This window comes from Bradyrhizobium sp. BLXBL-01 (assembly GCF_051853025.1).
Classification (GTDB): Bacteria; Pseudomonadota; Alphaproteobacteria; order Rhizobiales; family Xanthobacteraceae; genus Bradyrhizobium.
In genome coordinates this window covers 6,497,097-6,554,767 of the sequence record NZ_CP182471.1, presented here as the reverse complement: position 1 = coordinate 6,554,767, position 57,671 = coordinate 6,497,097, and the positions used below count along the sequence as shown (strand labels likewise).

Annotated in this window: 45 protein-coding genes (1 of these 45 only partly in view); 31 read left to right on the top strand and 14 right to left on the bottom strand. The window is 62.6% G+C overall.

Annotated elements, in window-relative coordinates; translation table 11 throughout:
- Positions 1–8 precede the first annotated feature (8 nt).
- Together ACNJYA_RS30445 and ACNJYA_RS30440 are read left to right on the top strand one after the other, a co-directional pair.
- The gene (locus tag ACNJYA_RS30445; RefSeq protein WP_212254356.1) at positions 9–908 is read left to right on the top strand and encodes a DUF3313 domain-containing protein; all 900 of its coding nucleotides are present in this window, start codon (positions 9–11) and stop codon (positions 906–908) included.
- Positions 908–2,272 carry a patatin-like phospholipase family protein gene (locus ACNJYA_RS30440; RefSeq protein ID WP_439401200.1) on the top strand — a complete coding sequence of 455 codons (1,365 nt, stop codon included), beginning with the start codon at positions 908–910 and terminating at the stop codon, positions 2,270–2,272. Before ACNJYA_RS30445 ends, ACNJYA_RS30440 begins: the two co-directional genes overlap by 1 nt.
- A 30-nt stretch (positions 2,273–2,302) precedes the next feature.
- Here ACNJYA_RS30440 and ACNJYA_RS30435 read toward each other — a convergent pair whose 3' ends face one another.
- The 3 genes from ACNJYA_RS30435 to ACNJYA_RS30425 form a co-directional block, all read right to left on the bottom strand.
- On the bottom strand, positions 2,303–3,553 hold the full coding sequence (locus ACNJYA_RS30435) for an ATP-binding protein (RefSeq protein ID WP_439401199.1): 1,251 nt from the start codon (positions 3,551–3,553) through the stop codon (positions 2,303–2,305).
- Complete coding sequence (locus tag ACNJYA_RS30430; RefSeq protein ID WP_260382411.1) at positions 3,550–4,278, bottom strand: response regulator; 729 nt, start codon at positions 4,276–4,278, stop codon at positions 3,550–3,552. The genes ACNJYA_RS30435 and ACNJYA_RS30430 overlap by 4 nt, the downstream gene beginning before the upstream one ends.
- A 343-nt stretch (positions 4,279–4,621) precedes the next feature.
- Positions 4,622–4,912: a hypothetical protein gene (locus tag ACNJYA_RS30425; RefSeq protein ID WP_439401198.1), complete on the bottom strand. Its 291-nt coding sequence runs from the start codon at positions 4,910–4,912 to the stop codon at positions 4,622–4,624.
- A 34-nt stretch (positions 4,913–4,946) separates the two neighbouring features.
- Between ACNJYA_RS30425 and ACNJYA_RS30420 the strand changes: the two genes are divergently transcribed.
- The 11 genes from ACNJYA_RS30420 (at position 4,947) to ACNJYA_RS30370 (ending at position 20,589) form a co-directional block, all read left to right on the top strand.
- Positions 4,947–5,624, top strand: coding sequence for an efflux RND transporter periplasmic adaptor subunit (locus tag ACNJYA_RS30420; protein WP_439403490.1), 678 nt, complete (start codon positions 4,947–4,949; stop codon positions 5,622–5,624).
- On the top strand, positions 5,621–8,725 hold the full coding sequence (locus ACNJYA_RS30415) for an efflux RND transporter permease subunit (RefSeq protein ID WP_439401197.1): 3,105 nt from the start codon (positions 5,621–5,623) through the stop codon (positions 8,723–8,725). The genes ACNJYA_RS30420 and ACNJYA_RS30415 overlap by 4 nt, the downstream gene beginning before the upstream one ends.
- Before the next feature lie 234 nt (positions 8,726–8,959).
- Complete coding sequence (locus ACNJYA_RS30410) at positions 8,960–9,799, top strand: helix-turn-helix transcriptional regulator (RefSeq protein WP_439401196.1); 840 nt, start codon at positions 8,960–8,962, stop codon at positions 9,797–9,799.
- 143 nt (positions 9,800–9,942) lie between these two features.
- Positions 9,943–12,945, top strand: a complete 3,003-nt coding sequence (locus tag ACNJYA_RS30405; protein ID WP_439401195.1) for a xanthine dehydrogenase family protein molybdopterin-binding subunit — start codon at positions 9,943–9,945, stop codon at positions 12,943–12,945.
- The gene (locus ACNJYA_RS30400; protein WP_439401194.1) at positions 12,942–13,757 is read left to right on the top strand and encodes an FAD binding domain-containing protein; all 816 of its coding nucleotides are present in this window, start codon (positions 12,942–12,944) and stop codon (positions 13,755–13,757) included. Before ACNJYA_RS30405 ends, ACNJYA_RS30400 begins: the two co-directional genes overlap by 4 nt.
- Entirely contained in the window at positions 13,754–14,272 is a 519-nt protein-coding gene (locus ACNJYA_RS30395) for a (2Fe-2S)-binding protein (protein ID WP_439401193.1), read from the top strand. The genes ACNJYA_RS30400 and ACNJYA_RS30395 overlap by 4 nt, the downstream gene beginning before the upstream one ends.
- Positions 14,265–15,809 (top strand): AMP-binding protein, encoded by a 1,545-nt coding sequence (locus ACNJYA_RS30390; protein WP_439401192.1) that lies wholly within the window; start codon positions 14,265–14,267, stop codon positions 15,807–15,809. Before ACNJYA_RS30395 ends, ACNJYA_RS30390 begins: the two co-directional genes overlap by 8 nt.
- 30 nt (positions 15,810–15,839) lie before the next feature.
- The gene (locus ACNJYA_RS30385; RefSeq protein ID WP_212254365.1) at positions 15,840–16,646 is read left to right on the top strand and encodes an enoyl-CoA hydratase/isomerase family protein; all 807 of its coding nucleotides are present in this window, start codon (positions 15,840–15,842) and stop codon (positions 16,644–16,646) included.
- 75 nt (positions 16,647–16,721) lie between these two features.
- Positions 16,722–18,053, top strand: a complete 1,332-nt coding sequence (locus tag ACNJYA_RS30380; RefSeq protein ID WP_260382419.1) for an MFS transporter — start codon at positions 16,722–16,724, stop codon at positions 18,051–18,053.
- A gap of 290 nt (positions 18,054–18,343) precedes the next feature.
- Complete coding sequence (locus ACNJYA_RS30375; RefSeq protein WP_439401191.1) at positions 18,344–19,399, top strand: sugar phosphate isomerase/epimerase family protein; 1,056 nt, start codon at positions 18,344–18,346, stop codon at positions 19,397–19,399.
- Between the two features lie 14 nt (positions 19,400–19,413).
- On the top strand, positions 19,414–20,589 hold the full coding sequence (locus ACNJYA_RS30370) for a Gfo/Idh/MocA family protein (protein ID WP_439401190.1): 1,176 nt from the start codon (positions 19,414–19,416) through the stop codon (positions 20,587–20,589).
- Between the two features lie 100 nt (positions 20,590–20,689).
- Here the strand turns inward: ACNJYA_RS30370 and ACNJYA_RS30365 are convergent, their stop codons facing one another.
- The gene (locus ACNJYA_RS30365; RefSeq protein WP_439403489.1) at positions 20,690–21,601 is read right to left on the bottom strand and encodes a sigma-70 family RNA polymerase sigma factor; all 912 of its coding nucleotides are present in this window, start codon (positions 21,599–21,601) and stop codon (positions 20,690–20,692) included.
- A 16-nt stretch (positions 21,602–21,617) separates the two neighbouring features.
- Entirely contained in the window at positions 21,618–21,926 is a 309-nt protein-coding gene (locus ACNJYA_RS30360; protein ID WP_172789270.1) for a hypothetical protein, read from the bottom strand.
- A 175-nt stretch (positions 21,927–22,101) separates the two neighbouring features.
- On the opposite strand from ACNJYA_RS30360, the gene ACNJYA_RS30355 reads away from it, so the two are divergent.
- Positions 22,102–23,526, top strand: a complete 1,425-nt coding sequence (locus ACNJYA_RS30355) for a DHA2 family efflux MFS transporter permease subunit (protein ID WP_439401189.1) — start codon at positions 22,102–22,104, stop codon at positions 23,524–23,526.
- Positions 23,527–23,604: 78 nt separating this feature from the next.
- On the opposite strand, the gene ACNJYA_RS30350 is transcribed toward ACNJYA_RS30355, so the two are convergent.
- Positions 23,605–24,483: an IclR family transcriptional regulator gene (locus tag ACNJYA_RS30350; RefSeq protein ID WP_439401188.1), complete on the bottom strand. Its 879-nt coding sequence runs from the start codon at positions 24,481–24,483 to the stop codon at positions 23,605–23,607.
- 141 nt (positions 24,484–24,624) lie between these two features.
- Here ACNJYA_RS30350 and ACNJYA_RS30345 point away from each other — a divergent pair, with 141 nt between their 5' ends.
- The 6 genes from ACNJYA_RS30345 to ACNJYA_RS30320 all read left to right on the top strand — a co-directional run bounded on the left by ACNJYA_RS30345 (position 24,625) and on the right by ACNJYA_RS30320 (position 30,508).
- Positions 24,625–25,242 (top strand): flavin reductase family protein, encoded by a 618-nt coding sequence (locus ACNJYA_RS30345; RefSeq protein WP_172789273.1) that lies wholly within the window; start codon positions 24,625–24,627, stop codon positions 25,240–25,242.
- 107 nt (positions 25,243–25,349) lie between these two features.
- Positions 25,350–26,300 carry a PDR/VanB family oxidoreductase gene (locus ACNJYA_RS30340; RefSeq protein WP_439401187.1) on the top strand — a complete coding sequence of 317 codons (951 nt, stop codon included), beginning with the start codon at positions 25,350–25,352 and terminating at the stop codon, positions 26,298–26,300.
- A gap of 19 nt (positions 26,301–26,319) precedes the next feature.
- On the top strand, positions 26,320–27,660 hold the full coding sequence (locus tag ACNJYA_RS30335; protein WP_439401186.1) for a Rieske 2Fe-2S domain-containing protein: 1,341 nt from the start codon (positions 26,320–26,322) through the stop codon (positions 27,658–27,660).
- Entirely contained in the window at positions 27,657–28,133 is a 477-nt protein-coding gene (locus tag ACNJYA_RS30330; protein ID WP_439401185.1) for an aromatic-ring-hydroxylating dioxygenase subunit beta, read from the top strand. The genes ACNJYA_RS30335 and ACNJYA_RS30330 overlap by 4 nt, the downstream gene beginning before the upstream one ends.
- A 7-nt stretch (positions 28,134–28,140) precedes the next feature.
- Positions 28,141–29,757: an ATP-dependent acyl-CoA ligase gene (locus ACNJYA_RS30325; RefSeq protein WP_439401184.1), complete on the top strand. Its 1,617-nt coding sequence runs from the start codon at positions 28,141–28,143 to the stop codon at positions 29,755–29,757.
- 22 nt (positions 29,758–29,779) lie between these two features.
- Positions 29,780–30,508, top strand: a complete 729-nt coding sequence (locus tag ACNJYA_RS30320) for an SDR family NAD(P)-dependent oxidoreductase (RefSeq protein WP_439401183.1) — start codon at positions 29,780–29,782, stop codon at positions 30,506–30,508.
- Positions 30,509–30,570: 62 nt separating this feature from the next.
- Here the strand turns inward: ACNJYA_RS30320 and ACNJYA_RS30315 are convergent, their stop codons facing one another.
- From ACNJYA_RS30315 to ACNJYA_RS30300, 4 genes are all read right to left on the bottom strand, one after another.
- The gene (locus ACNJYA_RS30315) at positions 30,571–31,053 is read right to left on the bottom strand and encodes a MarR family winged helix-turn-helix transcriptional regulator (RefSeq protein WP_439401182.1); all 483 of its coding nucleotides are present in this window, start codon (positions 31,051–31,053) and stop codon (positions 30,571–30,573) included.
- Positions 31,053–31,544: a MarR family winged helix-turn-helix transcriptional regulator gene (locus ACNJYA_RS30310; protein WP_172789280.1), complete on the bottom strand. Its 492-nt coding sequence runs from the start codon at positions 31,542–31,544 to the stop codon at positions 31,053–31,055. The genes ACNJYA_RS30315 and ACNJYA_RS30310 overlap by 1 nt, the downstream gene beginning before the upstream one ends.
- A gap of 155 nt (positions 31,545–31,699) precedes the next feature.
- Positions 31,700–33,265: an indolepyruvate oxidoreductase subunit beta family protein gene (locus ACNJYA_RS30305; RefSeq protein ID WP_439401181.1), complete on the bottom strand. Its 1,566-nt coding sequence runs from the start codon at positions 33,263–33,265 to the stop codon at positions 31,700–31,702.
- A gap of 10 nt (positions 33,266–33,275) precedes the next feature.
- Positions 33,276–35,435 (bottom strand): thiamine pyrophosphate-dependent enzyme, encoded by a 2,160-nt coding sequence (locus ACNJYA_RS30300; protein ID WP_439401180.1) that lies wholly within the window; start codon positions 35,433–35,435, stop codon positions 33,276–33,278.
- Between the two features lie 148 nt (positions 35,436–35,583).
- On the opposite strand from ACNJYA_RS30300, the gene ACNJYA_RS30295 reads away from it, so the two are divergent.
- The 5 genes from ACNJYA_RS30295 to ACNJYA_RS30275 all read left to right on the top strand — a co-directional run bounded on the left by ACNJYA_RS30295 (position 35,584) and on the right by ACNJYA_RS30275 (position 40,082).
- The gene (locus ACNJYA_RS30295) at positions 35,584–36,690 is read left to right on the top strand and encodes a cupin domain-containing protein (protein ID WP_439401179.1); all 1,107 of its coding nucleotides are present in this window, start codon (positions 35,584–35,586) and stop codon (positions 36,688–36,690) included.
- 43 nt (positions 36,691–36,733) lie between these two features.
- Positions 36,734–37,642, top strand: coding sequence for a fumarylacetoacetate hydrolase family protein (locus ACNJYA_RS30290; RefSeq protein ID WP_212254382.1), 909 nt, complete (start codon positions 36,734–36,736; stop codon positions 37,640–37,642).
- On the top strand, positions 37,642–38,079 hold the full coding sequence (locus ACNJYA_RS30285) for an acyl-CoA thioesterase (RefSeq protein WP_212254383.1): 438 nt from the start codon (positions 37,642–37,644) through the stop codon (positions 38,077–38,079). Before ACNJYA_RS30290 ends, ACNJYA_RS30285 begins: the two co-directional genes overlap by 1 nt.
- Positions 38,076–38,777, top strand: a complete 702-nt coding sequence (locus ACNJYA_RS30280) for a hypothetical protein (protein ID WP_439364163.1) — start codon at positions 38,076–38,078, stop codon at positions 38,775–38,777. Before ACNJYA_RS30285 ends, ACNJYA_RS30280 begins: the two co-directional genes overlap by 4 nt.
- Before the next feature lie 321 nt (positions 38,778–39,098).
- Complete coding sequence (locus ACNJYA_RS30275; protein WP_212254385.1) at positions 39,099–40,082, top strand: ABC transporter substrate-binding protein; 984 nt, start codon at positions 39,099–39,101, stop codon at positions 40,080–40,082.
- 270 nt (positions 40,083–40,352) lie between these two features.
- Here the strand turns inward: ACNJYA_RS30275 and ACNJYA_RS30270 are convergent, their stop codons facing one another.
- Both ACNJYA_RS30270 and ACNJYA_RS30265 read right to left on the bottom strand, forming a co-directional pair.
- The gene (locus tag ACNJYA_RS30270; RefSeq protein ID WP_246570592.1) at positions 40,353–40,874 is read right to left on the bottom strand and encodes a Cache 3/Cache 2 fusion domain-containing protein; all 522 of its coding nucleotides are present in this window, start codon (positions 40,872–40,874) and stop codon (positions 40,353–40,355) included.
- A gap of 413 nt (positions 40,875–41,287) precedes the next feature.
- Positions 41,288–41,707 carry a hypothetical protein gene (locus tag ACNJYA_RS30265; RefSeq protein ID WP_349628373.1) on the bottom strand — a complete coding sequence of 140 codons (420 nt, stop codon included), beginning with the start codon at positions 41,705–41,707 and terminating at the stop codon, positions 41,288–41,290.
- Between the two features lie 598 nt (positions 41,708–42,305).
- On the opposite strand from ACNJYA_RS30265, the gene ACNJYA_RS30260 reads away from it, so the two are divergent.
- The 6 genes from ACNJYA_RS30260 (at position 42,306) to ACNJYA_RS30235 (ending at position 56,057) form a co-directional block, all read left to right on the top strand.
- Positions 42,306–44,111: a vanadium-dependent haloperoxidase gene (locus ACNJYA_RS30260; RefSeq protein ID WP_212254387.1), complete on the top strand. Its 1,806-nt coding sequence runs from the start codon at positions 42,306–42,308 to the stop codon at positions 44,109–44,111.
- A 602-nt stretch (positions 44,112–44,713) separates the two neighbouring features.
- On the top strand, positions 44,714–46,054 hold the full coding sequence (locus ACNJYA_RS30255) for an adenylate/guanylate cyclase domain-containing protein (protein WP_036046399.1): 1,341 nt from the start codon (positions 44,714–44,716) through the stop codon (positions 46,052–46,054).
- Between the two features lie 242 nt (positions 46,055–46,296).
- Positions 46,297–47,844 carry a winged helix-turn-helix domain-containing tetratricopeptide repeat protein gene (locus ACNJYA_RS30250; protein WP_212254388.1) on the top strand — a complete coding sequence of 516 codons (1,548 nt, stop codon included), beginning with the start codon at positions 46,297–46,299 and terminating at the stop codon, positions 47,842–47,844.
- Positions 47,845–48,243: 399 nt separating this feature from the next.
- Positions 48,244–49,221, top strand: a complete 978-nt coding sequence (locus tag ACNJYA_RS30245; protein ID WP_212254389.1) for an ABC transporter substrate-binding protein — start codon at positions 48,244–48,246, stop codon at positions 49,219–49,221.
- Positions 49,222–49,431: 210 nt separating this feature from the next.
- Positions 49,432–54,180 carry a GAF domain-containing protein gene (locus ACNJYA_RS30240; protein WP_439364162.1) on the top strand — a complete coding sequence of 1,583 codons (4,749 nt, stop codon included), beginning with the start codon at positions 49,432–49,434 and terminating at the stop codon, positions 54,178–54,180.
- Between the two features lie 905 nt (positions 54,181–55,085).
- The gene (locus ACNJYA_RS30235; protein WP_439364161.1) at positions 55,086–56,057 is read left to right on the top strand and encodes an ABC transporter substrate-binding protein; all 972 of its coding nucleotides are present in this window, start codon (positions 55,086–55,088) and stop codon (positions 56,055–56,057) included.
- 318 nt (positions 56,058–56,375) lie between these two features.
- Here the strand turns inward: ACNJYA_RS30235 and ACNJYA_RS30230 are convergent, their stop codons facing one another.
- Positions 56,376–57,089 (bottom strand): ABC transporter ATP-binding protein, encoded by a 714-nt coding sequence (locus ACNJYA_RS30230; protein WP_172789524.1) that lies wholly within the window; start codon positions 57,087–57,089, stop codon positions 56,376–56,378.
- Positions 57,086–57,671, bottom strand: the final stretch of a protein-coding gene (locus ACNJYA_RS30225; protein ID WP_212254392.1) for a branched-chain amino acid ABC transporter ATP-binding protein/permease. 1,184 nt of this gene lie beyond the right edge of the window; the window shows 586 of its 1,770 coding nt (coding positions 1,185–1,770); its start codon lies off the right edge, out of view; its stop codon occupies positions 57,086–57,088. Before ACNJYA_RS30225 ends, ACNJYA_RS30230 begins: the two co-directional genes overlap by 4 nt.

Genomic DNA, 57,671 nt, shown 5'->3' with positions numbered 1-57,671 from the left:
GGGTCTGAATGCGCTCCGCCGCCGGTCTTAACCATCCTGGTTCATATCCGTCGTTTCCGTATCAACGCCGGTGGCCGCTCGGATATTGCGCTTCGGCCCTGCTCGTCCTTGCACTGTTGCCGGGTTGCGCGACCCCCGCCCTGGTCCAGGGCAACGGGCTCTCCTCTTACGAGGGATTGAAGCAGTCGGACGGAAAGATCACCAAGTCCCGTCTTCAGGTGAAGAAAGAGCAGGTAGCAGCGGCGAAGACGATCAATATCGCACCGACGGCATTCCCTGCCCACGTTGCGCCTGCCCTAACCCATGAACAGCGTATCCTTGTCGCCAATACGGTAAGCCGCGCCTTGTGCATCAATTTGAGCGACAGATTCAGGGTGGTGTCGCCCGATCAACGGGCGGATTTGACCGTGCGTGCGGCCATTACGCGTGCGACGCCGACTGATGAAGTCGCCGCGGGCGTCTCGGCCGCGGCGAAGCTCGGTTCAAGCTTCGTGGATACGGCCGTTCCGATTCCGGTGCCCCGCATTCCGGTTGGGCTCGGAGACTTGTCCATCGAAGCCGAGGCCGTCGACGCCACGGGGCGACAGCAAGCCGCCATGATCTGGGGAAGAGGGGCGAACGCCTTTTTCAGCACGCCGAGAGCATCGAAAGCCAGTGACGCTTACGATCTCGCTCGGGACTTCGGCGACGATTTCGCCAAGATGCTCAATAAAGGTGAAAGTCCCTTCGAAGGCTTTAGTATCGAGATCCCGTCCTTGGAAAAGGTCGGTTCGAATATTGGTCTCGCTCCCAAGTATGCGGCGTGCGAAAGCTACGGCCGCGCTCCTGGGATCGCCGGTCTCGTCGGCGGCAAACTGGGCCTTCCTCCTGAATGGACCGATGATGGTCCAGTGGAGACACGAAAGTAGTGGCGATCAAGGACGGCCGCATCGGCAGACACAGCCTTTGCGGCTCGACCCCGAAGGGCGCCATGATGATGGTCATCCGCGCCATCGAGTACGGCCCCGTCATGTATGCGTCCAGATCGGCGATGCGCGTGGCCGCGCTGTTTCTGATGACCGGCCTTCTTTGCGGATGCGCCTCCATGTTCCCGCGCGATGTGGTTCCGAAACGGCTCATCGACGAGGCCGAACTCGCCGGGATGCCGAACGTCCGGGTATGGGGGGATGCTCCGCCTGAGGCGCTTGCCGCCCTGTCTACGATCAAACAAATCCGGAGGAAGCCGAATGCCGCTCATGGTCGTCTCGGCCAACGACCGGATGAGCTCAACATTCTCGCAATATCTGGCGGAGGCGACAACGGTGCCTTCGGCGCAGGTCTCTTGGTCGGGTGGGGTGATGCGGGCACGAGACCTGAGTTCGATCTGGTCACCGGGGTCAGTGCCGGCGCGTTGACTGCGCCGTTCGTCTACCTGGGGCGGACCAGAGATGCGGCATTGAAAGAGGTGTTCACGAGGTACGAGCGCAGCGATATCTACGATCCTGGCGTCGTAGCGCCATTGCTCGGATCGGGCCTGGTCGACAGCTCTCCGCTCGAGAGTCTGATAGCAAAGTATGTCGATGATCAATTCCTCCGCGATATCGCGATGGAGCGGCGCAAGGGCCGAGTATTGCTCATCGGAACGACGAATTTGGACGCGCAGCGTCCGGTTCTATGGGATGTGGGACGCATAGCCATGAGCAATCATCCCCAAGTCCTCCCCCTCTTCCGGAAGATCCTGCTGGCTTCCGCTTCTGTGCCGGGTGCCTTTCCTCCCGTCCGCATCAAGGTCAGTGTTGCAGATCGGACCTACGAGGAACTGCACGTCGATGGGGGCGTGACTCAGCAGGTTTTCGTGCCGCGACCTTCGACGATCATTCGCACCGACGTTCCAGCCAAGAGAGCCGCTGCACGCCTCTTCATCATCCGAAACGGAAAGATCAACCCGGAATGGGAAGCCGTAGAGCCGGGCATTTTCTCTATTTCTCTGAGGTCGATCTCCACCCTGATCAAGAATCAAAGCATCGGCGACCTCTATCGCATCTATGCGAAGGCCGAGATCGACGGTACCGACTTCAACCTTGCGGCAATTCCGTCGACCTTTCGAGCGACGAGGGAGACGTCGTTTGAGCAGGGATATATGCAAGCGTTGTACACCGAAGGCTATCGTTCCGGTTTCGAGGGCTACCAGTGGATGAAGGCACCCCCGGGGATCACGAACAACCCGAAGCCGCTGGGACGCGTCTCCAGTTCGGCGTCGCCCCCCGCCGGTCAGAGTGCGGAGCTCCGGTAAGTGTGTCCCGTCGCGGTGAAAGGGGACCCGTCAGTGTGGCTCCGCCGGAAGCGATTGCGCAACCGGCAGCGTCACGGTCTGAATCAGCCCCCGGAATGATCCATTCTGGATTTTGATGCTGCCTCCGGCGCGCTGAACGATCTCTTTCGCGATCGTCAAACCGAGTCCGGCACCATCGAACTGCTTCGTGCGCGCCCGGTCGACGCGGAAGAACGGCTCGAAAACCTGCCCGATGAGATCGGGCGGAATCCCCGGACCGTCGTCGTCGATCACAACGACGACGTCGTTCGCGCTGCTTTGGACGGCGACCCGGGCCCGCTTACCATGCGTGGATGCATTTATGAGCAAATTCCTGAAGGCGCGGCTCAGGCCCGTTCGATTCGCGAGCGCGGTCGCCGCCGCAGAGCTGGTCAGGGTGATGTCGTAAGATAGCGTTCGAAGCTCGTCCACGAGGTCGGAAACGAGAATGTCCAGCCGGATCGGCTCGGGTGCCGATTTGCCGGAGTCCTCTCTCACGAGAAGTATTGCGCTGTCCGCGATCCTTTCCAGCTCGTCCATATCCTTGAGCCACATTTGGCGGTCTTCTTCATCCGCGACGAACTCGGCGCGCAGGCGCATACGGGTGATCGGTGTCCGTAAGTCATGGCCCGCTGCCGCGACGAGTCGCATTCGGCTTTCCATTGCCGCCTTCAGCCGGGAAGACAGAGAATTCAGCGCTCTGGCTGCGACCCGTACCTCCGCCGGTCCTGTCACGGCCAGTTCGGGAAGAACACCGTCCGGGCCTACGGTCTCGATCGCGCGTTCGAGAAGTACGAGGGGTTTGACCATCCGGTTCGCGAAAAAGAGAGCGACCGCCATCGTGCCCAGCGTGGTCAGCGCAAGCCAAATCAAAAGGAGATGGAAGATGCCGCCCGCGGGAGGCAAGTCAGGGATTTGCGTGACGACCCATCCTTGATCAACCGGAATGGACAGGAGAGGAAGGTCGTCCTTGCGGGACACGATGACGTCGCGGGGGATCCCGCGGGCCGTCAGCGCGGCGCGCAGCCACGTGGTGAGATTGGTTTCGACTTCACCGCCCGCAGCGGCCTGTTGAACGATGACCAATTTGGGAGCGACCTGCCCAACTCGGGTCAATAACTCTACTTGGTCGACGAGTGGACTGATTGCCTCCCGTTCGTTGGGCGGATCAAACAGGTAGACGAGAATCCCGGTCAGAATGCAGACCACCGAGATGATCACGACGGTGAGAAGGACGGCGAGTTTGGCGCGCAGGGTGTTCACGCCGGAAAGTCCTGCACCCCGACCTTCGCGACGAGTTGATAACCGCCGTTGCGAACTGTCTTGAAGAGGGGCGGCATTCCGGAAGTGTCCAGTTTGCGCCTCAACCGGCTGACGAGGACATCGATGGAGCGATCGAAGACCTCTCCCTCTCGGCCGCGCGTAAGGTCCAGGAGTTGATCCCGCGAAAGCACACGTCCCGGTCTGTCGAGGAAGACCTGCAGCAGGTCGAATTCCGCGCCGGTCAGTTCCAGGGCATTGCCCTGCGCATCGGTTACGCTGCGCAACTGAGGATCGGCCGTAAGGCCGTCGAATCGGTACTTCCTCGTTTCTTGAGATCGAAGACTTCTTTCTGAGCGGCGCCGCAAGACGGCGCGAATTCTGGCGACCAGTTCTCTCGGATTGAACGGCTTGCCGAGATAATCGTCGGCTCCCATTTCCAGACCTACGATGCGATCGACATCCTCCTTGAGCGCCGTCAGAAGGATAACGGGAATCATGTTCCGCTTCGCTCGCAAATCGCGGCAGGCGTCGAGCCCGGAGCCGTCCGGAAGCATCACATCCAGAACCACGAGATCGACCTGTTCTGCCGCAAGGCGCTCGCGCATCTCGTTGCAGCTCGATGCCAGGACGACGCGAAGCGACTGGCTTTCGATGTAGCGGGCAAGCAGCTTACGAATTTCGGGATCGTCGTCGACGACCAGGATCTGAGGAGTGTGTTCGTTCATGGATGCCCTTCACGGTGGCTCGGAAGCACGGTTTTACCGGCAAGCAGGCTCGAAAAAAGCCGGAACTCGTAACGAAAGGCGCCAAGGCACCCATCTAGCAACATTTCGACACAAATTGGCACCCGCCCGAGACGATCCGACACAAATTGTACTACGCGAGCAAACCCCACGTCCTACCCGAGCAGTCGTCGGCCGTTCGAGGAAGGTGATGGCTGGCGAGGCGTTCGGGAATCGACAGGGCGCGGAGAAGGGTGCTGATATGAAAAGAATCCATCGCGGCCTGAGGTCGATGGCGCTCATGACGTCTCTGGTCTTCCATTCCACCGTCCATGCGGAAAGTCTCTCATTCGCGATGACCGTCGTGGCCGCATCGGTCGAGAGATCGGAGGTCACCAGAACGATCACGGCGACAGGCAACGTCGTCGCGTGGCGTGAAATCCCGGTCAGCTCTGAAGCGGGTGGGCTGGCGGTGATCGAGGTCGCCGTGGACGAAGGCGACCTCGTTGCGAAGGGGCAGGTACTGGCGCGCCTCAGCCAGGATCTGACGGCTGCGGCGATATCCAAGCAGAAAGCCGCGATCGACGAACTGGAAGCGAGCCTTGCCATTGCCAGATCGGATGCTGCGCGCGCGCATTCGGTGTCCTCGGGCGTGATGAGCGCGCAAAGCCATCGAGCAGCGCGAGACGCTCGTCAAGACGACCGAGGCCAAGCTGGAAGCGGCTCGTGCCCAACTCGACGAAGCAGAGGCACGGCAACGTCAGACGGTCATCATCGCTCCCGCCGCGGGAACGATCGCCTCGAGATCCGTGGCGATCGGCCAGGTGGTCCAAGCCGGGGTCGAGATGTTCCGATTGATCCAGGACGATCGCATCGAGGTCGATGCCCGCCTGGTCGAAACCGACCTGCTCGCTGCTGCCGCAGGGCAGCATGTGATGGTGCTCGGCCCCGGCGGGAAATCCGAGCATGGATCGGTCCGCCTCGTTTCGCCGGTGGTCGATCCGAAGACGCGCTTGGGTACGGTTCATGTCGCGCTGCCAAACGGAACGAAACTCAAGCCGGGGATGTTCGCTCGGGTCGAGATTTCGGCCGAAAGAAAACTCGCGTTGACCGTTCCCCTGAAGGCGCTGGTCTGGCGCGAAGCGAAGGCGCACGTCTTCAAGATAGGACGCGACAGTCTGGTGTCGTTGGTCGAGATCGGTCTAGGCGCCAGGGAATTGGATGACGTGGAGGTCCTGCGCGGACTGGAGGCTGGAGATCGCATTGTGACCCATGGTGCAGGTCTCCTCAGTGACGGCGATTTCGTGAACGTGAAGACTGCCTCGGTCAAAGGCGGCGCGCTGCGATGAACGGCATCTCCGGTTGGGCGATCCGCAATCCTGTCGCGACCATAATTCTGTTCGTGCTGCTCACCCTTGCAGGGGCCGTCGGCTTTTCGAAGCTCCGGCTCAACAATATGCCCGACATGGACATTCCGACGGTGACCGTCAGCGTTGCCTGGCCTGGAGCTGCGCCGACTGAAATCGAGGCGCAAATCACCCGATTCGTCGAGGATGGCGTCGCAGGACTTGGTACCGTCAATCGCACTCGTTCGATCGTGAACGAGGGCCTGTCCATGACCATGGTCGAGTTCGCGATCGGCACCGATATCGATCGGGCGACGAACGACGTCCGGGATGCCGTCGTATCGATCCGTTCGAAGCTCCCGCAAGCAACGCTCGATCCCATGGTCCGGCGCGTCGAGGCGACGGGACAGGCGATCCTCACGTTCATCGTCGACGCTCCGATGATGGCTCCGGACGCGTTGAGCTGGTTCATAGACAACGACATCGCCAAATCCGCGCTCGCAGTCCCCGGCGTCTCCAAGATCCTCAGGTCCGGCGGTGTCGATGCGGAAATCACCGTTAAGCTCGATCCCGACCGATTGCTCGCTCTGGGACTGACCGCCGCGGAAGTTTCCGATCTTGTGAGAAACCGCAACATCACTCAGCCCGGCGGTCGTGCGACGCTCGGTGGATCCGAGCAAGTCATTCGTACCGTGGGAAGCGTTCCGGACGTCGCGGCCCTGAAGGAGATGCGCCTCGCCTTCAGCGACGGCCGCAGCGTCAAGCTGTCCGAAATCGCAACCGTCGAGCGCTCATGGGCCGAACCGCGACAGAGGTCTCGGTTCAATGATCGGGAAGTCGTGGGCTTCAGCGTCTACCGCGCCGTCGGGACCGGAGAGTTTGCAGTGACCCGAGCCGTCAGGAGGCGGATGGCCGAATTCGGCGCTGCGCACGCTGGCGTTCGGATCCTAGAAGTGACGTCCTCGACCGATGCGGTCATCGAGGGATACGACGCCGCCATCGAGGCGCTCCTGTTGGGAGCGTTGCTCGCAGTTCTGGTCGTATGGATCTTCCTGCGGGATATTCGGGCGACCTTGATCTCGAGTGCTGCGCTACCGTTGTCGTTGATGCCGACCTTCGCGGTGATGTTTGCGCTGAACCAATCGCTGAACAACATCACTCTTCTGGCGATTGCCCTGGTCGTCGGCATTCTTGTCGACGACGCCATCGTGGAAATCGAGAACATCGTCCGGCATATTCGGCAGTCCGGAAAGACCGTTTACGAGGCCGCCATCGATGCGGCCGACGAGATTGGCCTGGCCGTGGTCGCGACGACGTTCGCCATCATCGTGGTTTTCGCGCCGGTCGGCCTGATGCCGGGCATTCCGGGGCAGTTCTTCAAGGCTTTCTCGATCGCCGTTTGCAGTTCTGTCTTCTTCTCTCTCGTGGTCGCTCGCCTGCTTACGCCATTGATGGCGGCCTTTCTCCTGAAGACGACCGGAAAAGAGCATCCCGAGCCGGCGTGGGTGCGGTACTATGCCTTGGTGTTGACCTGGACGCTGCGCTATCGATGGATCACCATCGTCGCCGGTGTCATAGTCTTCGTCGCGTCCTTATCTCTCATTCCGTCCCTTCCGACCGACTTCATGCCAGCGGCCGATCGAAGCCGCACGATCCTCAGTGTAGAGTTGGCGCCGGGTGCGACGTTGCAGGAAACGGACGCTGCCACGCAAAGGGTCGCGTTCCTGCTGAGGGCGAGACCAGAAGTCGCTTCCGTCTATGCCGCCGTCGGAACCGAGACCTCGACGCTTTCCGGCCCGGGAGACCTGTCGACCTCGGTGGGAGAGGTCAGAAGATCGACCGTTACGATCAATCTCGTTCCGAGAGCCGAGCGAACCCTCTCCCAACAGGCGTTCGAAGCCTCGATCGGCCGTCAACTGTCGATCATTCCGGGCGTCCGGATCCGCCTCGGCGAGGACGGGTCCTCCGGCGCGAAAATCCAGGTGTCCTTGTTGAGCGATGATGCCGCAGCCCTTGCCGATGCGGCACGCCGATTGGCCCAGGATATGCGCGCAACTCCTGGATTCCAACGCGCGAGAGTCACAAGCAGTTTCGCCAAGCCTGAGCTCCAGATAACGCCTAAGGCGGACAAGGCCGCTCTCCTCGGAGTTTCCACGACTGCGATCGCCAAGACTGTCAATATCGCCACCGTAGGCGATATCGACCAGAACCTGTCGAAGTTCAGCCTGGGCGCACGGCAGATTCCGGTTCGCATTTTGCTGAACGACGCTGCTCGCTCCGACATGGCTGGCCTGTCGATGCTGCAGGTGCCGACCTTCGAGAAGCCGGTGCCTCTGTCGTCTGTCGCCGACATCAGCTTCGGCTCAGGTCCGCTCCAGATCGAGCGGACCGATCGCACCAGAAGCGAGACGGTCGAAGCGGAATTAAGTGGCTTGACGGTCGGCGAGGCGGAAGACCTGGTCGCCCGGATGCCTTCGATCAAGCGGCTGCCGGCAGGGGTGTTTTACAAGCCTGCGGGCGATTCCGAACGCATGCAGGAGCTGTTCGACGGCTTCAAGCTCGCGGTCGGGTCGGCCATCGTTCTGCTCTTCGTCGTCCTCGCGCTGCTCTTCAACGGGTTCGTTCAGCCGGTAACCATTCTCACCGCGCTACCGCTGTCGGTCGGAGGGGCTCTCGGCTCGTTGCTGATGACGCAGATGTCGATCTCCCTGCCGGTCATGATCGGGCTGCTCATGCTCATGGGAATTGCGGCGAAGAACTCGATTCTTCTCGTCGAGTACGCGATCGTCGCCAGACGCGATGGCGGCCTTGATCGCACGCAGGCTTTGTTGGACGCGGCCCGGAAACGAGCTCGGCCGATCGTCATGACCACGATAGCGATGAGCGCCGGCATGCTGCCCATAGCTTTGGGCATGGGAGCGGATGCCGAGAGGAGGGCGCCTATGGCGATCGCCGTGATCGGGGGACTGTTCAGCTCGACCCTTCTCAGTCTGATGTACGTGCCTGCTTTTTACACGGTGATGGACGATCTCCAGCGTTGGTTAGGAAAGGTCTTTCAGGCAGACGTTGCGCGAACCGATGAGGTCGTTCGAAGCGCGCCGTGACGTCGCGGCGTGCCGGCTTCGTGCATCAAGCGATCAAGCGCATCCGCGTCAAGGCGAGGATGCCGATCTCGCCACCGCGTTGCGGCGATCCAAGCCCGGCGGACTGCTTGCAGAGCTATGGGCGTGAACGGCTTGCATCCATTTGCGCGCTTGGAATATGAAGTGGGTGCTGCTTATAGTGCCGCACTCGACAAGGCAGCCATTTTGCGGTGCAACGCCGGGAGGAAGGAACTGATGTCGACGGCCCTGCGCATCGCTCATGGCGCTTTCGGCAGGGTCGCTCTGCTCGACATGGATCGTTCGCTGGTCCGCCACGCCCATCATCACTGCCACGTCCTGCTCAAGGTCGAGGGGGCCGATACGCAGTTCATGGTCGGCGACCAGGTCACGCCGCTGACGGACACCGCCGCTGTGCTGGTCGACGGCTGGAAGCCGCATGCCTATGTGCATGACGTCAACCGTCCGCGCACCCTGATCATGGCGCTCTATATCGAGCCGGAATGGCTGAAGGAGTTCCGCCCCGGTTGGGCCGCGAGCGGCGCGCCGGGCTTTTTCGAGCGGCCGTCGGGCGAGGTGTCGCCGCGCATCCGCCAGCTCACGCTGCATCTGGCGGCTGAAATGATGGCGAATCCGAATGCGGTGCGGACCCACGAGCAGACGCTGTCGGACCTGATGATCGCGGTGATCGAGCGTTTCACGCCCTGGCGCAGCTTTCCGACCTCAATCCGCGGCATGAGCGCGGTGAGCTGCGACTGGCGCATCCGCCGCGCGATGGATGCGATGCGCGTGCATGATTCCTATGGCGGCGTCGATCAGTTCGCGAAGGACGCAGGGCTCTCGCGCGCGCAGTTCTTCCGCCTGTTCGAGACCTCGCTCGGTGTCTCGCCAAAAATCTATCTCAACGTCGTCCGCATGGAACGCGCGCTCGATGCTGTCATGCGCGAGGACACACCGCTCGGCGAGCTCAGCGAGCGTTTTGGCTTTCCGGAGCCGGCACATTTCACGCGCTTCTTCCGCGACCATGCCGGCGTAAGCCCGCGCGAGTTTCGCAACGTCTCGCGTCTCGCTGGTTGAGTCTCGCGGGCTGATATTGCGCTGCACGCGCTCGAATGAGACGATTTGGTAAGTCGTGAGAGCGGGCGGTATGGCCCGCGCAGCCCCTGTCCTGACAAGTGTCACCGCCGCGTCAAAGAACGCGTCGGGAGGTATGCCGGGACATGTTGCAGGCGGTCAGATCCGCAGATCCGGGACGAGGCGATGAGCCGTGGGTCGGGCGCTCGATCGAGCGCGTCGAGGACGCCGCGTTGCTCTCCGGCCGTGGTCGCTTCATCGACGATCTCGGTGTTGCGCCCGGCACGCTGCACGCGACCATCCTGCGCTCGCCGCATGCGCATGCCGATATTCTCTCGATCGATGCTGAAGCTGCAAAACGCCTGCCGGGCGTTGCGGCGGTTCTGACCGGCAGCGATGTCAAGGCGGTCACGACAAGCCTCGTCGTCGGCGTGAAGGCGCCGGTCGAATGCTGGCCGATCGCCATGGACCGCGTGCGTTATGTCGGCGAGCCGGTTGCCGTGGTCGTCGCGACGGATCGCGCGCATGCCGAGGATGCGGCCGAGCTCATCAACGTCGAATATCGACCGCGCGGCGCCGTCGTCGATCCGCTGGGTGCGCTGGCGCTTGATGCTCCCGTGCTGCATGACGGCTTTCCCGGCAATCTCGCCAGCGATCGTTCCTTCCGCTATGGCGATCCGGAAAGTGTCTTTGCGGAGGCTCTGCATCGCTTCTCGATCGACATCCGCTATCCCCGTAATTCCTGCACGCCGGTCGAGACCTATGGCGTCGTCGCCTCGCATGATGCCGGCGAGGACGCCTATGAGGTTCTCGCCAATTTTCAGGGCCCGTTCAGCATCCACACCGTGATCGCGCGGGCGCTGAAAGTGCCGGGCAACCGCCTGCGGTTGCGCACGCCGCCGGATTCCGGCGGCAGCTTCGGCGTCAAGCAGGGCGTGTTTCCCTACATCGTGCTGATCGCCGCCGCCGCGCGCATCACGGGCCGGCCGGTGAAGTGGATCGAGGACCGGCTCGAGCATCTCACCGCATCGGTGTCGGCGACCAACCGCGCGACGACGCTGTCGGCGGCGGTGGCGGCGGATGGAAAGATCCTCGCGCTGGATTGGGACCAGGTCGAGGATTGCGGCGCGCATTTGCGCGCGCCCGAGCCGGCGACGCTCTATCGCATGCACGGCAATCTGACCGGTGCCTACGACATTCGTCACGTCAAGGTCCGCAACCGCGTCGTCGTCACCAACAAGACGCCGACCGGCCTCAACCGCGGCTTTGGCGGCCCGCAGGTCTATTTCGCGCTGGAGCGATTGGTTCAGACGATTGCGATTGGCCTCGGCCTCGATCCGCTCGATGTGATCAAGCGCAATCTGATCGGCGCTGGCGCATTTCCCTATCCTACGGCAACTGGCGCGTTACTCGACTCCGGCAATTATCAGGAAGCTGTCGCGCGCGCGGTCGAGCAGGGCCGGCTCGCGGAGCTGAAAGCGCGGCGCGACGCGGCGCGGGCGCAAGGGCGTCTCTACGGCATCGGCTTCACCGCGGTGGTCGAGCCCAGCGTCTCCAACATGGGTTACATCACGACCGTGCTGACGGCGGCCGAGCGCCGCAAGGCAGGTCCCAAGAACGGCGCGCAGGCAACCGCAACCGTCGGGCTCGATCCGGTCGGCAGCGTCACCGTGCACGTCGCCTCCGTGCCGCAGGGGCAGGGCCATCGCACCGTGCTGTCGCAGGTCGTGGCCGACGTGTTTGGTCTGCAGCCGAAGGACATCCGCGTCAACACCGAGATCGACACGGCCAAGGATGCCTGGTCGATCGCGTCCGGCAACTACGCCAGCCGCTTCGCCGCGGCCGTGGCGGGCACAGCAAAACTTGCGGCCGAGCGCGTCGCTGGCCGGCTCGCGCGCATTGCTGCGAGCCAGCTCAACGTCGAGGCCGCGGACATCGTCTTCGCAAAGGGTTTTGTGGCCTCAAAGCATAATCCCGAGAACCGGATCGCGTTCTCGCGCGTCGCTGCGCTCAGCCATTGGTCACCGGGCTCGCTCCCTGATGATGCCGGTCAGACCATCCGCGAGACCGTGTTCTGGACGCCGCCGGAGCTGATGCCGCCCGACGATGAGGACCGCATCAACTCCTCGCTCTGCCACGGTTTCATCTTCGACTTCTGCGGCGTCGAGATCGATCCCGTCACGCTGGAGACGCGGATCGACCGCTACGTCACCATGCACGACTGCGGCACCATTTTGCATCCCGGCATGGTCAACGGCCAGATCCGCGGCGGCTTCACCCAGGCGCTCGGCGCCGCTCTCCTCGAGGAATATGCCTACGCCGAGGACGGCAGCTTCCTGACGGGAACGTTCGCCGACTATCTGCTGCCGACCACAACCGAGGTGCCGGAGCCCGAGATCTTCCACATGGAGACGCCGTCGCCATTCACGCCGCTCGGTGCCAAGGGCGTGGGCGAGGGCAATTGCATGTCGACGCCGGTGTGCCTCGCCAATGCGGTTGCGGATGCGCTCGGCGTCGCCGATATCACCTTGCCGCTGGTGCCGGCGCGGCTCGCCGAGCTGGTGCGCGGCGTCGAGCCGCCGCCTCCGGCGGGCGGCGCGACCTCGGCCCCCGTTCGTGACGGCGACAGGCGGCTGCGCGGCGAAGGACAGGCCACGGTGAAGGGCGCGCCGGAGCAGGTCTGGGCGATGCTGCTCGATCCGGCCACGCTGCAATCGGTCATTCCCGGCTGCCAGCGCGTCGACAAGGTCACCGACACGCATTTCCGCGCGGACGTCACGCTCGGCATCGGCCCCGTCACCGGCCGCTATCGCGCGGATGTCGAGCTGTTCGATCTCGACCCGCCACGCGCGGTCACCTTGCGCGGTGGGGCCACCGGCGCGCTCGGTTTCGGCAGCGCGGAGGGGCGCATCACGCTTGCGCCCGACGGCAATGGCGGAACAAGCCTGACCTACAGCTATGACGCCGCTATCGGCGGCAAGGTCGCCAGCATCGGCGGCCGTCTGCTTGATGGCGCGACACGCGTGATCATCGGCCAGTTTTTCACCGCGCTGGCCCGCAAGGCCGGCGGCGGCGGTGCTTCGGGTGGAGGCTTCTCGCTGTTCGCGCTGCTGGTAAAGGTCGCCGGCTTGTTCGGGGGGCGCCGATGAAGCCGCCCGCATTCGACTATCTCCGCGCCGAGAGCATCGGTGACGTCCTCGAAGGCCTCGCGCAGCAGGGCGGCGATGCCCGCGTCCTTGCCGGCGGCCAGTCGCTGATGGCGATGCTCAACATGCGCCTCGCCAAGCCGAAGCTTCTCATCGACATCATGCGGATCAGGGAGCTGCGCCAGATCGAGCGGAAGGGCGATAGCATCGTCATCGGCGCCGGCGTGCGGCAGGCCGATCTCCTGGCCTGGCCGGGTCTCGCCGAGGCGCTGCCGCTCGTGGCGCTGGCGCTGCCCTGGGTCGGGCACATGCAGACCCGCAGCCGCGGCACCATCTGCGGTTCGCTCGCGCATGCCGATCCCAGTGCCGAGATGCCGCTCGCGCTGGTCGCGCTTGATGGCGAGGTGCTGTTGCGCAACGCTAAACGACGCCGCCGCATCGCGGCCAAAGATTTCTTTGCCGGCATGATGCTGACCGCGCGCGCCGATGACGAGCTGATCGAGGGCATCTCGCTGCCGGGGGTGAAGGGATTGCGCGTCGCCTTCCGCGAGGTCGCGCGCCGGCACGGCGACTTCGCCATTGTTGCCTGCGCCGCGATGAAGACGCCGACGGGCGTGCGGCTCGCCGTCGGCGGCGTCGCGGATGTTCCGACCGCGCGCGACTGGCCGCGGCTGGAGGGAAGCGCGCTCGACGATGCCCTCAACGCCTTTGCCTGGGAGCTTGGCGCGCGCGACGACGTCCACGCCACGGCGCGCTATCGCCGTGACCTCGTGCGCATGATCGGCCGCGACCTGATCGGCGAGGTGCTGCAATGACGCGCCTCGAGGCCGACCGCCGCCATCCCGTCCGCTTCACGCTCAACGGCAAGCCCGTCGAGGCGGAGGCCGAGCCGCGCATGCTGCTGTCCGATTTCCTGCGTCACCAGCTGGGCGCGACCGGTACCCATGTCGGCTGCGAGCACGGCGTCTGCGGTGCCTGCACTGTCGTCGTCGACGGCATGCTGACACGGTCCTGTCTGACGCTCGCCGCGCAGGTCGATGGCTGCGAGCTCAAGACCGTCGAAGGCCTCGCACCGTCGGCCGACAGGCTCGGCGTGCTGCAGCAGGCGTTCCGTCGCAACCACGCGCTCCAGTGCGGCTTCTGCACCGCCGGCATTTTGATGTCGCTCGATCATTATCTCGCGAAGAACCCGGCGCCGACCGAGGCGGAGATCCGCGATCTCCTTAGCGGCCATATCTGCCGCTGCACCGGCTACACGCCGATCATCCAGGCGGCGCTGGATGCCGCCGCCGAGCTTGCTTCATCCAACAAAGAGACGTCCGATGCTTGATCTCGCCAGCAGCTTCATTGCCAGCGCCGCGCGCGATCCTCACGCCGTTGCCCTGGTCGACGGCGAACTCCGCCTGACCTACCGGCAATGGTACGACAGAATTTCTGCCCTCGTCGCCTCGTTCGACCGCCTTCGCCTCAAGCCCGCCGATCACGTCGTCACGTTGCTGCAGAACCGCTGGGAAGCGGCGACGATGCACTGGGCCTGCCAGTTCGCAGGCCTCGTGATCACGCCCATCAACTGGCGTGCCACGGCCGACGAGCTCGACTATTGCATCGAGAATGCCGAGGCCTGCGCGGTCTTCCATCAGGACATCTCCGCCGAGGCCGTGCAGGGCTCGGCGCTGGCAGGCAAGCTGCTGCGCGTGTCCGTCGATCCCGGCACGGGCGATGCAACCAGCTTCGCCGATCTGATCAGGGACCGCGTCCCCGATGCCGAGCCGCGCGTCGGAGCCGATGCCTGGTCGATCATGCTCTATACCTCGGGCACGACGTCGCGTCCCAAAGGCGTGCCGCGGCGGCATCGCGCCGAACGCGCCGCCGCGATCGCCCATGTCGCGCAAAATCTCTACGGCCGAGGTGAGCGCACGCTCGGCGTGATGCCGCTCTATCACACCATGGGCGTCCGCTCGCTGCTGGCGATGTCGTTGATCGGCGGCACGTTCATCTGCCTGCCGCGCTATGACAGTCGCCAGGCGCTGGCGCTGATCGAGAAGGAAGCGATCACCAATCTTTATCTGGTGCCGACGCTTTATCACGATCTCGTCCATCACGATGCCTTTGCCGGGACCAACGTCTCCACCGTGCGCAAGCTCGGCTTCGCCGGCGCGTCGATGACCGATGGCCTGCTGAAGAAGCTGAACGAGGCGTTCAAGCCAAGCCTGTTCGTCAATCACTATGGCAGCTCCGAGATCTACACCTTTACGATCGATCAGAACGCGGCCGCAAAGCCCGGCTCGGCCGGCAAGGCGGGGCTCAACCAGCACGTCAAGGTCGTGCGCATCGGCGCGAAGTCGGTGGCGGAGCTTGCCGCCGTCGGCGAGGAGGGCGAGATCATCGCCACGCTCAAAGGCGACGAGGCCTTCGAAGGCTATTGGCGCCGTCCCGAAGCGGACGCCAAGTCGTTGCGCGAAGGCTGGTATTTCACCGGCGATACCGGCTTCGTCGATCCCGACGGCGATCTGTTCGTCACCGGCCGGGTCGACGACATGATCATCACCGGCGGCGAAAACGTCTCGCCGGTCGAGATCGAGAGTTGCCTGTCGCTGCATCCAGCCGTGGACGAGGTCGCGGTCGTCGGCGTCGCGGACGAGAAATGGGGCAAGGTCGTCGCCGCCTTCGTCAAGCGCAACCGCGCGGTGTCTGAAGTCGAGCTGGAGCAGTTCTGCCGCACTTCGGGCCTTGCCAATTTCAAGCGGCCGCGCCGCTACGTCTTCGTCGACGCGATCCCGAAATCGCCGGTCGGAAAGCTGCTGCGGCGACTGCTCGTCGCCGGAGAATACGAGGCCGAGCGCCTGCCGCCGTCGGACGCGGCCTGATCATTATCCATTCAACAGAAGGAAGCACAGATGCCGTCACCCTACACATTCGCCGATCCCCGGCTCGCAAAGCTCGACGGGTTCAAGGTCGAGATCGACGAGGCGCATGAGCGCGCCGACATCATCCTGGGACGTCCACCCTACAACGTCGTGGCGATGCCGCAGCGCGACCAGCTGCGCCTGACCTTCGAGACGCTTGACGAGGATCCGCGCGTGCGCGTCATCGTCGTGCGCGGCGAGGGCGAGCATTTCTCCAGCGGCGGCAATATCGGCGGCTTCATGGCAGCGAGCCCGGAGCACGTCTCCAAGCTCGCCTGGAACATCGCGGCGCCGGCGCGTTGCGCAAAACCCGTGATCGTCGCCAATCGCGGCTATTGCTTCGGCGTCGGTTTCGAGCTGTCGCTCGCCTGCGACTTCCGCATCGCATCCGAGACCACGCAATACGCGCTGCCGGAGCAGAAGCTCGGTCAGATTCCGGGCTCGGGCGGTTCGGCCCGCCTGCAGAAGATGGTCGGAATCACCCGCACCAAGGACATCGTGATGCGCTCCAAGCGTATCTCGGCCAAGCAGGCCTATGAGTGGGGCATCGCCACCGAATGCGTGCCCGATGCCGAGCTCGAGAAGGCGACCGACAGACTGGTGGACGAGCTCCGCACCTTCTCTGCACTGGCGCAGCGCACCGCCAAGAAGCTGCTCAACGACACCGAGGATTCGACGCTGGCGATCGCCATCGAGCTCGAAGGCCATTGCTACAGCCGCCTGCGCCAGTCGGAGGACTTCAAGGAGGGCGTCGAGGCCTTCAACGCCAAGCGCCCGCCGAAATTCGTCGGGCGCTGATACGCGATGCAACGAACTGCCGTGGTTCGCAATGGCGCGGACCGCGGCGTTACTCAAGCGGGGAGGTAGGACAAAATGGCTGAGATGGATATGCCGGCCGCGGGTGCGCAAGCATCGGCCGATAACAAGCAGATGGTCAACGCGATCATCGCATCGGTGCTCGGATGGGCGCTCGATCTGTTTGATTTGTTCATTCTGCTCTACGTGGCGCCGGTCGTCGGCGCGCTGTTCTTTCCGTCGAGCAATGCGGCGCTGTCGCTCGCCGCAGTGTACGGCTCGTTCGCCGTCACGCTCCTGATGCGGCCGCTCGGCTCGGCAGTGTTCGGGCACTATGCCGACGTGCATGGGCGCAAGCAGGCGATGCTGATCGCCATTGTCGGCGTCGGCCTCAGTACCGCGGCGTTCGGCCTGCTGCCGACCATCGCGCAGGCCGGAATTATCGCGCCGATCATCTTCCTGATCCTGCGTCTGGTACAGGGTGTGTTCGTCGGCGGCGTCGTGGCCTCGACCCACACGATCGGGACGGAATCGGTGCCGGCGCAATGGCGTGGCGCGATGTCGGGCCTGGTAGGCGGCGGTGGCGCCGGCATCGGCGCGTTGCTCGCATCCTTCGTCTTCCTGATCACGTCCTCGGTCTTTCCCGGCGATGCCTTCGCCGTGTGGGGCTGGCGCTTCATGTTCTTCTCGGGGCTGCTGAGCTCGCTGCTCGGCTGGTTCATCTTCAGGAACCTCGAGGAATCGCCGTACTTCAAGGAGCTCAAGTCCCAGCAGGGCAACAAGCAGGCGAAGGTGTCGAAAGCGCCGGTCAAGGACGTGTTTTCGGGCGAGTATCGCGGCGTCCTGCTGGTCAATCTGCTCATCACCTTCGGCGGCGGCGCCGGCTACTACCTGACCTCGGGGTACCTGCCGAGCTTCCTGAAGGTCATCAACGCGGTGCCGAACCAGACCTCGTCGCTGATCCTGATGGGCGCGAGCGTCTCGGCGTTCTTCTCGGCCGTGCTGATCGGCGCGCTGAGCGACTGGATCGGCCGCAAGAAGACCTTTCTGCTGATCGGCACGCTGGCGGCCGTGCTGCTGCCGCTGTGCTATCTCAACCTCGCGGCGACCAAGGACACGACTGAGATCACGCTTCTTGCGCTCGCCATCGCCTTCATCGGCAATGCCGGCTATGCGCCGGTGCTGATCTTCCTGAACGAGCGTTTCCCGACCGCGCTGCGCGCGAGCGGCACGGGCCTGTCCTGGAACATCGGCTTCGCGCTGGGCGGCATGATGCCGACCTTCGTCTCGCTGGTGAGCGGCAGCCCGGCGCAGATCCCGATGTCGCTGGCCTGGTTTGCGGTCGGCGTCTTCGCGATCTATCTGATCGGGGCGATCGTGATCCCCGAGACCAAAGGCGACTTTCGCTGACCAAATCGACGCGGCCACCTTGTGGCCGCGTCGATTGATCGAACTGCGGGGCGAGATGGGCTGGCTCAGTCGCAGCCGCAATGGCTCCGGCCAGTTTGGCAAACGCGCTGCCTACCGTGCGCGCGGGCGCTCTCCATCTGTTGGAGCGTAGGATCATCGGTCCCGTCGCGATAGAGAGCTTCATCCCGTCGCGTAGTCCGGTATTGCTCTCTTTCTCGATGGCCGGCATCCTCGCACCCATGATGCGGAAAAGCGATCCCCAAAACGTCCAAGGCAGAAGGAGGCATTCGATGAAGATGATCAAAGGGCCTGCGATATTCCTGGCTCAGTTCGCTGCCGACGCGGCGCCGTTCAACTCGCTCGATGCGATGTGCGGATGGGCGGCACCCCTGGGCTACAAGGGGATTCAGATTCCGAGTTGGGATGGGCGGCTGTTCGACCTGAACAAGGCCTCGGAGTCTCAGACCTATGCCGACGAGGTGAAGGGCATTGCGGCTCGCCACGGCCTTGCCATCACCGAGCTTTCGACCCATCTGCAAGGCCAGCTCGTCGCCGTTCACCCGGCCTATGACGCGGCATTCGACGGCTTCGCCGCGCCGGAGGTGCGTGGCAACCCCAAGGCCCGCACGGAATGGGCCGTCGATCAGGTCAAGCGCGCCATCCTGGCGTCCAGGCGGCTCGGGCTGACTGCCCAGGCGACTTTCTCCGGCGCGCTTGCCTGGCCCTATGTCTATCCCTGGCCACAGCGTCCCGCCGGCCTGATCGAGACCGCCTTCGACGAGCTCGCCAGGCGCTGGCGGCCCATCCTCGACCATGCCGACGAGCACGGCGTCGATCTCGCCTATGAGATCCACCCGGGCGAGGACCTCCACGACGGTGTTTCCTACGAAATGTTCCTGGAGCGGGTGAACAACCATCCGCGCGCGAACCTGCTCTACGATCCCTCGCACTTCGTGCTGCAGCAGCTCGACTATCTCGACTACATCGATATCTACCATCAGCGGATCAAGGCGTTTCACGTCAAGGACGCCGAGTTCAATCCGACCGGCCGCCAGGGCGTCTATGGCGGATTCCAGAGCTGGGTCGACCGTGCCGGCCGCTTCCGCTCGCTTGGCGATGGCCAGGTCGATTTCGGCGCCATCTTCTCCAAGCTCACGCAATACGACTACGACAGCTGGGCGGTGCTCGAATGGGAGTGTGCCCTGAAACATCCCGAGCAAGGCGCGGCCGAGGGCGCCGAGTTCATCCGAAGCCACATCATCCGGGTGACGGAGAAGGCCTTCGACGATTTCGCAGGCAGCGGCACCGACGCGGCTGCCAACCGCAAGATGCTCGGCATCTCCTGAAGAGAGGGTGCAACATGGCTATCGAAGCAAGCAATGACACCGGCGGCCATCGTCGTATCCGCCTCGGCATGGTCGGCGGTGGCCAGGGTGCCTTCATCGGTGCCGTCCACCGCATTGCCGCGCGCATCGACGACCAGTTCGAGCTGGTCGCCGGCGCGCTCGCGTCGGATCCGGTTCGAGCCAAAGCCTCCGCAAAGGAGCTCGGCATCGCTGATGGCCGTGCCTATGGCTCTTTCGAGGAGATGGCGCGGGCAGAAGCGGCGAGAGCGGATGGCATCGAGGCGGTCTCGATCGTGACGCCCAATCACATGCACAGCCCGGTCGCGAAAGCTTTCCTTGACGCCGGCATCCACGTCATCTGCGACAAGCCGCTGACGACAACGGTTGCGGACGCCGAGGAACTGGTGGCGCTGGTCAGGAAGACGGGCAGGATCTTCGTGGTAACGCACAACTACACCGGCTATCCCATGGTCCGGCAAGCGCGCGCGATGATCGCAAATGGCGAACTCGGCGAGATCCGTCTCGTCAAGGCCGAGTATCTGCAGGATTGGCTGACCGAGCCATTGGAAACCACCGGCCAGAAGCAGGCGGCATGGCGCACGGACCCGGCCCGGTCCGGCGCCGGCGGATGCATCGGCGACATCGGCACCCATGCCTACAATCTGGCATGCTTCGTCACCGGGCTCGCGCTCGACGAATTGCTCGCGCAATTGTCGACCTTCGTCGAGGGGCGGCGGCTCGATGACGATGTGCAGATTCTGCTCAGGTGGAAGGGCGGCGCGAAGGGCATGCTGTGGGCGAGCCAGGTTGCCGTCGGCAACGAGAACGGGCTCACGCTGCGCGTCTACGGCAGCAAAGGCGGTCTCGAATGGGCGCAGGAGAATCCGAACCATCTCTGGTTCACGCCGTACGGCCGGCCGAAGCAGCTCCTGACGCGCGGTGGGGCCGGCACATTGGCCGACGCCGCCCGCGTCAGCCGTATCCCCTCGGGTCACCCTGAAGGCTACCTCGAAGGTTTCGCGACGATCTATTCCGAAGCAGCGCGCGCCATCCGCGCGGCACAGGCCGGCCAAAAGCCGGATCCTGAGGTGATCTTCCCAACCGTCGAGGATGGTCTGGCAGGGGTGCAGTTCATCGATGCTGCTGTGAAGTCCGCAACAAGCAAGGGCGCTTGGATTCGAATGACGTAGCTGCAGTGCCTTGGGGGCGTGCCTTGGGGCGCGGCACCGATGGCAACTCCAATGCCCGCTCCGTGACTGAACCCAGTGCATCGAAACGCTGGTCGGGCTCCTAACGCCCGATCTTGTCTTGGTCGACCAGGATGTCAGCGTCTTCGGCAACGTACGAGGCATGCCTGAAGTCCCGTATCCTGGCGACTTTGCCCGACGCCCAGCCGAGCAGGATGAAGTATTTGGGCTTTGAACCGGGGATCGCCGCGGGATCGAGCACCAGGACGGCCGGCTGGCCTTCGACGAGGCCCGGTACGAGGTGCCAGTCATTGATTGTTGCGTAGTTGCCGAAGTACCGGGACACCTCGGCCTTGCCGGTCAGTCGGGTCCTGTTGACCAGATCGAGCTTGACGTCCTCGGCGATCATGGCGCGTATCGCATCGAAATCCCGTGCATTGAAATGGTCGACATAATTGGCCAGCCGCGTGCGGTCGGCTGCCGACAGACGCGGAGGCGGCGCATCGTCGGGTTCCTCTGCAAGCTCGCGCAACTGCGTGCGCCCGCGATGCAGCGCAGCCTTTACTGCGGGCAGGCTCAAGTCCATGACATCGCAGATCTCCTGAAGCGAGCAGCCGAGCACGTCCATCAGGATCACGCTTGCGCGTTGGCCAACCGGCAGGCGCATGAAAGTGCGCAGGCTGGTCGCTGCGATTTGGCGGCTTGCGACCGTGTCGATCTCGTCAACGATCATGTCCACCTCCTGAAGCGAATGCAGTGCCTCTTGCCGGTTGCGCCGGCGCAGGAAATCGAGCGCCGTATTGTGAGCAATCCGGAACAGCCAGCCCTCCGGATTGCGGATCGGGCCGGCCGTAGGGGCCGCCTCCACGGCCTTGATCAGCGCGTCCTGCAGTACGTCTTCTCCGTCGATGGCGGATCCGACCATGCGCGCGCAATAGCGGTGCAGCCGCGGCCGGATAGCCACCAGGAGCGCCGGAATGTCGTGGGCCGCGCTTTCCCGAGCTGAGTTCATCATGCCTCCACCACGAGCCCTATGGCTCCGCCAGCACGCGATAATTGCCGACGACAATAGCACCGTTGCGCACCGGCGGCTCGGCGCAGCGGTCACGCAAACCGCTCTGAAAGGCCTGAAAGGCCGCAAGCTTCGGCAGCGCTGACGAGCCGTCCTCGGCCGTGGTTTCGACGATGTGGATGAAGGTGTTGTCCTCGAGCCGCAGCGTCAAGTAACGCACCCCCTCCGGGTGCGCCGCCTTCAGCTCGGCAAACACCGCCTCGACCAGCTCGGCATTCTTGTCGGCCATGTCGGCCTTGGTCCTGTAGCGGATCACGTTTCGTTTCATCGTTGTCTCCTCATCTCACCGCAGCACGAACTTGCGGCTTCTCGATCAATAGGACGTCTGGCTGGGTCCAAAGGATGCGGCCCGCACAAGTTTTTTTCGGCCAGCATCCTTGGGCTCTCCTGCTTCGTCCTCTCCGCGACGGCGCCGTTCCGGCCCCAAGATGGAGATTGATGAGATGCAAGACGCTCCCACCCCCGCGGAGAAGACCTGGGTACTCGCCCTGACCTCGCTTGCCTCGTTCATGATGGCGCTGGATGCGATGGTACTTACGACGGCGTTCGCAGGTATCCGCATCGAGTTCTCGAGCTCGGTCGAGACACTGCAATGGACTGTTAACGCCTATAATCTCGCTTTCGCCGTGCTGCTGCTGTCCGGAGCCGCGCTCGGCGACCGGTTCGGGCGGCGCAGGATGTTTGCTGGCGGCATCGCGCTGTTCACACTCGCCTCGGCCGCTTGCGCGCTGGCGCCGACGATCGGTTGGTTGATCGCGGCGCGTGCCGCGCAGGGTGCTGGAGCGGCGCTGGTGATGCCGCTTGCGATGGCGATTCTGAGTGGAACGTTCGGGCGGGAGGAGCGCGCCAAGGCGCTCGGCATCTTTTCAGGGATTACCGGCTTTGCATTGATCATCGGGCCCGCGATCGGCGGCCTTCTCACAGAGCAGCTTGGCTGGCGCTCCATCTTCTGGATCAACCTGCCGATCGGCGCGTTCGCGGCCACATTGGTGCGGGCGCGTTTGCGCGAGAGCTTTGGACCTGCGGCAACACTCGACGTCACCGGGCTGACACTGGTCGCCGTTGCCGCTTTGGCCTGGGTCTGGAGCCTCATGCGCGGCAACAATGTTGGTTGGACCAGCGCGGAAGTCGTAGGTTCGATGATCGTCGGTCTCGTCTTCGCGATCGCATTCCTGATCTGGGAAGCGCGCGTCGCTGCGCCGATGGTGCCGCTCCGGCTGTTCGTGTCGCGGTCGTTCTCGGCGGCGCTCTCGCTGAGCTTCCTGTTCTATGCTGCGATGTATGGCGTCGTATTCCTGCTGCCGCAGTTCCTGCAAGTGACCCTGCATTTCGGCGCCTTCGGGGGCGGCGTGCGCCTGCTGCCATGGACGGCGACGTTGTTTGTGACCGCTCCGATCGCGGGCGCCGTGGTCGGCAAGTTTGGCGAGCGGCCGCTCGTCGTGACGGGACTGATCATGCAGGCGATCGGGCTTGGTTGGATCGCCTTCATCGCGTCGCCCGATGTCGCCTACGGCGCGCTGATTGCTCCGCTGGTGATCGCCGGCGTTGGGGTGTCCATGGCGATGCCCGCGGCGCAGAACGCCATCCTGAGCTCGGTTTCATTGGCTGAAATGGCGAAGGCTTCGGGCATCTTCAACATGGGCCGATTTCTCGGCGGCATGTTCGGGATTGCGGCGCTGGTTGCCACTTTCTCGGCGAATGGCGCAATGGACAGCGCGGCTCGTTTCGCCGACGGTTTCGAGGCAGCGATGACATTGGCGGCGCTGTTGTCGCTGGTCGGCGCATGGATTGGCCTATTGCTGCCGGCCAGGAAACCGGTATCCACCGCGGCGGCGCCGCAAATGGTATCGAGAGCGCCGGGACGTTGATCCCCAATCAGCTGATCGATGCAAGTCCGTGTGCCGAGATGCGGCCGCGCTGTTGCGTCGTGCCCGGTCGTGGAGCCGTCACGCCTCGGGCTGCCAGCCGGCGGTCGCGGAGATGGCGCGCGCATGGAGGATCAGCGCGGTTGCGGTCGGGCCTTTCAGGTCGTCGTCGAGAATGCCGATCGGCCCCATCATGGTGATGGCGGCGATCATGAACCCGGCCTGATCGAAGATCGGTGCGGATAGGGAGGTGAAGTTCGGCAGCAGCGCATCACGACAGCGGCTGATGCCGTCGCGCCGGATTGCGGCCATCATCTCTTCCACCTCGATCTTGGTGGTTGGCGCATCATCCATCCGCGGCTTGCGCGAGCGCTCCTCCTTGAGCTCTTGATCGAGCATCTCACCCGTCAGCGAGCGCGGCAGATGTGCGAGAAAGTTGCGTCCCAACGCGGACCGCAGCAGGCAGAGGACGCTTCCGACCCGCAGCTCGATGATGGGGCGGCTGGCCCCGCCCTCGACGCGATAGATGATGGTGGGACCGCGATTACCCCAAATGCCGAGAAACACCGTGTGGCCGATGGTCGTCGCGAGTTCGGTCATGGCCGGCCGTGCGACGGCAAAGACGTCGAACTGCTCGATTGCCGCCATGCCGAGCTTCAACGCATAGGGCCCGAGGGCGTAGCAGCCGGTGTCGATCTCCTGGCGGACGATGCCCACCGCCTGGAAGCTCACGAGATAATAGTGGACGTTCGCGGCCGACATTCCGGTGTTGGCCGCGATCATCTTCAGCGGCACCGGCCGCAGTTCGGTCCGGAGGTAATCGAGAATTCTGAAGCCGATCTCGATCGACTGGATGCCGCGCCGGCCGCGGTGTTCTGGCGTGGTGGTCTTGCTGGATTTGGCCCCGCGTGCGGAGGCTTTCGCCGGATCCGGCGGACGGGGGCGGCGCGATTTCTTCACTGAATGTCCTTGAAATCAAATCGTTAAGTCGGGGGCGCTCCGATGCAATACGGCACATTTGATAAGATCATATGCATATGATCAAATAAAAACTAGACGGATCGCAAATACAAGCCGCTCGCGTGCGCAACTGAGGGTTCGATGCTCTTCGATATGGGACAGCTTCCGGCGGATATCCGCTACAAGATCCTGACCGCGACGGTGACGCCGCGACCGATCGCGTGGGTCACCACGCGATCCCGGAACGGGGCCGCCAATGCCGCGCCGTTCAGCTTCTTCACCGTGCTCGGCCACGAGCCGCCGACGGTCGTGCTCGGTCTGCTGCGCCATCCGAAACGAGGCTTGAAGGACACGGCGCAGAATATCGTCGAGACGGGCGAGTTCGTCGTTCACCTGGTGCCGCATCGGATGGCTGAAGCGATGAACGCGACCGCCGTCGATGCTCCGGCCGAGATCGACGAGATCGAGCTTGCGGGGCTGGAGACGCTTCCTTCCCAAATGGTCTCGCCTCCGCTCCTCAAGGGCTGCCCCGTCGCGTTCGAATGCCGCTCCCTCGTTGTTCAGGAAACCGGGCCGCGGCAAATCGCGGTGATCGGCGAGATCGTCTGTGCGCACGTCGCCGAGCAGTTCGTGATCGATGAACAGCGAGGGCATATCGACACGATCGGCCTCGACCTCATCGCCCGCATGCACGGCTCCGGCTGGTATGCGAGGCCTCGCGACCTCTTCCAGCTGGCGCGTCCGGCGCCGATCGAATAGCGGCCGCCGGCGTTCAGAGCTGCAAACGTCCGGTCCGAGAGCCGATTGACATCGAATTGTTATATGTCTAAAAATATGCAAATTCATACATTATGCAGACCCCGCGAATGGACACGCGTCAGCTGAGGCTCAGGGTGCAGTCGGTCTCGGCGGAAACGCCGACGATACGAAGCCTCGTGTTCGACGTGGAGGGCGGCGCGGCACCGCGATGGCGGGCAGGGGCGCATATTCGTGTTTCGCTGCCGAGCGGGGGAGACCGGCCTTACTCCCTGATGGCCCTGCCGGGCCTGCCGGAAGGCCAGCTTGCGCTCGGGGCTCTGCGCGAGCGGATGTCGAGCGGCGGCTCGGCCTTCATGCATGCGCTCAAGGTCGGCGACGTCGTGACCGCCTCGGTGCCGGTCAACAATTTCCCGCTGCACGAGGACGCATCGCCCGCGCTTCTGTTCGCCGGCGGCATCGGCATCACGCCGATCCTGTCGATGGCGGCCGAGCTCGAAGGGCGGGGAGCGATCTACCGTCTCCATTATGCCGGGCGGGCACCGGGCGCGTTGGCGTTCCTGCCGCAGCTCGAGGCCGTCTGCGCGCGCGCTCTCTCGATCCATTACGACAGCGACGCCTCGTGTCTCGACATCGCCGCGGCGCTACACGCCTCGCCTGCGAGCTCCCACGTCTATGTCTGCGGTCCCGCAGGCATGATTGATGCGGTGAAGGCCGCCGCTCACGCCCGCGGCATCGCCGCCGATCGCATCCACTACGAGCTCTTCAAGGCCGAGACCTCGAACGCGCCGAACCGTGCCTTCGAAGTCGAGCTCAAGTCGACGGGAGAGGTCATCGCCGTCGCGGCCGACCAGAGCATCATCGAGGCGCTGGAAGCTGCCGGCCACGAGGTTCTCTCCGACTGCCGGCGCGGCGATTGCGGCATCTGCCAGTGCGGCGTGATCTCCGGTGTCCCGGATCATCGCGACGTCATTCTCAGCGACGACGAGAAGGCGTCGAACACGGTGATGCAGATCTGCGTCTCGCGCGCGAAATCGGATCGACTGGTGCTGGATCTCTAGGACAAGGACTTAGGACACCATGGGCAAGCACGCAAGTGACAGGCGCTCGATCGCGGCGCTGGTACGCGAGGCCGAGGTGCACCGCGACGTCTACGTCGACCCCGAGATCTTCGATCTCGAGATGGAGCATCTGTTTCCCAACAGCTGGATCTATGTCGGCCATGCCAGCCAGCTGGGCAAGCCCGGCGACTTCATCACTGCCACGATCGGCCGGCAACCGGTGCTGGCGAGCCGCCACACCGACGGCTCGATCCATGTCTTCTACAACCGCTGCCCGCACAAGGGCGTCAAGATCGCCTCGGAGCCCTGCGGCAACACCGGAAAATTCTTTCGCTGCCCCTACCACGCATGGTCGTTCAAGACCGACGGATCGCTGCTCGCGATTCCCCTGAAGAAAGGCTATGAGGCGACCGGTTTCGGCGATACCCAGGCCAATGAAGGCTTGTCGCGCGTGAGGAACGTTGCGATCTATCGCGACTTCATCTTCGCGCGGCTGAGTGAGCGCGGCCTGTCCTTCGAGGACTATTTCGGCGAAAGCCTCTCGACGATCGACAACATGGTCGACCGCTCGCCGGAGGGCAAGCTCGCGGTGATGGCGGCGCCGATCCGCTACATGCACACCTGCAATTGGAAGATGCTGGTCGAGAACCAGACCGACACCTGCCATCCCATGGTCGCGCACGAGAGCTCGGCCGGCACCGCCGTCAAGGTCTGGAAGCGCGAGCAGGGCGATTCGACCGAGACGCCCATGGCGGTTCAGCTCTACGGGCCGTTCATGAGCCCGTACGAATTCTACGAGCAGAGCGGCATCAGGATCTGGCCCAACGGCCACGGCCACACCGGCGTCGCCAATTCGATCCACTCCAATTATTCCGACGTCGACGGTTATCTCGATCAGATGGTCGCGGCGTATGGCGAGACGCGGGCGCACGAGATCCTCGGCGAGGTCAGGCACAACACCGTCTATTTCCCGAACATCATGGTCAAGGGCGCCGTGCAGATCCTGCGCAACTTCATTCCGATCGCGGTCGACAGGACGCTGGTCGAGAGCTGGGTCTATTGCCTGGTCGGCGCACCCGACAAGCTCTACGAGCGCGCCCTGATGTACAACCGCTTCATCAACGCGCCGACCTCCATCGTCGGGCACGACGACCTGGAAATGTACGAGCGGGCGCAGGAAGGCCTCAAGTCGAACGGCAATCAGTGGATCAATCTGCGCCGCCTCTACGTAGCAGGCGAACAGCCGGACGTCACCGCCGTCATCAACGGCACGTCCGAGCGGCAGATGCGCAACCAGTTCCATGCCTGGGCCAAATTCATGACGATGGGCATGGACGAGCACACCGAGGCGGCGCAATGATCGACGACAAGGCCATCATCGATTTCATCTATCGGGAGGCCGAGCTTCTCGACACGATGCAGTGGCAGAGCTGGCTCGATCTGTTTCACCCGGAAGGGCGCTATTGGATGCCGCTCGAATGGCAGCAGCAGGACCCGGTGCTGCAGCCGTCGCTGATGTACGAGGATTTGTTGCTGCTCAAGGTCCGGGTCGAACGCCTCGCCGGCGAGCGCACCTTCAGCCAGAAGCCGAAGAGCCGATGCCACCATCTGCTCCAGGCTCCCAGGATCGTCGCCTGCGACGTCGCGGCGGGCGTGTTCAAGGCACGAACGTCCTACATCTACACCGAGACCCGTGGCGACCTGCTGGAGCGTTATTCGGGATGGGCAACGCACGATCTGGTCCAGGTCGGCGACGGCCTGAAGATCAAGCTCAAGCGCCTCGATCTCGTCAATTTCGACGCGCCGTTCGGCAACATTCAGCTCTTCATGTGAGTGCGCCTTGACCGCTGCAACGACAGTCCATGCCCGCTTTCGCCAGACCGCGCTCCGCCGCGGCGAGGCCGGCTTCCTCAACGTGCTGCCGGAGACATCAGGCATCTACGGCATTCCGGCCGGCGAGATCTCCTACCGCGCGATGCTCGATCGGATCGAGGCCCGCCGCCAGGCGTTCGCCGAAAGCGGTTATGGCGAAGGCCACAGGGTGGGGCTCCTGCTCCAGAACCGGCCGGTGTTCATCGAGCTGTGGTTCGCGCTGAACGCGCTCGGCGTCTCCGTGGTGCCGATCAACCCCGATCTGCGCATGAGCGAGCTCGAATACATCATCGCGCATTCCGAGATGAACGCCGCCTTCGTGCTGGCCGAACGCCGTACTGAGGTGGAGACGGCGGCGCGCCAGGCGGGCCGGCCGATTCCTATCGTGACCGATGACGCAGACGTGCCCGCGCCCTATGACGGTACGCGGCCGCTGCGGCCGGCGGACGGCGCAACGGAGTGCGCGCTGCTCTACACGTCGGGCACGACGGGACAGCCGAAGGGCTGCGTTCTCACCAACGAATACTTCCTGCACAGCGGAAACTGGTATCGCGACGCCGGCGGGCTGATTGGCCTCAAGCCGGATGTCGAGCGCATGATCACGCCGCTGCCGCTGTTCCACATGAACGCGATGGCGGTCTCGCTGATGGCGATGGTTTCGGTCGGCGGCTGCCTGACCATGCTCGATCGTTTTCACCCGCGCAGCTGGTGGAGCTCGGTGCGGCAGAGCCGGGCCACGTGCCTGCATTATCTCGGCGTCATGCCGTCGATGCTGATGAGCGCCGCGCCGTGCGCGGAGGATCGGCAGCACGCGGTTCGCTTCGGCTTCGGCGCGGGCGTCGACAAGCTGCTTCACGCGCCGTTCGAGGCGCGCTTCGGTTTCCCTCTGCTCGAGGCCTGGGCGATGACCGAGACCGGCAGCGGCGGCGTGATCGCCGCCAATGTCGAGCCGCGCAAGGTCGGCACCAGCTGCTTCGGCCGCCCGGCTCCGGAGATCCACATTCGCATCGTCGATGACGGCGGGGATGACGTGCCGGCCGGGACGCCGGGGGAGCTGCTGGTGCGGCGGGCCGGCGCGGATCCGCGCTACGGCTTCTTCCGGGAGTACCTCAAGAACCCCGAGGCGACCGCGGAGGCCTGGGCCGGAGGCTGGCTGCATACCGGCGATATCGTGTCGCGCGATGCGGACGGCGATTTGCATTTCGTCGATCGCAAGAAGAACGTCATCCGCCGCTCCGGCGAGAATATCGCCGCGGTCGAGGTCGAATCCGTGCTCAATCGGCATCCGCAGGTTCGGCAGGCCGCCGTCGCCGCGACGCCGGACCCCGTGCGCGGCGACGAAGTGGCGGCCGTCATCATCGCCGAGCAGGCCGGCGCCGACCGCGCGCTCGCCGAGCAGATCGTCCGCTGGAGCCTGGAGCAGATGGCTTATTACAAGGCGCCCGGCTGGATCTGCTTCGTCGATGCCCTGCCGCTGACTGCGACCGAGAAGATCCAGCGCGGCGGCTTGAAGGATTTCGTCGCCAGGCTGATGCAGGACGGCGCCTTCTTCGATCTGCGCGATTTGAAGCGGCGGCAGGTCTGACGAAACGCAGGGATAACCGAGCATGAGCCAGGTCCGCACCACCCTCATCACCGGCGGCAATTCCGGAATCGGCGAGGCGCTGGCGAAGAGCCTCGTCGACAAGGGCCAGCGCGTGGTCTCGGTTGGGCTGCACAGGCCGGACTGGACACACGATCTGCTCACGGCCTATTGCGCGGACCTGACCAGCCTCGAGCAGACGCGGGAAGTTGCCCGGGAGATCGCCTCCAATCATGCGATCGATCGCCTCGTGCACAATGCCGGAATCATCCTGCCCAACCTGTTGCCCGACGCAAGGCCCGAAGACATCCTGGCGCTGGCGCAGCTGCATCTCGGCGCACCCATGCTCCTGACCCAGGCCGCGCTGGAGGGGATGAAATCGCGCCGTTTCGGCCGCATCGTATTCGTCAGCTCGCGCGCGGCGATGGGCGCCGTGACCCGCTCGGCCTATTCCGCCACCAAGGCCGGCGTGCACGGCATGGCCCGGACATGGGCGCTGGAGCTTGCGTCCAGCGGCATTACCGTGAACGTCGTCGCGCCGGGCCCGATCCTGACCGACAATTTCTGGGGCATCATCCCCAAGGATTCCGAGCGGCAGGAAACAATGGCGCGTAACGTCCCGGTCGGCCGGCTCGGCGCACGCGAGGACGTCGCGCACACCATCGAATTCTTTCTCGACGAACGCTCGGACTTTGTCACCGGGCAGGTGCTCTATGTCTGCGGCGGCACCAGCCTCGTTGGCCTCGGCCTATGACGCCTATAAAATGACTCGCATCAAATGACGCGCATCGAATGATACGCATCGGATGACCCGCGTCAGATCTGGTTCTGCTTGACGTTTTCCATCATCTTGGCCAGCACGCGCGCGCAAGTCTCGATCTCGTCGGGATCGATGCCGGCGGTCAGGCGCTCGTAGTTCTTTGCCATGATCGGCCAGATCTTGCGCAGCAACGCTTCGCCCTCGGCGGTCAATGCCACGACCCGGCGGCGCTGGTCCTCCTCCGCGATCTCGCGCTTGACGAGACCGGCGGACACCATGGATTCGACCATGCGGCTCGCCGTCGATTGCTCGGTCACGGCGAGCACGGCGATCTCGTTGACCGTGAGCGTCTTGTAGATGAACAGCACCGACAGCGTCCGAAAGACGACGTTGTTGATGCCATGCTCGGTGAGATCGCGGTTCTGATCCAGGTTCCAGCGATTGGCCAGCCGATTGAACAGATAGGGAATGTAGGCGTAGAGCTGATCTCTCGACCTTGGCGGGCCGGATCTCCACCTGCTCCTGGATTCTCTTGCCATTAGCTTTTTCGACTTTGCTTCTTGCTGGGGGTTCGTATTTTGGCCGAAAGCGAGCGTAGCACCGACAGCGCCGCGTCGAGTTCCTTGGCCGAGATGTTCTCGAATTTTTGGCCGAGATGCTTTTTGTGCACGTCGGCGGCCTTCCTGAACAAAGCTTCGCCTTTCGGTGTGAGGCGCACGATGAACGACCTGCGGTCCTCACTCGACATTTCCCTGCTGATGAGGTCGTCAGCGAGGAGGCGCTGCACCAGGCCCGAGACGTTGCCGCCTGATACCTTCAGGTTCTGCGACAATTGTCCGAGCGCAAGGCCGTTCCTGTCGCGGTCGAGCTGGGCCAGGACGTCGAATTTCGCCAGCGACAAGCCGAACTCGGCGCCGAGGAGGGAATTCAACGACGCGAAGATGTCTCCGTGCAGCGACAACAGCTGCAGCCAGAGCCGGGTCTCGATCTGTCCGAGGGGAACGATATTCTCTTTGAGTGCTGCCGGCATCGCATGACCAGGAGGGCGGGTTGGTCTGACGGAGATATTCCAAAGCTCTTTTCGGAGGTGATCGGGCCCCGATTAGCGCACCGGTCAGCGCAGTCAAGCCGCCCGGTTCTGACCAGCGTCGGTTGAACCGCAATCCTTCGCCGACGCCGGTCTCATCAGGCGAAGCTCTTGATGGTCTGGATGACGCCGTCGAGCTCCTTGCCGGGGCCGTCCTTGAGCGCCGCTTCGCGCAGGCGCCGGGCCCAATCGGCGGCGTCCTCGCGCTGTGCAACCAGCTTGATCGTGGCCAGCGTCCGGTCGAACTTCGACAGGCCGCGGCTGTGGGTATCGGAATAGCCCTTCACCAGCCGGCGGCATTGCAGGATCTCGACGCCGAGCTGGTAGTTGGTCCTGATAGCCTCGGTGGCGGCCTTGAGCCATTCGTCGCGATGCGCCGTCTCGATCGCATGGCGCCGTGAGCGGCGGCGCATGCCGCGAAGCCCGCCGACGGCATAGAGCACGAGAAACCAGGGCAGCGAATAGGTCCGCACCCGTCGTCCCCTGTTGATGCGGCGATCGAGCCAGCCCATCAGGCGCGGCTTGGTGTCGAGCCAACGTCCAAAGGACACCGGCAGCATTCCCATGATCTCCTCGAGGCGAGGGTGCATGAACTCGGTGGTTTGGAGCACCTGGCCTTGCACCAGCTCCAGCTCGCCCTCGATCCGCGCGCGGCGACTGGTGCGCGTCTTCAGGTCGGCAACGCGGATGACGTCGTCATAGGTCATGGCATTGGCGAGGTATTTTGCGGCCGTTTGGGTGAAGGCAAAGCTTCTGTCGATGCCGCCGGCACCACGATCGGCCGCGTGCAGCGCACCGAGAACGTCGAGATATTCGGCGCCGTAGGCGATGTCCTGGAAATCCACCACCTTTTTCAGGCCGGCCTGCGCCAGCGGCAGCGCCGAGTCCGGCAGCTCCTGTTTCGCTCGTTCGAGCAGCTTGGCCAGCTCTGCATCCAGCGTCGCAGGCGCGCGGCTCTTCTCGCTCTCCTCGGCTCGCGGGAGCTCGACGGCCTCCGGCGCGCCGGCCCGGGTGCGATCGAAAGCGGCTTCGAAAGTCTCGACGCTGGCCTTGGCGCCTTTCCCGCCGGCGCGGATCACCGCCAGATAGCTGTCGCGGTCGAACGGCAGCACGCCGGTGGCCGCGAGCGCGCCGAACATCGCGGCCGAAATCACGCTCCCGTGCGCAATCGCCAGCGCGTTCATGTCGAAGATGATCTCGGTCTTGGCGGCGACGCCGATCGCGCCGGTGACGGCGCCGGGATCGGCAACGCCGTTGCCCGGCGCGATCTTCTCGCCGATGGCAAATGACCGGTGGTTGGACGCGATCAGCGTGGTGCGGTCCGGCGTCACCAGGCCGCGCAGGATCGAGCGCCCCGCCTCCATGAATTCGGCTGCCATCACCACGTCGACATCGCCGGGCGTCGGCATCAGCGAGAGGATCGGCTTGCGCCCATCGAGCGGCGGCATCGTTTCGATGTAGTAGATGGTCGCACCGGTGCGCTGCGCGACGCCGGGCACCGAAGTCGACTGCGCGACCCAGCCATGGTTCTCCGCAAGCTGGACGATCCAGTCGGTCAGCACGCCGCCGCCCTGACCGCCCATGGCCAGGATCGCGATCGAGATCGGGCGTTCGGTCGCTTCGCCGGCCGCGGGAAGCGCCAGCCGAACCGTCTCGTCCCTCATGCCAGGACCCTCATGCCAAGGCCCCGAATGTCGGCCGCCGGCGATCGCGCCGTCGCTGCAGCCAGCCGATCACCGCCATGGCAATCCTCGACTTGAGCGTGTCCCAGCGCGTCGGATTGTGAATGACGTCGGCGCGATAGAACGAGGGGCACAGCACGGCGGCCTCGGCGACCTCGCCGCAATTGCCGCAGCCGACGCAGGAATTGTCGATCGCGGCGACCGGATCGTCGCGCAGGGGATCGTCGAGCTGCTTCACCGAGAGCGACGGGCAGCCGGACAGGCGAATGCAGGCGTGGTCGCCGGTGCAGACGTCCTCGTCGACGCCGAAGCGTTCCTTGACGATCCGCTCCCCGTCCTTGATCGCCTTGCTCACTTGCGGCTTCACGCGGCGCTGCTTGTTCAGCATGCATTCGGAAGAGGCGACGATGACCTTGGGACCTTCCTCCTTCGTCGTCAGCGCTTCTTTCAGCGTGTCGCGCATCCTGGCGACGTCATAGGTGCGGTCGATCTGCCGGACCCATTGACCGCCGATGCCCTTCACGGCCTGCACGATCGAATTGTTGGTCTTGCGGCGTTTGTTGAGAGCGCGCGAGGACAGGATGTCCTGTCCGCCGGTCGCCGAGGTGTAGAAATTGTCCACGATGACGAACACGCCGTCATGCTTGTTGAAAACGGCGTTGCCGATGCCGCTGGTCAGCCCGTTGTGCCAGAAGCCGCCGTCACCCATCACCGCGATCGAGCGTTTGTCGGCCTTGACGTTGAAGGCCGAGGTCGAGGCTGGACCGAGGCCGAAGCCCATCGTGGTTGCGCCGATGTTGAAGGGCGGCAGGATGGAGAACAGATGGCAACCGATGTCGGCCGAGACATGGTGCTGGCCAAGCTCCTCCTCGACGAGCTTCATGGCCGCGAAGATCGGCCGCTCCGGACAGCCGGTGCAGAGCCCGGGCGGACGCGCCGGCACGACCTGCTTGAGCTTCTCGACCGCAGGATGGCTCAGCACGGGCGCGGCGTCCGGCGCCGGCGGCCGGTTGCCGAGCAGCCGCGGCTCCGTCTTCTCCAGGAACTCCCTGACGCCGCCGAGCAGGACCTGCGCGGTGTAGTCGCCGCCCATCGGCAGCACGTCCTTGCCGTGGACGCGCGCCTGGATGTCCTTGCGCCGCAGCACCGTGTTGATCGCCTGCTCCAGATATTCCGGCTGGCCCTCCTCGACGATCAGGACCGCGTCCTTGTCGATGCAGAAGTCCGCCACCTCGGCCTCGATCACCGGATAGGTGACGTTCATGACGTAGAGCGGGACTTGCGTGTTGCCATAGGCGTCCGACAGACCGAGGTATTGCAGCGCGCGGATGACGTTGTTGTACATTCCGCCCTGCATGACGATGCCGACCTTGCCCCGTGCCGGTCCCATCCGTTCGTTCAGCTTGTTGTCCCGGATGAAGCCGATCGCGGCCGGCATGCGTGTCTTGATCTTCTCCTGCTCGTGCTCGTAGGCCGCCGGCGGCAACACGATGCGATTGACGTCGCGCTTGGGATTGTTGAGCGCGTCCTTGATGGTGTGCGCCGGCCTGGCGTTGTCCTTGCAGGCAAAGCTGCCATGCATGTGGCAGGCGCGGACGCGGACCTCGAGCATCACGGGTGTGTTCGAGGCTTCCGACAGCTCGAAACCCTTTTCGATCAGGTTGACGATGCATTCATGGTCGGGACGCGGGTCGAGCAGCCACATCTGCGATTTCATGGCGAAGGCGTGGGTCCGCTCCTGCATGATGGAGGAGCCTTCGCCATAATCCTCGCCGACGATGATCATGGTGCCGCCAGTGACGCCGCCCGAGGCGAGATTGGCGAGTGCATCGGACGCGACATTGGTGCCGACCGTCGACTTCCAGGCCACGGCGCCGCGCAGCGGATACATCACGGAGGCCGAGAGCATGGCGGCGGCCGCCGCCTCGTTCGCCGAGCTCTGGAACACGACACCGAGATCGTCGAGCACGTCCTTGGCGTCGGCCAGCACGTCCATCAGGTGCGAGATCGGCGAGCCCTGATAGCCGCCGACATAGGCGACGCCTGATTGCAGCAGCGCCTTGGTGATCGCGAGGATGCCTTCGCCGCGAAAGGTGTCGCCGGCGCCGAGCCGAAGATCCTCGACCTCGCGCGCGAAAGACCGTTCAGCCATTGCGTCCTCCAGAAATATGCATTACCATACTTTTACATATAAAGTAAGTCAACGCCCGGGCATGCCGCCGTCGTGATAAGGAAGCGGTCGTGACCGACGAACAGGGCATCGATCGCACGATACCACGACACAGCACCTGGAGGATGAGATGCGGGAAAACGTGATCGGCCGCGCCAACGTCGAGGACACTCCGGAACTGAAGGCCTATTACAAGGACCTCGAGAGATACGAAGCTGGCGCCTTATGGACCGTCGCCAACAAGATCGAGCCGTGGCAGCCGCAATCGGCGTCCGTTCCCGTGCTCTGGCGCTACGAGGATCTGCGCGAGCATGTGCTGCGGTCGGTCGAGCTGGTGTCGCCGGAGAAGGCCGGGCGCCGCGTCATCTATCTCAACAATCCCGGTCGTCGCGAGGTGTCGGCTGCCGTCGGCTGGCTCTACTCGGGCCTGCAGGTCATGCATCCCGGCGAGGTCGCCACGGCGCATGCGCACTCGGCCTCGGCGCTGCGCTTCATCATGGAAGGTTCGGGAGCCTACACCATCGTCGACGGTCACAAGATGACCCTGGGGGCCCGCGACTTCGTGCTCACGCCGAACGGCACCTGGCATGAGCACGGCGTCGACGCCGGCGGCTCGGTGTGCATCTGGCAGGACGGGCTCGACATTCCTCTCGTCAATGCGCTCGAGGCCAATTTCTTCGTGGTGCATCCGAAGGTCCAGCAGGAGGAATCCGGCTATCCGATCGACGACATGACCAGGACCTGGGGCAATCCGGGCCTTCGCCCGGTGAACGCGCCCTGGTCGAAGGGCTATTCGCCGATGTTCAAATATGAGTGGGAGCCGACCTACGAGGCCTTGAACAAATATGCCGCGGCAACCGACGGATCGCCTTACGACGGCATTCTCATGAACTACGTCAATCCGGTCACCGGCGGCCACGTGATGCAGACGATCGGCGCCAGCATGCAGTTGCTGCGGCCGGGCGAGACGACGAAATCGCATCGGCATACCGGAAGCTTCATCTACCAGGTCGCGAAGGGGCAGGGCTATTCCGTCATCGGCGGCAAACGCTTCGAATGGCGGGAGCGCGATATCTTCTGCGTTCCGTCCTGGGCCTGGCACGAACATGGCAATATCTCGAAGAGCGAGGACGCCTGCCTGTTCTGCTTCAACGACCTGCCGGTCATCGAAGGGCTCGGTTTCTATCGCGAGGAGGCCTATGGCGACAATGCGGGCCATCAGCCGGTGGACGCCTGACCGCCTCATTCGCCCAGGATTTCAACAGACGGATCAAGCTTCCATGCGTCTCGTAACCTATACTCTCGGCGCCGCCGGCGCCCGCCTTGGTGTTCTCGTCAACGGATTGGTCGTCGATGTCGAGCGCCTCGGCGCATCATTCGGCCTGGAATGGCCGAACGACATGATCTCCTTCATCGACAATAACGCGACCTTGCTGCCGGCGCTTAAGAGTGGCCTGGAAAGCGCCAATGGACGCCTGCCGGCCGGCGCCGCGGTTCCGCTCGAGGACGTGAAGCTGCAGGCGCCGATCCCGCGGCCGCGCAAGAACATCTTCGGCATCGGGCTGAACTATCGCGCCCATGTCGCCGAGTCCGCCAAGAGCCTGGACACCGACAAGGATTTGCCGAAACAGCCGGTCGTCTTCTCCAAGCCGCCGACCTCCGTGATCGGCCCGGGCGCGGCGATCCAGCACAATGCGAAGATGACGCAGCAACTCGACTGGGAGGTCGAGCTTGCCGTCATCATCGGCAAGACCGCGACGCGGATCGTGCCCGAGAAGGCGATGGACCACGTGTTCGGCTATTCGGTGATGATCGACATCTCCGCGCGCGACAACCGCCGGGCCGGTCAGTGGATCTTCTCCAAAGGCATGGACACCTATGCGCCGTTCGGCCCCTGCATCGTGACTGCGGACGAGATTCCCGATCCGCATGATCTGCGGTTGTGGCTGACGAAAAACGGGGTCGTGAAGCAGGATTCCAACACCAAATACATGATCTTCGACATCCCGGTTTTGATCTCGGACATTTCGTCGGGCATGACGCTGGAGCCCGGCGACATCATCGCGACCGGTACGCCGGAAGGTGTGGGCGCGGGCATGAGCCCGCAGGAATGGCTGTGGCCGGGCGACGTGGTGGAAGCCGGGGTCGACGGCGTCGGTGTCATCCGGCATCCGGTCGTTGCGATCTGATGAGCGAGTTCTCCTTCGAGCGCAGGCTGCGGTTCGCAGACTGCGACCCTTCCGGAATCGCTTACTTCCCCTCCTATCTGAACATGTTGAACGGGGTGGTCGAGGATTTCTGGGGCGACATCGGATTTCCTTGGCCCGAATTGATCGGAAGCCGGAAGATCGGCGCACCGACGGTGCATCTGACCTGCGATTTTTCGCGGCCGTCGATGTTCGGCGATCTCCTGACCTTCAAGCTGCGCATCGGCAAGGTCGGAAGGGCCTCGCTCCACTTGGCGCACGTGGTCTCCGGTGCAGACGGCACGCGCTGGCGCGCCGGCCAGATTCTTGCTGCGACGTCGCTGGAAAATCATCATGCGATTCCCTGGCCCGATGACATTCGCGGCGCGCTCGAGCGACATCTTCACGCCGACGAGGGAACGCAGGCGGTATCGTCATGATTTCGCTGTTCGTGACATTCTCCGATCCGGCAGGCGAGCGGCGGCTCGATCCGGAGGACATGGCCGTCGCGGCCGAATTGGCTGGGTCGATCCCGGCGGTGACCGAGGCCTTGCTGTTCACGCCGCTGGAGCAGTCGGTCGATCATCCCTACAAGGCCGACGGCGCTGGTCCGGCGCTTGCGCTTCAGCTGCGGTTTGACGATCTGTTCGCATGCGAGGCGGCGATGAACGGCGGCGGCAACCTCGCCAGCCTCGTGGCGGGCGACGGATTGCCGAGCCTCACCGGACTGGAGGTCACGCACCAGGTGATGCTCACGCGCGCCTTTCCCGTCGACGTCGCCGCGCATCCGGAAGGCGCCGGCACGCCGTGCAGCTATCTGGTTCACTATCCCGGGCCTGCCGAAGACATGAACGCCTGGCATTTGCACTATCTCGAGCATCACCCGGCGATCATGCGGACCTTCCCGGATGTCCGCCAGATCGAGATCTATACGCGGATCGATTGGGTCGACCGGTTGCCGTCGCGGCGGGTCGAGCACATGCAGCGCAACAAGCTGGTGTTCGACAGCCCGGCCGCGCTCGCACGCGCCCTGAGCTCCGACGTCATCGCGCGCATGCGCGCCGACTTCGTCCAGTTCCCGCCATTTGCGGGCGGCAACAAGCATTTTCCGATGCTGACGCGGACGATCAGGCGCTAGCGGTGCGGCTCATAACGTGCGGCTAATGCACGCGGACAATAGACGTGTCGATCGTCTGCACGGCAGCATCGGCTTAGTGGCAAACCACTCGTAGTCCGTGAGTTCGTAGCGCATGATTCGGCCCCTTCCTTTGGGGGCCTTGAATCATGGCTCGGCTGTCAGCCTCGACAGGTCGCTAAGCACCCGGAAGCAGACCTATTATGCTCACCTTGAGTTTTGACGTTCATGACCCGAAGCGGACGTTTCCGACGCTGCAGCGCGATACAGACAAGGCCCAACGGATACCATATACTCGCGAGCGGTCTCTGGCTGGAGCAGCTCATGAGACGACGCGAATTCATCACATTACTCAGCACCACGGCTGCGATGTGGCCGCGCATAGCGCGCGCGCAACGGCAGGGGCGCATCCCCAAAGTTGGGGTCCTCTGGCATGCCGCGAACATCGAAGAAGAAACTCCGTACTATCAGTCCCTGACTGAGGGTTTTAGAAAGCAGGGCTATGTAGACGGACAGAACATAACGCTAGAACATCGCTTTCCTGATGAAGTGCCCGAGGCTTTCGACAGGATGGCAGCCGAACTCGTATCTTTAAAGTGTGATGTATTGATTGGAGCTGGGGCAGCTGCGCCGTACCTGAAGAGGGCGACAAGGACCATTCCAATAGTGTTTGTTTTTGGCTTTGACCCTATCGGAGCCGGCCTGATCGAAAACTTTGCGCGCCCCGGCGGGAATGTTACCGGATTGTCGAACTTTTCCGTCCAGCTAAGTGCGAAGCGGTTGCAGTATCTCAAGGAAATTGTCCCGACGGTTACGCGCGTTGGATTGCTGATCAACCCAAATGTTAAAATATCGAGCCTCTATGTTCAGGAGGCGATCGAAGCCGGAATCAAGCTCGGCGTTCATACCCAAGGTTTCGAGGTGCGCTCGCTCAGCGATTTCGAACCCGCATTTGACGCGATGGTAAAGGTTGGCATGCAAGGAGTCGTCGCGAACGGAGAAAGCCTGATCTTTCAGGCTAGGAGAGTGATCGCAAATCTAGCACTGGCACGTAATCTGCCGAACTGCGGCTACGTAAGAGAGCTTCTTGAAGCAGGTGGTCTTATCTCCTATGGAGTTGACCAGCGTGCGATGGCTCGCCGTGCGGCGGTTTACGTTGATCGAATTTTGAAGGGTGAAAAGCCCGCCGAATTGCCCGTAGAGCAACCGACCAGATTTGAGCTGCTCATCAACCTAAAAACCGCCAAGGCACTCGGTGTGACCGTGCCTCCTACGTTGCTCGCCAGCGCCGACGAGCTGATCGACTAACTTTACGCTGCAAGTGCGATAGGCCGTTGTTGGCTTAGCAGAACCACGCCGATCCCGGTGTGATGTCGCGGATCGCCAGTAGAGCGGACGCGGGGCCGCTTTAGGTGCGACGGCAGCTTCTGACTCAAGGCAGACATTCCGCAAGTCCCGGGAAGCGCGAACACAAACTTGTAGTCACCGATCCAATCGTTTCGTGCCCTCACCCCGCGCCGAGCGCGGTTGGCATGGACGTTGAAGCACATTGGCGGCACGACAGACCGCAGAGGCGATCTATTTCAGATAGCCGACGTAGTAGATGCCGACCACGTTTTGCGAGGCATCCCGGATAGGCTTGTAGCCTGTGACGTAGGGCTTGCCGAGGATGTCGACCTCGCCATAGAAAGCGTCGCCCTTCCTGATGGACTCGATCGCCTTGCCCTTGGGATCCAAAATAGTTCCGATCGCTCGGGAGCCATCATCTTTCTTCACGTTAGTCGCGACCCGAACATACTCGTCACCGCTTCTGACGAAAATTGTGGCCGTGCCCTGCGCTTTCCTCACGACCTCGTCGACCAGGTCGAAACTATTGTTCATCTTTGCCGAACCAAAATAAATGACAGGTACCTCCTTGCCTGCAACGGGTTCAGTACCTTCGACCCTTGGCGGACCAAGCTGGGCCGCGATCGACACCAAGAGGTCCATGGCCGCCTTGATTCTCGGGTCCTGAGGTTCGGTTGGCTGAGCCAAAACTGACGTGGTCCAGGTGAGACACGCGGCGGCAAACATGCGGATTGCGGTTTGCTTGAGTTGCATGAGGTCTCCTCCTTTCCTGGAAAGGCAGCGATACCTCTGGATGACTCGGATCTGGGGCTCTTGCGCACAAAGTGCGTCGTCAGTTCGCATTGCGAGCCGCATGGCGACTCATACAAACGTATCCGCTACCGATGTGAACCTTGCGGGAATCTCAACTCCCGTCGGATATCCCTCTTTGTTCAGCGCACTGATCCCAAAGTTCAGGCGATGAGGCAAAAAGTCGCGCGCCGGAGGTAAAGGTGGTTGGAAATGAGTCAGCGCTTCTAACCCGAAGGGCAACCATTGGCCCATTGCTTCCATTAGGGCGTAGCGGTGAGTTGTCCGGAGACGGGGGAAACCGGACGCTCCCGACCGCTGGTCAAAACGGAGCTTTTGATCCAATTCGGAGCTGGACGGGCGCCACTGCGGTTCAACTACGGAAGTCCTTTGGTCGCCGTAAAGGGATTGAACCCGCGTTCTGCAAGAGCAGCCCACGAAGCAGCGCCAAGATGTGGCAATCGGAAATAGAGTCGTGGCTTGGCCGGATCGGTATCCAGCATGAACCCGGTCGGTAGCGCTCGGACACTTGTGGCATAGAACCCGCCATCCGGCGACCTCTGGGATTCGATGACAGCGACCAACGATTTTGCCTCCGCAGTCCTGCCGAGCAATTTCAGCAAGAGAGCCATTTGGCTTGTCCCTTCGGTCCACACACCATCTCGGTCTTCACCGTAGGCGTTCCGCAGCCGTCCATCATGCCAGCTCCGGTCGTTGTCGATGGCCCAGAGAATCGCCGCGCCGATGCGACGTGCTTTGTCTTGCTCACCGCAACCGACCAATGCGATGGCGGCCACCGCATTGTCATAGAGGCATGCGGCGCCATGCAGAGGCCCCGAGTTCACGGTCGGATAGCTGGGCAAGAACAACGGCCCTGGCGGTGCCTTATCGATGAGACCAGCGAGGTACCCGCATGCAGACGCTTCTGGTGTTGCCAGAGCCCGTCGTGGAGTGGCGACCACAAGGATTATGAGAGTCGTTAGGATGCATACCAAGGAAGTTATTCGGGCCACTTGTCGTTCTCCGGGTGGCGGCTGATCTTATACCCATCGGCGATGTCTGGAAGTGGCCCCGTTGCAGAACAAGCTCCTGGGCTCTCCAACGGTCGGCTTTTGATCCTAAGCGGAAGTCGTCCAAAGATTCAGGCGTCTTTTCCGGACGCACGAGATCGTGTACTCTTTAAATAGCTGTCGTCGCAGGCGGGAATGCCGAATTCCTCGCGGGACTGAACGGACAGCAGTCGTGCCATCGGCAGCATTGCACTCGAAAAACCGACTTCCTTTTTCGCCGGTCCTTCAGCATTCGCATTCCAACGCGGGTGCGCGCAAGGCGCGCCCGGATGCTTTGAATCTGAAGCGCGGGCCCCAGAGCGTGCCTGCGAGGAAGGAGATCTCCATGGCTGACCACCCCACTATTTCGACTGTATATGACCTGGCATCGCCGACCCTGCCGACCCTGCAGACCACGGCGGTCACTCGCCGCTCGCTCCTCGGCGGGGCCGGCATCGCAGTTGGCGCCGCCGTGCTTGCGTCTCCGCCGGGTATGTCCGGAGTAGCCCCGGCCGCGGCGCAGACCGTGGGCGTGGGCATGGAGGCGCGACCGCTCGACGCGGCGTTCAAGCGCCGCGCCTTCGAAGTCCGAGCGGCCTGCGCGAGCAATAACGAGAAAATTCCCATCCCGCCCCACCCGGCGAATGGCGATGAGGCGCGCTACACCAACAAGATCGGTTCCGATACGCGGGGCCTGCCGCACGACAAACGCGGCGAAGTGGAACAAGCTGCTTGGCAGGCTTTCTATATTGCTTGCCAGTCGGGCGATCCCGCTGATTTCGAGAAAATCCCGCTCGGCGGCACGCGCAAACTGGTCAATCCGGTAGGCACGCTGGCCGTCAGCCTGAGCGGCATGAACCCTACTCAGATTGCGCTACCGCCGGCGCCGGCCCTTGCAAGTGCGGAGCGCGGCGGCGAGGCGGTCGAGGTATACTGGCAATCCCTGCTTCGTGATGTTCCGCTTACCGAGTTGCGCGACGACACCTCCAACCGCGACGTGCTTGCAGCGACCGAGGAAATCAACAAGCTTGCGGATTTCCGCGGGCCGAAGTCTGGTGGTCGGGTCACACCCGGGACGCTGTTCCGTGCCAATGCGCTTTACTTCGACCCGACTGACCCGAAGGGTCGCTCCGTCACGCCTCTGGGTGTTTTGGACGGCCCGCTGATCTCGCAATTCCTGCTCCGGGACGTGCCCAACGCCGCACAGTGGGTCAGTGCTCAAATTCGCACCCCGTCGCCCGCCAACGAATTCCTGACCGAATATGAGGAGTGGCTGGCGATCCAGAATGGCACTCCACCGAAACGCAGGCTGCAGTTCGACACGACACCGCGATACGTAGCGACAGGAAGAGATCTCGCCGAGTATGTCCACAGTGGTCCTGCATTTGGGTGGGCGGCAGCACTGCTCCTTGCAACACCCGGCGGTGGGACGGACCAACGCTACTCCGGGATGTATCCACCGGCCGAGCCCGCGTCCTACCCATCGAACCCGTATCGAAAATCGAAAACCCAAAACCCTGGAGCTGCCACCTTCGGGTTGCCCTATCTGCAGGCACTAGTCGCTATGGGGATCAATAACTCCGCCCGCGTGTCCTACTGGCAGAAGTATTTCGTGCACCGGGCTGTACGACCGGAAGCCTATGGCGGTCTGGCCCACCATCGCCTCGCCAATGGCGTGAGCGACTACCCGTTGCACGATAACTTCCTGAGATCGGAAGCCCTCGATCGCAGCAAAGGCAGATACGGCACCTATCTTTTGTCACAAACCTATCCGGAGGCCGCACCCTTCCATTCCAGCTATCCCGGCGGTGCCACGAGCGTTGGTGCCGTCGCAGCTACCCTATTGAAGGCATTTTTCGACGAGAGCCGCGTCATCGCCAACCCGGTGCAGCCCGATCCGGCCGACCCGACGAAACTGGTGCCCTATAACGGGCCGCCGCTCACGGTGGGTGGAGAGTTGAACAAGCTCGCGGCGAATTACGGTTTCGGACGGAATTGGGCGGGCATCCACTGGCGTTCCGACGCCTCCGCCTCAATGGCGATCGGCGAAGAAGTGGCTATCGGCATGCTGCGGGACGAGCGCATGACCCTCCGCGAACCTTTCGACGGCTTTTCCTTCACGCGCTTCGACGGCAGCCGCGTGACGATCTGATAGCAGTCGGGCGACGCCCCCTGCCGTGGGGCGCCGCCCCGGTCCTGTGCAGAGTAGTGGAAGCGTTTATGCCCGACAGCCTATTGGTGGGAGCTGAGCGCGGCGCCTGCTCAATCAACGAGGACCCAAGCCGGGGGCGACTCTCGTTCTGATCATCTTATGATGCGTGGTTGACCTGACCCGTGAACCGCAAACTTTCAATGACCGGAGCAGCCCACCAAATGCTTGCTTACCAACAATCTTAAAGACAGCGAAATTGCTCGGCATCGAGATTCCGGCATCCTTTCTCGACTGTGCCGACGCGGTGATCGAGTAGGCACAGTCCACTTCCGGAATTGGCCCATCGTGTCACATTGCATCGCCGCACCAACTCGGTAGCTTTCGGGACGAAGCCGACATCAAAGGGTGAGCAAGATCGGCCGGACCGGTCGCGTTTGACCCGAAACGCACATCGCGGCCGCACCTGGCGTCACCCTGGGTTCCCCCAGTCGCGCCGGTACTTACGGGTGGGCGGCAGCCAAATTCTCCACCGAATTTCGCTAGCCTGACGCGGAATGAGGTGCGACACTCGCGCCGCGCGGTTTGTCACGCAGTAGGCCACCATGGCTGACATCCCGGCCACTCACTATGTCAAAAGTGACGACGTCCATATTGCCTATCAGGTGATGGGCGACGGTCCGCGCGACCTGCTGTTCGTCCCAGGTTTTGTCTCCAATGTCGAAGCGCTCTGGCAATCGCCGGCACGCGCTTCCTTTTTCCGCAAGCTTGCAACGTTTGCGCGGGTCATCACGTTCGACAAGCGCGGCACCGGAATGTCCGATCGCGGTTCCCAGATCTTCACGCTTGAACAGCGGATGCACGACGTGCAGGCGGTGCTGGACCAGGTTGGTTCTCAGCGGGCCACCTTGTTTGGCGTGTCCGAGGGCGGTCCGATGTCGCTGCTCTATGCAGCTACGTATCCCGAACGCACGTCAGCTCTGGTGCTTTGTGGCACTTATGCGCGACGCTCGTGGGCCCCTGACTACGCATTCGCGTGGACCGATGCGCAGTGGAGCGCTTTCCTCGATGACATTGAGCACCATTGGGGTTCGGCAGATGCGATGAGTTTGCTGATGTGGGCGCCTAGCCTCGCTGGCAATAAGCAGGCACTTGAGCAAACCGCCGCCTACTTCAGGGCCTCGGCAAGCCCAGGCGCGGCATCGGCGATCATGCGCATGAACCGGGAGATCGATGTCAGGGACATCCTGCCCGTGACGCGTGTGCCGACCTTGATTTTGCATCGCACCGATGAGCGCGTCATTGACGTGAAGCATGCGCGCTACATGGCGCAGCAGATTCCTTGCGCCAAACTGATTGAGCTCAGCGGTCAGGACCATATGGTCTGGGTTGGCGATCAGGATGCAATTATCAATGAGGTCGAAGAGTTCGTCACCGGGCATCGGCAAGCAGCGGAGCCGGACAGGGTGCTTGCAACTGTGCTGTTTGTCGACATTGCGGGATCGACGGAGCGCGCGGCCGCTCTCGGCGACGGCGCCTGGCGCGTGCTGCTGGATGCGTTCTATGCCAAAGCTCGGGGCGTGCTCGGTCAGTATCGCGGCCGCGAAGTCAATACCGCCGGCGACGGTTTCCTTGCCACGTTCGATGGCCCTGCGCGCGCTGTGCGTTGCGCGAGCGCAATCGGCGACGCGGTGCGCCCACTCGATCTGAAGGTCCGTTGCGGTTTGCATACCGGCGAGTGCGAATTCGTCGCTCACGATATTGTTGGCATTGCCGTGCATATTGGTGCACGTGTGGCGGCGCTAGCTGCCCCGGGTGAAGTTCTGGTCTCACAGACGGTTCGCGATCTCGTGGCAGGCTCCGGATTGACGTTTGAGGAGCGCGGCCGCCACATTCTCAAAGGCGTGCCCGACAAATGGCGTCTGTTCCGTGCGGTAACGACCTAGCACGTCTTCACCCGCCATGCGGTCAACGCACCGCTTCCGAGAGCTGAGCGGAATAGCATCGCGGATCTGCCCAGGTCAGCCTTTGACCCAAACCGGAAGTCGGGCTGCGCCGCATCAGATGAGATGCCACGGCTCAAAACCCGCTCAACCATCGGCTTACATTTTTCATACCATCGGCTTATTCTTTGGGTGTGCGAAGATGCCTTCCTGCGAAGGGAGGACACCGTGAGAGGTTTGGCAACTTGCGCTATCGCTTCGAGGAATTCGCATTTGACATCGACCGGCGCGAACTGCATCGCGGGGCACAGGTCGTTTCCATTACACCACAGGTGTTCGATTTGCTCGAATACCTGATCCGAAATAGAGAGCGCGTCGTCAGCAAGGACGACCTTATCAACGCCGTTTGGAAAGGTCGCATTGTGTCCGATGCTGCGCTTACGACTCGCCTGAATGCTGTCCGCGCGGCCATCGGCGATACCGGCGAGGAGCAGCGCCTCATCAAGACGTTTCCGCGCAAGGGATTCCGTTTCGTCGGACAGGTGCAGGAGACGCGAGAAGTTGCGGGCCCGGATCCGGGCGATGCGCCCGAGAGCGCTCTTGCGCTCCCCGACAAGCCCTCCATCGCGGTATTGCCGTTCGATAACATGAGCGGCGATCCCGAGCAGGAATATTTTGCGGACGGAATGGTTGAGGAGATCATCACCGCGCTCTCGCGGTTCAAATCGTTGTTCGTGATCGCTCGCAATTCTAGCTTCACCTTCAAAGGTCGAGCCGTCGATATTAAGGAAGTCGGGCGCAGACTTGGCGTGCGCTACGTCCTTGAGGGGTCGGTGCGCAAGGCGTCAGGCAAAGTTCGCATCACTGGGCAGTTGGTTGATGCGGTGACAGGCGCGCACATTTGGGTGGACAGGTTCGAGCGCGGCCTGACTGATGTTTTCGTTCTTCAGGACGAAGTCACAGTTGCGGTCGTCTCAGCCATTCACCCGAAATTACTTCAAACAGAAATTGCGGAGGCGGCGCGGCGACGACCGAAGAACCTCACCGCGTATGATCTCTATCTTCGAGCCGCGCAACAGTACTACCCAATGACCCGTGAAGGGGTGGCCGAAGCGATCAGGCTGGCTCGTCGGGCTTTGGAGCTAGATCCTCGGTTCGGCGTTGTCGCTGCTCTGGCAGGTCTCTGTCACATGAACAACGTCCTTTTTGGCTATGCTGACGATCCTGATTTCGAGCGCGAGGAAGCAATCCGGCTTTCTCGCTATGCATTGAGCGTCGACGATGATGATCCAGACACGTTAGCAATGGCTGCCGCAACCTCGGCATTCATGGTCAGCGATAGTGAACGTGAGATCGAAATGGCAGAGCGGGCGGTCAAGCTCAATCCAAATTCACATCACGCATGGAATGGCCGAGGTTGGGTCTATACAATTGCAGTTCAGCCGGAGGAAGCGGTCCGCAGCTTTGAACGTGCTATCCGCTTGAGCCCGGTAGACCCGCTGCTATACCGGCCGTTTACTGGGATGGGGGTGGCCTTAATTGAGCTTCGGCGCTTTGACGAGGCAATCGTCGCTGGAAAGAAGGCCCTTCGTCAGAACCCCTATTCGTCGGCTTACCGCTGTCTCGCCGCCGCTTTCGCCCATCTCGGACGCGACGCAGAGGCGCGTGAGTGGGCGGCGCATGTGCTTAAAGTCGATCCCGCCTTTACAATATCTGCGTGGATCGCCCGGGGCGGGCAATCACGCTGGAAGCTGTATACCGAGGGTCTTCGCAAAGCCGGGTTACCCGAATAAGCTCGGTGCGCGGGTGCCGACGAGGTGATCGAACAGAAACCCTTGTTGCTGCGGTGCATGAGTCCGGAAATGGCCCATCTGGGAAGTTGCGCTGGGTCTCACGGAGGTCCGCTTGTCGGCGTCCCGTCTTTTGAAGTGCTAGACTTCGACCATCGCTGCTCGCCCGCGCCGACGAGGTGATCGAATGAGGGCGTAGTTTGCTGCGGTCGGCACTTTTCGGACCTGCCGTGTCACCTGACGATTTACGCTTCCGAGGTAGACTGGACATCTCTGCTACGACGTCAGACTTCCGAAAGTGAGCCATAGCGTTCATTTGTGATCGCTCGGAATGTCTCGAAGCTGCTATTAACGCTCGACCTGGCAGACCGAACGCCTTCCGTGCAGCGATACGGTGATCGCATGAGACGATTTGCCGTTACAGTGTCCGCGCTTCTGGTTGTGCTGCTGTTCTTCGGGTCGGCAGCCACAGCTCAATCGGTGCGAAGAGTGGCGCGGATCGGCATGCTTTGCGTCCCTGCTTGCAAGGTTCCCTATATTGAGGCGTTTTCGGACGAGCTTCAAAAGATTGGCTGGGTCGAGGGCACGACCATTGCGACTGAGCGGAAAGACCCGGATTATCACCTCGACAAGCTTCCGGCGCTCGCGGCCGACCTCGTGCGGTCGAGACCCGATCTAATCGTTGCCTTCACTCCTTTTGCCGCCCGCGCTGCCAAGAACGCCACCCCCGACATACCAATTGTAATAATTCTGGTCGCCGATCCGGTCGGTATGGGACTTGCGTCAAGTCTTGCCCGTCCTGGCGGAAACCTTACGGGCGTCGCTACGATGGATCGGACCGATTTTGGTGGGAAGTTTCTTGGTATTCTTCGAGAGGTTTTGCCACAGGCCAAACGCGTGGGAGTTTTCCTCAACACCTCAAACGAGATGCATCGGCTGGTGTTTCCGGAGACGCCAACCGCGGCCGCCAAGCTCGGCTTTCAGCTCGACGTAATCGATGTGCACGAAGTGGGGGAAGTGCCTCGCGCTGTTGCCGCCGCAAAAACCCGGGGAGCCGAGGCCTTGGACATATTTAGTGACCCAGTCTTTCCTCCGAACCGTGTGGCGGATCTCGCAGTACAAGCCGGTTTACCATCGATCTCCTTCGACGCCGGCTTTGCGCGAGCGGGCGGATTGATTTCCTACGGGCCGGACTTTCCTGCCTTGGCTCGAATTGGGGCTCACTATGTGGACCGAATTCTGAGGGGCGCCAAAACGGCCGAGCTTCCTATCGAGCAACCCACCAAATACCTGCTTGTCGTTAATCTCAAGACAGCGAAATCGCTCGGTATCGAAATCCCAGCTTCCCTTCTCGCGCGCGCGGACGAGGTGATTGAATAAGGCTTGTCACTTCCGGTGTTGGCCCATCGCTTCCGTTATGCCGACGCGGCGAGATGTCCGGCCTCGGGGGCAAAGCGGAAGCGCCCCACCAGTGGTCAAAACGGCGCGTTGACCCAAGCGGACATCAGCGGCAGCCGCGATTCTCGCTCCTTTCACCCCTTCCAGAACAAGTTCCACTCGGTAAAATGGCCTCGTCACCCCGGAGGCGGAATGGCAGGGCCAGCGAAAACGGGCGGCAAGAGGAGCGCGGGAGAGACGCGCAAAGCCGGCTTCGCAAAGGGCCGCACCCGCTCTTGGGCCAAACGGCCACCCCGGTCTAAACCTTCCACCTCATTGGAGATCGAGCTAAAGGACGCCCGCGAGCAGCAGGCGGCGACGGCCGAGATATTGAAGGTCATTGCTAATTCGCCGTCCGACGTGCAGCCGGTGTTGGACGCAATCGCGGAAAGCGCCAACAAGCTTGTCGGGGCGCACGGGACTACCGTGCTCCGTATCATTGGAGATATGGTTGAATTAGCTGCGTTCACGCCAGTCAGTAAAGAGGCTGACACGGTGCTTCGCTCGTCATTCCCGCATCCGATCGCGGGGAATCCTCATTACGAAAAAATGTGTCGCGGCGAAATTGCGGAAGCCGCTGACACGGAGGTCGCTCATTCCCCACTGCGGGAAATTGCGCGGGCGCGCGGCTATCGAAGCAGGCTTCTCGTGCCGCTCAAGCACGACAGCGGAGTTGTTGGAGCGATCAGCGTTACACGTAAGGAGCCCGGTGCGTTTTCCGCTCATCACGTGCAGCTACTGCAAACGTTCGCCGATCAGGCCGTCATCGCGATTCGGAATGTGCGGCTGTTCAACGAGACAAAAGAGGCGCTTGAACGGCAGACCGCGACGTCGGAAGTGCTGGAGATCATCAGCTCATCCCCGGGCGACCTTTCGCCGGTGTTTGACAAGATGCTTGAGAACGCAACTCGCGTTTGCGGGGCCGAGTTTGGATCTATGAATCTTTTGGAAGGCGATATGCTGCGGCAGGTGGCGCTGTACAATGCGCCTTCTTCGTTTGCGGCCGCACGAATGAACAAGGCCTTTCGGATTCATCCGCGAACCTCACTCGCTGACGCCATTCGCGGCAAGCAAGTGGTTCAGGTTGAGGACATGCGTAAGCATCCGGCTTATCTTGAGCGCAATCCGTCATCGGTTGAGTTGACCGAACTTGCTGGTGCCCGAACGATCGTTGTCGTGCCAATGCTACGGCAGGATGAAGTGATCGGGGTGATCACTGTTTACCGCCAAGAGGTGCGCTCTTTCAATGACAAACAGATTGAGCTGCTGACCAACTTCGCCAGCCAAGCGGTAATTGCGATCGAGAATACCCGGCTGCTTCGGGAATTACGCCAGCGCACCGATGATCTCAGCGAATCCCTGCAGCAGCAGACGGCCACCGCCGACGTGCTGAAGGCCATCAGCCGCTCGGCCTTCGATCTCCAGACCGTGCTGGATGCGCTGCTTTCATCTGCCTGTCGATTGTGCGAGGCAGACATCGCAACAATAAGGTATCGGGATCAGGACGACGGTGATTTTCGGCTCGCTGCCACGTTCGGCGCCAAGCCCGAATGGATCGAACAATTCGCTAGACACTCGAGGAAGCCGGGCCGGGAATCGATATTCGGGCGAACGATCGTCGATGGTCATACGGTGCATATACCCGACGTCCTAGCCGATCCTGAGCTCCAGCGCTCGGAAGCGCAAAAACTGATGGGATTCAGGGCGGCACTCGGCGTGCCGCTCACGCGCGAGCGGCAGACGTTCGGCGTCATCACTGTGTTCCGATTTGCCGTCGGCCCGTTCGAGGCAAGGCAGATCGAGCTGGTGCAGACCTTCGCCGACCAGGCCGTCATTGCCATTGAAAATGTCCGCCTGTTCGATGAGGTGCAAGCGCGTACCGAGGAACTGAGCGAATCCCTGCAGCAGCAGACCGCGGTCGGCGACGTCCTCAAGACCATCAGCCGCTCGACCTTCGAGCTGCAGCCGGTCCTGGACACTCTCGTCAACACCGCGGCCATCCTGTGCAGCGCCGACATGGCCTTTATCATGCGCCGGGCGGGCGACGAATACCGCGCCGGAGCCGCGGTGGGCTACACCGAGGCCTATATCGATTTCCTCACCAACAATCCGCTGGCCGTCAACCGCGGCACAGTGACCGGCCGCGCCGTGCTCGAGCGGCGTCCGGTCCAGATTCTGGATGTCGCGGCCGATCCCGAATACACTCTGCATGAGACGACCTCGCTGGCAGGCCAGCGCACCACGCTTGGCGTGCCATTGTTGCGCGAGAACGAACCGATCGGCGTCATCGTGCTGGCGCGCTCACGTGTCGAGGCGTTCTCACAAAAGCAGATCGACCTCGTCGCCACCTTTGCGGACCAGGCGGTGATCGCGATCGAGAACGTGCGCCTGTTTGACGAGGTGCGCCAGCGCACCGAGGACCTCAGCGAGTCGTTGAAGCAGCAGACCGCAACCGGCGAGGTCTTGAAGGTAATCGCTTCTTCGCCGACCGACGTGAATCCCGCCCTGCAGGCCATTGTCGAGAGCGCCTGCGCGTTCTGCGATGCTTATGATGCCGGCGTGCTGCTTCGGGTTGGCGACAATCTGCATTTCAGTGCGCATCACGGGCCGATACGGTCCGGTGGAGCGCCACGTCCGATCAGCAGGGACTGGGTAGTCGGACGCTCGGTGGTCGACAAGGTACCGGTGCAGGTGTCCGACTTTCAAGCGCCCGAGGCCGCGGAGTTTCCGGAGGGACAACGGATGTCGCGCGAACAGGGGCACCGCTGCACGCTCAGCGTACCCCTGCTGCGCGAGGGCGAGGCCATCGGCGCGATCGTACTGCGTCGGCTGGAACCGGTCGCATTCAGCCGCAAGCAGGTTGCGCTGCTGCAGACATTCGCCGACCAGGCCGTGATCGCCATCGGCAATGTGCGGCTGTTCGAGGAGGTACAGGCGCGAACACGGGAGCTCTCTGAGTCGCTGGAGCAGCAAACCGCAACCTCGGAGGTGCTGAGTGTCATCAGCCGGTCGGCGGGCGATCTCGCGCCCGTTTTCGATTCCATGCTAAGCAAGGCGATGCAGCTCTGCGGCGCCAATTTCGGCGTGCTGAATACTTACGACGGCGCTCGCTTCCACACGGAAGCCACGTACGGGCTTCCGCCCGCTTACGATGAATTCCGGCGCAGGCAGCCTTTAGAATACGGTCCGACCACGGCCCCCGCTCGTCTGTTGAGGGGCTACCCGTTCGTCGAAGTCAACGACCTGCTCGAGTCTGATGCTTATCGCAGCGGAGAGCCCAACCGCCGCGCGTTAGTTGACCTGGGGGGCGCCCGCTGCCTGCTCGCAGTGCCGCTAATGAAGGACGAGCGCGTCGTCGGTAACGTCCTCATCTTTCGCCAGGAGAACCGGCGATTTTCGCAGAAGCAGATCACGCTGCTGCAGCAGTTTGCGGCGCAGGCCGTGATTGCCATCGAGAATGCCCGCTTGCTTAATGAATTGCGCCAACGGACTGATGATTTGAGCGAATCCCTGCAGCAGCAGACGGCTACGGCTGATGTGCTCCAGGCCATCAGCTCATCGCCCGGCGATCTGGCGCCGGTATTCGACAAGATGCTTGAGAGCGCAACACGCGTCTGCGGCGCAGAGTTCGGCTCGATGCTGTTGGTTGAAGGCGGCGCGATGAGACCGGCGGCCCAATTCAACGTGCCGGCCGCATTTGCTGCCGCTCGAGGCGATCGTCTACTGACCCCGCATCCGAAAAGCGCCCTGGCCAGGGCGATAAGTACGAGGCAGGTGGTCCACGTTGCCGACATGCGAACAACGGAGGCGTATCTCGAGCGCTCCCCAGCGTCGATTGATCTCGTTGAACTTGGCGGAGCTCGGACCGTCGCTATTGTGCCGATGCTTCGCGACGAGGAGGTCATTGGCGCGATAACAGTCTATCGCAATCAGGTGCAGCTCTTCAGAGACAAGCAGATCGAGCTGCTAAGCAATTTTGCCAAGCAAGCCGTGATCGCCATTGAGAATGCGCGGCTGCTGAAGGAATTGCGCCAACGCACGGATGACCTTTCAAAGTCCCTCGACAACCTCCGCACTGCGCAGGGCCGCCTCGTGCAGACTGAAAAACTTGCCTCGCTGGGCCAACTCACCGCTGGCATTGCGCACGAGATCAAGAACCCGCTTAACTTCGTAAACAATTTCTCGGCGCTTTCGGCGGAGCTGACTGGCGAGTTGAGCGACCTGCTCAAGGATGCTGCGCTCCCGGACAAGATGCGGACGGAGGTGGAGGAGTTGACTCGGCTGTTGCATGACAACCTCGAAAAGGTCGTACAGCACGGCAAACGAGCCGACTCCATCGTCAAGAACATGCTGTTGCACTCGCGAGAGGGTTCTGGCGAGCGCCGGTCGGCGGAAGTCAACAGGCTCGTCGAGGAGAGCCTCAGCCTTGCTTATCATGGTGCGCGAGCGGAAAAGGCGGGGTTCAGCATAACCCTCAAGCATGACCTCGACCCGAATGCGGGTGCGCTCGATCTCTATCCGCAGGAAATGACCCGAGCGCTACTGAATCTCATTTCAAACGGCTTCTACGCAGCTACCAAGCGCAAGGCAGAGGCGGGCGATGAAACCTTTGAGCCGGTCCTCAGCGCAGCTACCAGAAATCTCGGCGAGGCCATCGAGATTCGCATACGAGACAACGGCACGGGTATTCCACCCGAAGTACGAGAAAAGATGTTCAATCCGTTTTTCACCACTAAACCGACCGGAGAGGGAACGGGACTTGGCCTCTCGATGACTCATGACATTATCGTCAAGCAACATGGCGGCCGGATCGATGTCGAGACCAAGCCCGGCGCATTCACCGAGTTCATCATCACCCTGCCGCGTGGCGACAGTGCTGCCGCTACATCGAAGCCGGAATGATTGCTTCTGGCGCATCTGCGAAGTTGCGCCTCGGCGGTCGGAAGTCCGCTCGTAGAGCCAGGGCGGACCGGATTTGCTCAACCTGAGTTCTTCGCATTTTGACCCGTAGCGGACATTTCAGGCAAGCGTGGCATGGGTCACAATTGTCTTAGTTTCATAGAAATTGTAATCTTCAGCCTATGTGGTGGCCTCAAGACGTCGGTGCCTTTTGGAGCATTTTATTCGGCATAGTTCTTTGTGCATGCATAGGCTATCAGGTTGTTTCTGGTCTCGCTAAAGAGTCGCTCCGGGTTCGCCGGATGCGGTCAGCCGACCTCGCGCTAAAGATGAGCTTATTTCTTTTACGTATGGACTGTACATCAGATCGCTAGGCACGACTTGCCAACTCGTCTGCAATTTGGGCGAGTCGTCGCGAATGGATTTGCCTTTTGACGACGCAAGCAGTCTCATCAGATCGATACAGTCGGCCTGCGAAAGTGGGAACGTCGTCAAGTTGAAGATTGGGCGTCTCTCTTGGACAACGGATGCCAGACCCAAACCTAAACGACCAGACCGACTTGTGGTAAAATTTAGCGGGCCACTGGGCTTCGGCCACGTCGGATTGAGCCGAAGGGAGGTTCTCTCTGCTTGTGAAGACTTTTCCGAAAGACATGGGTAGATATTTCTGATCTCGTCGACCGACAAGCCGACTTCCGCTTCTGGCCCATCTGGGAAGTTGCGCTGGGTCTCACGGAGGTCCGCTTGTCGCGGCAGAGCGGACCAGATTTGCTCAACCTGAGTTCTTCGCATTTTGACCCGTTGCGGACATTTGGACGCAGCGACCGGGCCGATTGTTCTCATCGGCGGCCCGTCTTTTGAAGTGCTAGACTTCGACATGCACGAGGCGTTTTCCATTGGGGGTTCCAATGAGACGGCGCGGTTTCATCACGCTTGTCGGCGGCGCGGTGGTGGCGCTGCCGCTCGCAGCGCTGGCCCAGAAACCGGGGCGGACCTATCGCCTGGGTTGCTTGTCTCCGCATCCTCGCGACATTCACTTTAACGTACGTTTTTTCGACAACCTCCGGCGCGCTGGTTTCATTGAAGGCCAAAACCTCACAATTGATTACCGCGCCTTTGCACCTCATATCGATCTGATTTCGCAACTTGCGGCGGAGCTGGTCATAGCCCAGCCCGATGTCATCTATGCTGCTGCACCCGAGGCAGTTGCCGCCGTACAGCAGGCGACCAAGAGCATTCCCATCGTTGGGATCACAGGCGATATGGTCGCGGAGGGCTTGGTAAAATCGTTCGCCCGGCCCAATGGCAATATCACGGGGATCAGCATTTTTTCCCCTGAGCTTAACGGCATGCGACAGGACATCCTGATCGACGCCGTGCCCGGGATTCGCCGCATCGCGGCTCTCGCCGATCCCAGCACAACAACTGAGGCGAAGGCTCACGCTTTGCAAGAGGCGGCGCGCGCACGCAACGTCGAGCTTTCAATCTATCGCGTCGCCAGGGCTGAGGAGATTGCAGCGACTATTGATAAGGCACAGGCATCGGGGGCCACGGCGCTGAATGTTCTTAATTCCGGGATGCTCGACGGCAATGGTCCGCTGATCATGGAACGAGTTGCAGCACTGCGCCTTCCAACCATGTATCAGTGGGGATTGCGGGCCGAGCAAGGTGGCTTTATCGGCTACGGCCCATCCCCCGATCACTTGGCAGACCTTACTGCTCGATTTGCGGCGAGCCTTTTGCGCGGCACGATGCCTGCCGATCTGCCGGTCGAACAGCCGACGAAATTCGAGCTGGTGATCAACCTCAAGACCGCTAAGGCGATGGGCGTTACGGTGCCCGAGTCTCTGTTGGCGCGCGCTGACAAGGTCATCGAGTGAGACGATGCTGTTTGCCGTGTTGCATGAGTCTGCACATGGCCCTTCTCGGAAGTCCGACAAGGTCCGCTTTCGCGCCGCTGTTGCGGGACAAGCCGACATCAGACGCACCTACTCTTAGCGACAGATCTTATGAGTACACACCCTCATCGCGCTTCAGCGGCCGGAGCGCTGCGAGGGTGGCATAATGCCATTGTTTTGCCCGACGGGTCAAATGCCTTTCGAAAAATCAGAAGACACTGCACCTCCGACGCCAAGCCGTTGATATTGCTGTCGCCGGCTACTGTGCATGGGGTTGTTTTTCGATTTTGTCTGGCGGCGTTAATGTCCGCCGAGATAGGCGGTGATCAGCCGGGGATCGTGGATGAGATCCTTGGCGGGCCCGGACTGCACGATCTCTCCGGTTTCCAGGACGTAACCGTAATCGGCCGTCTCCAGCGCGGCGCGGGCATTCTGCTCGACCAGCAGGATCGAAACGCCGAGATCGCGCAACGAGGCGATGGTGCGGAAGATCTCGCGCACGATCAGCGGCGCAAGACCGAGACTCGGCTCGTCCAGCATCAGCAGCTTGGGCCGCGCCATCAGCGCGCGTCCGAGCGCGAGCATCTGGCGTTCGCCGCCGGACAGCGTGCCGGCCGCCTGGCGCTGCCGCTCCTTCAGCCGCGGGAAGCGGTCGTAGACCTCGTCGAGCGTCTTCTCGACGCCGGACCGGTCGCGCAGGCTGTAGGAGCCCAGCAGGAGATTGTCGGCCACCGACATGTCGGAGAACAGCTCGCGCTTCTCCGGCACCAGGCACAATCTGCGCTCGACGCGGTCCTCGACCGAGAGCTTGCCGATCTCGCTGCCCTGGAAGACCATGCGGCCTTTCGACGACAGTAGTCCGATTGCCGCCATCAGCAGCGTGGTCTTGCCTGCACCGTTGGGGCCGATCACGGTGACGATCTGGCCCTCTTCGACCGACAGCGAGACGTTGCGGACCGCTTCGACATTGTCGTAGCAGACCGTGACGTCGGACAGGGAAAACATCGAGCTCACGCGACGCCTCCGAGATATGCTTCCTGCACCCGCGCATCGCTGCGGATCGCGGCCGGCGCGCCCTCGCAGAGCTTCGAGCCGAAATCCAGCACGACGATGCGATCGACCAGCGACATCACGAACTCCATGTCGTGCTCCACGATCAGGATGGTCAGGTGGTCCTCCCGCAGCGAGCGCAGCAGCTCGGCCAGCCTGAGCTTCTCCTGGCGACGCAGACCCGCAGCGGGCTCGTCGAGCACCAGCAGGGTCGGATCCGCGGCGAGCGCCCGCGCGATCTCCAGGATGCGTTGGTTTCCGAGCGGCAGATTGCCGGCGAGCTCGAACGGCTTGTCGCCGAGACCGACGCGTTCGAGCTGAAGCAACGCCTCGTGGCGGGCACTCGCTTCCTCGCGCCGGTTGAGGCGGAAGGCTCCGCCGAACAGGCCGGCGGCGGTGCGGCCGTAGGTGCCGAGCATCACGTTCTCCAAAAGGCTCATGCGCGGCCGCAGCTTGACGTGCTGGAACGTGCGCGCGATCCCGGCCTTGGCGATGCGGGACTGAGCGTCATGCGTGATCGCGCGCCCGGCGAACACGATCTCGCCC

Coding starts and splice junctions, on each gene's coding strand:
- ACNJYA_RS30445 (WP_212254356.1), top strand. CDS start 9: ATGCGCTCCGCCGCCGGTCTTAACCATCCTGGTTCATATCCGTCGTTT.
- ACNJYA_RS30430 (WP_260382411.1), bottom strand. CDS start 4,278: ATGAACGAACACACTCCTCAGATCCTGGTCGTCGACGACGATCCCGAA.
- ACNJYA_RS30425 (WP_439401198.1), bottom strand. CDS start 4,912: ATGCGCGCGCGCAGCATCCGATCTGGCAATGGCAAGGCTCGCTTCCAG.
- ACNJYA_RS30415 (WP_439401197.1), top strand. CDS start 5,621: ATGAACGGCATCTCCGGTTGGGCGATCCGCAATCCTGTCGCGACCATA.
- ACNJYA_RS30410 (WP_439401196.1), top strand. CDS start 8,960: ATGTCGACGGCCCTGCGCATCGCTCATGGCGCTTTCGGCAGGGTCGCT.
- ACNJYA_RS30405 (WP_439401195.1), top strand. CDS start 9,943: ATGTTGCAGGCGGTCAGATCCGCAGATCCGGGACGAGGCGATGAGCCG.
- ACNJYA_RS30400 (WP_439401194.1), top strand. CDS start 12,942: ATGAAGCCGCCCGCATTCGACTATCTCCGCGCCGAGAGCATCGGTGAC.
- ACNJYA_RS30395 (WP_439401193.1), top strand. CDS start 13,754: ATGACGCGCCTCGAGGCCGACCGCCGCCATCCCGTCCGCTTCACGCTC.
- ACNJYA_RS30390 (WP_439401192.1), top strand. CDS start 14,265: ATGCTTGATCTCGCCAGCAGCTTCATTGCCAGCGCCGCGCGCGATCCT.
- ACNJYA_RS30385 (WP_212254365.1), top strand. CDS start 15,840: ATGCCGTCACCCTACACATTCGCCGATCCCCGGCTCGCAAAGCTCGAC.
- ACNJYA_RS30380 (WP_260382419.1), top strand. CDS start 16,722: ATGGCTGAGATGGATATGCCGGCCGCGGGTGCGCAAGCATCGGCCGAT.
- ACNJYA_RS30375 (WP_439401191.1), top strand. CDS start 18,344: ATGAAGATGATCAAAGGGCCTGCGATATTCCTGGCTCAGTTCGCTGCC.
- ACNJYA_RS30370 (WP_439401190.1), top strand. CDS start 19,414: ATGGCTATCGAAGCAAGCAATGACACCGGCGGCCATCGTCGTATCCGC.
- ACNJYA_RS30365 (WP_439403489.1), bottom strand. CDS start 21,601: ATGATGAACTCAGCTCGGGAAAGCGCGGCCCACGACATTCCGGCGCTC.
- ACNJYA_RS30360 (WP_172789270.1), bottom strand. CDS start 21,926: ATGAAACGAAACGTGATCCGCTACAGGACCAAGGCCGACATGGCCGAC.
- ACNJYA_RS30355 (WP_439401189.1), top strand. CDS start 22,102: ATGCAAGACGCTCCCACCCCCGCGGAGAAGACCTGGGTACTCGCCCTG.
- ACNJYA_RS30345 (WP_172789273.1), top strand. CDS start 24,625: ATGCTCTTCGATATGGGACAGCTTCCGGCGGATATCCGCTACAAGATC.
- ACNJYA_RS30340 (WP_439401187.1), top strand. CDS start 25,350: ATGGACACGCGTCAGCTGAGGCTCAGGGTGCAGTCGGTCTCGGCGGAA.
- ACNJYA_RS30335 (WP_439401186.1), top strand. CDS start 26,320: ATGGGCAAGCACGCAAGTGACAGGCGCTCGATCGCGGCGCTGGTACGC.
- ACNJYA_RS30330 (WP_439401185.1), top strand. CDS start 27,657: ATGATCGACGACAAGGCCATCATCGATTTCATCTATCGGGAGGCCGAG.
- ACNJYA_RS30320 (WP_439401183.1), top strand. CDS start 29,780: ATGAGCCAGGTCCGCACCACCCTCATCACCGGCGGCAATTCCGGAATC.
- ACNJYA_RS30315 (WP_439401182.1), bottom strand. CDS start 31,053: ATGGCAAGAGAATCCAGGAGCAGGTGGAGATCCGGCCCGCCAAGGTCG.
- ACNJYA_RS30310 (WP_172789280.1), bottom strand. CDS start 31,544: ATGCCGGCAGCACTCAAAGAGAATATCGTTCCCCTCGGACAGATCGAG.
- ACNJYA_RS30305 (WP_439401181.1), bottom strand. CDS start 33,265: ATGAGGGACGAGACGGTTCGGCTGGCGCTTCCCGCGGCCGGCGAAGCG.
- ACNJYA_RS30300 (WP_439401180.1), bottom strand. CDS start 35,435: ATGGCTGAACGGTCTTTCGCGCGCGAGGTCGAGGATCTTCGGCTCGGC.
- ACNJYA_RS30295 (WP_439401179.1), top strand. CDS start 35,584: ATGCGGGAAAACGTGATCGGCCGCGCCAACGTCGAGGACACTCCGGAA.
- ACNJYA_RS30290 (WP_212254382.1), top strand. CDS start 36,734: ATGCGTCTCGTAACCTATACTCTCGGCGCCGCCGGCGCCCGCCTTGGT.
- ACNJYA_RS30285 (WP_212254383.1), top strand. CDS start 37,642: ATGAGCGAGTTCTCCTTCGAGCGCAGGCTGCGGTTCGCAGACTGCGAC.
- ACNJYA_RS30280 (WP_439364163.1), top strand. CDS start 38,076: ATGATTTCGCTGTTCGTGACATTCTCCGATCCGGCAGGCGAGCGGCGG.
- ACNJYA_RS30275 (WP_212254385.1), top strand. CDS start 39,099: ATGAGACGACGCGAATTCATCACATTACTCAGCACCACGGCTGCGATG.
- ACNJYA_RS30270 (WP_246570592.1), bottom strand. CDS start 40,874: ATGCAACTCAAGCAAACCGCAATCCGCATGTTTGCCGCCGCGTGTCTC.
- ACNJYA_RS30260 (WP_212254387.1), top strand. CDS start 42,306: ATGGCTGACCACCCCACTATTTCGACTGTATATGACCTGGCATCGCCG.
- ACNJYA_RS30255 (WP_036046399.1), top strand. CDS start 44,714: ATGGCTGACATCCCGGCCACTCACTATGTCAAAAGTGACGACGTCCAT.
- ACNJYA_RS30245 (WP_212254389.1), top strand. CDS start 48,244: ATGAGACGATTTGCCGTTACAGTGTCCGCGCTTCTGGTTGTGCTGCTG.
- ACNJYA_RS30240 (WP_439364162.1), top strand. CDS start 49,432: ATGGCAGGGCCAGCGAAAACGGGCGGCAAGAGGAGCGCGGGAGAGACG.
- ACNJYA_RS30235 (WP_439364161.1), top strand. CDS start 55,086: ATGAGACGGCGCGGTTTCATCACGCTTGTCGGCGGCGCGGTGGTGGCG.